At 72.3% G+C, this 56,180-nt stretch carries 57 protein-coding genes (1 of these 57 running past the window's edge); 25 read left to right on the plus strand and 32 right to left on the minus strand.

What is annotated here, in order from left to right; genetic code table 11:
* Positions 1–53: 53 nt before the first annotated feature.
* The 3 genes from BKD26_RS26475 to BKD26_RS26485 form a co-directional block, all read right to left on the minus strand.
* Positions 54–674 carry a TetR/AcrR family transcriptional regulator gene (locus tag BKD26_RS26475; protein WP_241518853.1) on the minus strand — a complete coding sequence of 207 codons (621 nt, stop codon included), beginning with the start codon at positions 672–674 and terminating at the stop codon, positions 54–56.
* Between the two features lie 18 nt (positions 675–692).
* Positions 693–2,528 (minus strand): AMP-dependent synthetase/ligase, encoded by a 1,836-nt coding sequence (locus BKD26_RS26480; RefSeq protein ID WP_084902981.1) that lies wholly within the window; start codon positions 2,526–2,528, stop codon positions 693–695.
* Positions 2,529–2,690: 162 nt separating this feature from the next.
* Positions 2,691–3,356, minus strand: coding sequence for a TetR/AcrR family transcriptional regulator (locus tag BKD26_RS26485; protein ID WP_241518854.1), 666 nt, complete (start codon positions 3,354–3,356; stop codon positions 2,691–2,693).
* Positions 3,357–3,475: 119 nt separating this feature from the next.
* Between BKD26_RS26485 and BKD26_RS26490 the strand changes: the two genes are divergently transcribed.
* The 5 genes from BKD26_RS26490 to BKD26_RS26510 all read left to right on the plus strand — a co-directional run bounded on the left by BKD26_RS26490 (position 3,476) and on the right by BKD26_RS26510 (position 9,618).
* Positions 3,476–4,705, plus strand: a complete 1,230-nt coding sequence (locus BKD26_RS26490; protein ID WP_084902984.1) for an oxygenase MpaB family protein — start codon at positions 3,476–3,478, stop codon at positions 4,703–4,705.
* 39 nt (positions 4,706–4,744) lie between these two features.
* Positions 4,745–5,971, plus strand: a complete 1,227-nt coding sequence (locus tag BKD26_RS26495; protein ID WP_084902986.1) for an oxygenase MpaB family protein — start codon at positions 4,745–4,747, stop codon at positions 5,969–5,971.
* A 111-nt stretch (positions 5,972–6,082) separates the two neighbouring features.
* A complete protein-coding gene (locus tag BKD26_RS26500; RefSeq protein WP_084902989.1) occupies positions 6,083–8,389 on the plus strand; it encodes a molybdopterin cofactor-binding domain-containing protein in 2,307 nt (768 codons plus the stop codon).
* 15 nt (positions 8,390–8,404) lie between these two features.
* Entirely contained in the window at positions 8,405–8,881 is a 477-nt protein-coding gene (locus BKD26_RS26505) for a (2Fe-2S)-binding protein (protein WP_084902991.1), read from the plus strand.
* Between the two features lie 53 nt (positions 8,882–8,934).
* A complete protein-coding gene (locus BKD26_RS26510) occupies positions 8,935–9,618 on the plus strand; it encodes a gamma-glutamyl-gamma-aminobutyrate hydrolase family protein (protein WP_241518855.1) in 684 nt (227 codons plus the stop codon).
* Here the strand turns inward: BKD26_RS26510 and BKD26_RS26515 are convergent.
* The 12 genes from BKD26_RS26515 to BKD26_RS26570 form a co-directional block, all read right to left on the minus strand.
* Positions 9,610–11,022 (minus strand): amino acid permease, encoded by a 1,413-nt coding sequence (locus BKD26_RS26515; RefSeq protein WP_206603719.1) that lies wholly within the window; start codon positions 11,020–11,022, stop codon positions 9,610–9,612. The genes BKD26_RS26510 and BKD26_RS26515 overlap by 9 nt on opposite strands.
* Positions 11,012–11,926, minus strand: coding sequence for a TIGR03619 family F420-dependent LLM class oxidoreductase (locus tag BKD26_RS26520; RefSeq protein WP_084902999.1), 915 nt, complete (start codon positions 11,924–11,926; stop codon positions 11,012–11,014). The genes BKD26_RS26515 and BKD26_RS26520 overlap by 11 nt, the downstream gene beginning before the upstream one ends.
* Positions 11,927–11,948: 22 nt before the next feature.
* The gene (locus BKD26_RS26525; protein WP_241518856.1) at positions 11,949–13,379 is read right to left on the minus strand and encodes a class I adenylate-forming enzyme family protein; all 1,431 of its coding nucleotides are present in this window, start codon (positions 13,377–13,379) and stop codon (positions 11,949–11,951) included.
* On the minus strand, positions 13,376–14,008 hold the full coding sequence (locus BKD26_RS26530; protein WP_084903002.1) for a beta-ketoacyl synthase N-terminal-like domain-containing protein: 633 nt from the start codon (positions 14,006–14,008) through the stop codon (positions 13,376–13,378). The genes BKD26_RS26525 and BKD26_RS26530 overlap by 4 nt, the downstream gene beginning before the upstream one ends.
* Complete coding sequence (locus tag BKD26_RS26535; RefSeq protein WP_241518857.1) at positions 14,005–15,168, minus strand: beta-ketoacyl synthase N-terminal-like domain-containing protein; 1,164 nt, start codon at positions 15,166–15,168, stop codon at positions 14,005–14,007. The genes BKD26_RS26530 and BKD26_RS26535 overlap by 4 nt, the downstream gene beginning before the upstream one ends.
* Entirely contained in the window at positions 15,162–15,671 is a 510-nt protein-coding gene (locus BKD26_RS26540) for a hypothetical protein (protein WP_084903004.1), read from the minus strand. Before BKD26_RS26540 ends, BKD26_RS26535 begins: the two co-directional genes overlap by 7 nt.
* Positions 15,661–16,104, minus strand: coding sequence for a thioesterase family protein (locus tag BKD26_RS26545; RefSeq protein WP_084903007.1), 444 nt, complete (start codon positions 16,102–16,104; stop codon positions 15,661–15,663). Before BKD26_RS26545 ends, BKD26_RS26540 begins: the two co-directional genes overlap by 11 nt.
* Positions 16,101–17,495, minus strand: coding sequence for an aminotransferase class III-fold pyridoxal phosphate-dependent enzyme (locus BKD26_RS26550; protein ID WP_084903009.1), 1,395 nt, complete (start codon positions 17,493–17,495; stop codon positions 16,101–16,103). Before BKD26_RS26550 ends, BKD26_RS26545 begins: the two co-directional genes overlap by 4 nt.
* Before the next feature lie 89 nt (positions 17,496–17,584).
* Positions 17,585–17,878 carry an acyl carrier protein gene (locus BKD26_RS26555; RefSeq protein ID WP_241518858.1) on the minus strand — a complete coding sequence of 98 codons (294 nt, stop codon included), beginning with the start codon at positions 17,876–17,878 and terminating at the stop codon, positions 17,585–17,587.
* Positions 17,879–17,899: 21 nt separating this feature from the next.
* Positions 17,900–18,730, minus strand: a complete 831-nt coding sequence (locus BKD26_RS26560) for a 2OG-Fe(II) oxygenase (protein WP_206603720.1) — start codon at positions 18,728–18,730, stop codon at positions 17,900–17,902.
* 130 nt (positions 18,731–18,860) lie between these two features.
* The gene (locus BKD26_RS26565; protein WP_084903014.1) at positions 18,861–19,727 is read right to left on the minus strand and encodes an EamA family transporter; all 867 of its coding nucleotides are present in this window, start codon (positions 19,725–19,727) and stop codon (positions 18,861–18,863) included.
* 193 nt (positions 19,728–19,920) lie between these two features.
* Entirely contained in the window at positions 19,921–20,721 is an 801-nt protein-coding gene (locus tag BKD26_RS26570; protein ID WP_241518859.1) for an N-formylglutamate amidohydrolase, read from the minus strand.
* A gap of 68 nt (positions 20,722–20,789) precedes the next feature.
* On the opposite strand from BKD26_RS26570, the gene BKD26_RS26575 reads away from it, so the two are divergent.
* From BKD26_RS26575 to BKD26_RS26605, 8 genes are all read left to right on the plus strand, one after another.
* Positions 20,790–21,665, plus strand: a complete 876-nt coding sequence (locus BKD26_RS26575; protein ID WP_084903019.1) for a DUF72 domain-containing protein — start codon at positions 20,790–20,792, stop codon at positions 21,663–21,665.
* A gap of 30 nt (positions 21,666–21,695) precedes the next feature.
* Positions 21,696–21,842 (plus strand): hypothetical protein, encoded by a 147-nt coding sequence (locus BKD26_RS40535; protein ID WP_179166714.1) that lies wholly within the window; start codon positions 21,696–21,698, stop codon positions 21,840–21,842.
* 48 nt (positions 21,843–21,890) lie between these two features.
* Complete coding sequence (locus tag BKD26_RS26580) at positions 21,891–22,292, plus strand: DUF3662 domain-containing protein (protein ID WP_084903315.1); 402 nt, start codon at positions 21,891–21,893, stop codon at positions 22,290–22,292.
* 103 nt (positions 22,293–22,395) lie between these two features.
* A complete protein-coding gene (locus BKD26_RS26585) occupies positions 22,396–24,924 on the plus strand; it encodes a SpoIIE family protein phosphatase (protein WP_084903317.1) in 2,529 nt (842 codons plus the stop codon).
* A gap of 5 nt (positions 24,925–24,929) precedes the next feature.
* Positions 24,930–26,057, plus strand: coding sequence for a substrate-binding domain-containing protein (locus tag BKD26_RS26590; RefSeq protein WP_084903320.1), 1,128 nt, complete (start codon positions 24,930–24,932; stop codon positions 26,055–26,057).
* Between the two features lie 14 nt (positions 26,058–26,071).
* Positions 26,072–26,857 carry an ATP-binding cassette domain-containing protein gene (locus tag BKD26_RS26595; RefSeq protein ID WP_084903022.1) on the plus strand — a complete coding sequence of 262 codons (786 nt, stop codon included), beginning with the start codon at positions 26,072–26,074 and terminating at the stop codon, positions 26,855–26,857.
* Positions 26,857–28,083 carry an ABC transporter permease gene (locus tag BKD26_RS26600; RefSeq protein ID WP_084903025.1) on the plus strand — a complete coding sequence of 409 codons (1,227 nt, stop codon included), beginning with the start codon at positions 26,857–26,859 and terminating at the stop codon, positions 28,081–28,083. Before BKD26_RS26595 ends, BKD26_RS26600 begins: the two co-directional genes overlap by 1 nt.
* A 70-nt stretch (positions 28,084–28,153) precedes the next feature.
* Positions 28,154–28,741: a hemerythrin domain-containing protein gene (locus tag BKD26_RS26605; RefSeq protein WP_073756011.1), complete on the plus strand. Its 588-nt coding sequence runs from the start codon at positions 28,154–28,156 to the stop codon at positions 28,739–28,741.
* 36 nt (positions 28,742–28,777) lie between these two features.
* On the opposite strand, the gene BKD26_RS26610 is transcribed toward BKD26_RS26605, so the two are convergent.
* Positions 28,778–29,224: a DUF4383 domain-containing protein gene (locus tag BKD26_RS26610; protein ID WP_084903026.1), complete on the minus strand. Its 447-nt coding sequence runs from the start codon at positions 29,222–29,224 to the stop codon at positions 28,778–28,780.
* A 119-nt stretch (positions 29,225–29,343) separates the two neighbouring features.
* Between BKD26_RS26610 and BKD26_RS26615 the strand changes: the two genes are divergently transcribed.
* Entirely contained in the window at positions 29,344–29,847 is a 504-nt protein-coding gene (locus tag BKD26_RS26615; protein ID WP_084903030.1) for a DUF1360 domain-containing protein, read from the plus strand.
* A 112-nt stretch (positions 29,848–29,959) separates the two neighbouring features.
* Here BKD26_RS26615 and BKD26_RS26620 read toward each other — a convergent pair whose 3' ends face one another.
* On the minus strand, positions 29,960–30,658 hold the full coding sequence (locus tag BKD26_RS26620; RefSeq protein ID WP_084903033.1) for a TetR family transcriptional regulator: 699 nt from the start codon (positions 30,656–30,658) through the stop codon (positions 29,960–29,962).
* A 79-nt stretch (positions 30,659–30,737) separates the two neighbouring features.
* Between BKD26_RS26620 and BKD26_RS26625 the strand changes: the two genes are divergently transcribed.
* Positions 30,738–32,387 (plus strand): amidohydrolase, encoded by a 1,650-nt coding sequence (locus tag BKD26_RS26625; RefSeq protein ID WP_084903035.1) that lies wholly within the window; start codon positions 30,738–30,740, stop codon positions 32,385–32,387.
* A gap of 33 nt (positions 32,388–32,420) precedes the next feature.
* Here the strand turns inward: BKD26_RS26625 and BKD26_RS26630 are convergent, their stop codons facing one another.
* Positions 32,421–32,777 carry a hypothetical protein gene (locus BKD26_RS26630; RefSeq protein ID WP_241518860.1) on the minus strand — a complete coding sequence of 119 codons (357 nt, stop codon included), beginning with the start codon at positions 32,775–32,777 and terminating at the stop codon, positions 32,421–32,423.
* Between the two features lie 169 nt (positions 32,778–32,946).
* Here BKD26_RS26630 and BKD26_RS26635 point away from each other — a divergent pair, with 169 nt between their 5' ends.
* A complete protein-coding gene (locus BKD26_RS26635; protein WP_179166715.1) occupies positions 32,947–33,225 on the plus strand; it encodes a DUF1876 domain-containing protein in 279 nt (92 codons plus the stop codon).
* Positions 33,226–33,374: 149 nt separating this feature from the next.
* Here BKD26_RS26635 and BKD26_RS26640 read toward each other — a convergent pair whose 3' ends face one another.
* Complete coding sequence (locus tag BKD26_RS26640; RefSeq protein WP_084903321.1) at positions 33,375–33,779, minus strand: ChaB family protein; 405 nt, start codon at positions 33,777–33,779, stop codon at positions 33,375–33,377.
* Between the two features lie 235 nt (positions 33,780–34,014).
* Here BKD26_RS26640 and BKD26_RS26645 point away from each other — a divergent pair, with 235 nt between their 5' ends.
* Positions 34,015–34,413 carry a DUF6153 family protein gene (locus tag BKD26_RS26645; protein WP_084903042.1) on the plus strand — a complete coding sequence of 133 codons (399 nt, stop codon included), beginning with the start codon at positions 34,015–34,017 and terminating at the stop codon, positions 34,411–34,413.
* A 93-nt stretch (positions 34,414–34,506) separates the two neighbouring features.
* Entirely contained in the window at positions 34,507–35,148 is a 642-nt protein-coding gene (locus BKD26_RS26650) for a DUF305 domain-containing protein (RefSeq protein WP_084903044.1), read from the plus strand.
* A gap of 13 nt (positions 35,149–35,161) precedes the next feature.
* Here BKD26_RS26650 and BKD26_RS26655 read toward each other — a convergent pair whose 3' ends face one another.
* Both BKD26_RS26655 and BKD26_RS26660 read right to left on the minus strand, forming a co-directional pair.
* Positions 35,162–36,010 (minus strand): hypothetical protein, encoded by an 849-nt coding sequence (locus BKD26_RS26655; protein ID WP_084903047.1) that lies wholly within the window; start codon positions 36,008–36,010, stop codon positions 35,162–35,164.
* Positions 36,011–36,051: 41 nt separating this feature from the next.
* The gene (locus tag BKD26_RS26660) at positions 36,052–37,164 is read right to left on the minus strand and encodes a hypothetical protein (protein ID WP_084903049.1); all 1,113 of its coding nucleotides are present in this window, start codon (positions 37,162–37,164) and stop codon (positions 36,052–36,054) included.
* 137 nt (positions 37,165–37,301) lie between these two features.
* On the opposite strand from BKD26_RS26660, the gene BKD26_RS26665 reads away from it, so the two are divergent.
* Together BKD26_RS26665 and BKD26_RS26670 are read left to right on the plus strand one after the other, a co-directional pair.
* Entirely contained in the window at positions 37,302–37,655 is a 354-nt protein-coding gene (locus BKD26_RS26665; RefSeq protein WP_084903051.1) for an STAS domain-containing protein, read from the plus strand.
* 5 nt (positions 37,656–37,660) lie between these two features.
* Positions 37,661–38,647, plus strand: coding sequence for a sensor histidine kinase (locus tag BKD26_RS26670; RefSeq protein ID WP_084903324.1), 987 nt, complete (start codon positions 37,661–37,663; stop codon positions 38,645–38,647).
* Here the strand turns inward: BKD26_RS26670 and BKD26_RS42125 are convergent.
* Positions 38,608–39,834 (minus strand): DUF6777 domain-containing protein, encoded by a 1,227-nt coding sequence (locus BKD26_RS42125; RefSeq protein ID WP_206603721.1) that lies wholly within the window; start codon positions 39,832–39,834, stop codon positions 38,608–38,610. The two genes, BKD26_RS26670 and BKD26_RS42125, sit on opposite strands and share 40 nt — an antisense overlap.
* Positions 39,835–40,014: 180 nt before the next feature.
* Between BKD26_RS42125 and BKD26_RS26685 the strand changes: the two genes are divergently transcribed.
* A complete protein-coding gene (locus BKD26_RS26685) occupies positions 40,015–41,256 on the plus strand; it encodes a streptophobe family protein (protein WP_084903056.1) in 1,242 nt (413 codons plus the stop codon).
* A 15-nt stretch (positions 41,257–41,271) separates the two neighbouring features.
* Here BKD26_RS26685 and BKD26_RS26690 read toward each other — a convergent pair whose 3' ends face one another.
* From BKD26_RS26690 to BKD26_RS26715, 6 genes are all read right to left on the minus strand, one after another.
* A complete protein-coding gene (locus BKD26_RS26690) occupies positions 41,272–42,225 on the minus strand; it encodes a serine/threonine-protein kinase (protein WP_084903058.1) in 954 nt (317 codons plus the stop codon).
* Positions 42,225–43,043 carry a hypothetical protein gene (locus BKD26_RS41620; protein ID WP_084903060.1) on the minus strand — a complete coding sequence of 273 codons (819 nt, stop codon included), beginning with the start codon at positions 43,041–43,043 and terminating at the stop codon, positions 42,225–42,227. Before BKD26_RS41620 ends, BKD26_RS26690 begins: the two co-directional genes overlap by 1 nt.
* A 9-nt stretch (positions 43,044–43,052) precedes the next feature.
* The gene (locus BKD26_RS26700; protein ID WP_084903063.1) at positions 43,053–45,560 is read right to left on the minus strand and encodes an FHA domain-containing protein; all 2,508 of its coding nucleotides are present in this window, start codon (positions 45,558–45,560) and stop codon (positions 43,053–43,055) included.
* A gap of 66 nt (positions 45,561–45,626) precedes the next feature.
* Complete coding sequence (locus BKD26_RS26705) at positions 45,627–46,397, minus strand: zinc-dependent metalloprotease family protein (RefSeq protein ID WP_241518869.1); 771 nt, start codon at positions 46,395–46,397, stop codon at positions 45,627–45,629.
* A 235-nt stretch (positions 46,398–46,632) separates the two neighbouring features.
* Positions 46,633–47,928 carry a tyrosine-protein phosphatase gene (locus BKD26_RS26710; protein WP_084903068.1) on the minus strand — a complete coding sequence of 432 codons (1,296 nt, stop codon included), beginning with the start codon at positions 47,926–47,928 and terminating at the stop codon, positions 46,633–46,635.
* An 11-nt stretch (positions 47,929–47,939) separates the two neighbouring features.
* Entirely contained in the window at positions 47,940–48,500 is a 561-nt protein-coding gene (locus BKD26_RS26715; protein WP_084903072.1) for a TetR/AcrR family transcriptional regulator, read from the minus strand.
* 51 nt (positions 48,501–48,551) lie between these two features.
* Between BKD26_RS26715 and BKD26_RS26720 the strand changes: the two genes are divergently transcribed.
* The 3 genes from BKD26_RS26720 (at position 48,552) to BKD26_RS26730 (ending at position 51,135) form a co-directional block, all read left to right on the plus strand.
* Positions 48,552–49,004 (plus strand): nuclear transport factor 2 family protein, encoded by a 453-nt coding sequence (locus BKD26_RS26720; RefSeq protein ID WP_179166717.1) that lies wholly within the window; start codon positions 48,552–48,554, stop codon positions 49,002–49,004.
* An 86-nt stretch (positions 49,005–49,090) separates the two neighbouring features.
* Entirely contained in the window at positions 49,091–49,978 is an 888-nt protein-coding gene (locus BKD26_RS26725; RefSeq protein WP_084903077.1) for an SDR family oxidoreductase, read from the plus strand.
* The gene (locus tag BKD26_RS26730) at positions 49,975–51,135 is read left to right on the plus strand and encodes an aromatic acid exporter family protein (protein ID WP_241518861.1); all 1,161 of its coding nucleotides are present in this window, start codon (positions 49,975–49,977) and stop codon (positions 51,133–51,135) included. The genes BKD26_RS26725 and BKD26_RS26730 overlap by 4 nt, the downstream gene beginning before the upstream one ends.
* Positions 51,136–51,517: 382 nt before the next feature.
* Here BKD26_RS26730 and BKD26_RS26735 read toward each other — a convergent pair whose 3' ends face one another.
* The gene (locus tag BKD26_RS26735) at positions 51,518–52,504 is read right to left on the minus strand and encodes a YihY/virulence factor BrkB family protein (RefSeq protein ID WP_084903080.1); all 987 of its coding nucleotides are present in this window, start codon (positions 52,502–52,504) and stop codon (positions 51,518–51,520) included.
* 50 nt (positions 52,505–52,554) lie between these two features.
* Here BKD26_RS26735 and BKD26_RS26740 point away from each other — a divergent pair, with 50 nt between their 5' ends.
* Entirely contained in the window at positions 52,555–53,949 is a 1,395-nt protein-coding gene (locus BKD26_RS26740) for an NADP-dependent succinic semialdehyde dehydrogenase (RefSeq protein WP_084903083.1), read from the plus strand.
* Positions 53,950–53,957: 8 nt separating this feature from the next.
* On the opposite strand, the gene BKD26_RS26745 is transcribed toward BKD26_RS26740, so the two are convergent.
* The 3 genes in view from BKD26_RS26745 to BKD26_RS26755 are tightly spaced (at most 58 nt apart) and all read right to left on the minus strand, a layout consistent with a single transcriptional unit that may run on beyond the window.
* Positions 53,958–54,941 carry a glutathione S-transferase C-terminal domain-containing protein gene (locus tag BKD26_RS26745; protein ID WP_241518862.1) on the minus strand — a complete coding sequence of 328 codons (984 nt, stop codon included), beginning with the start codon at positions 54,939–54,941 and terminating at the stop codon, positions 53,958–53,960.
* A 58-nt stretch (positions 54,942–54,999) separates the two neighbouring features.
* Complete coding sequence (locus tag BKD26_RS26750; RefSeq protein WP_084903088.1) at positions 55,000–55,455, minus strand: VOC family protein; 456 nt, start codon at positions 55,453–55,455, stop codon at positions 55,000–55,002.
* Positions 55,452–56,180, minus strand: the 3' portion of a protein-coding gene (locus tag BKD26_RS26755) for a helix-turn-helix domain-containing protein (RefSeq protein ID WP_084903090.1). The gene runs 141 nt beyond the window's last position; the window shows 729 of its 870 coding nt (coding positions 142–870); its start codon lies beyond the right edge, outside the window — the gene reads right to left on this strand; it ends in the stop codon at positions 55,452–55,454. Before BKD26_RS26755 ends, BKD26_RS26750 begins: the two co-directional genes overlap by 4 nt.

Here is a 56,180-nt window from a genome sequence, read left to right on the forward strand (position 1 = left end):
ATCCCTCAGCCGAGACCTGGCTCACCCGTCCACAACCTCCCGAGACAGAACAGCTAGTCGTCCCGTACGGCGGGGTAGACGGTGTTCAGCAGGTGGAGCACGGTGCGCGTCAGCATCACGTGCAGGTCGCCGCGGCTGAGCGTGCCGCGCACCAGCCACTCCCGGGAGGCCGCCTTGAGCATGCCGCCGTGAGCGCGGATCATCGCCCGGAGCTTGTGCCGTCCCTCGGTGACGTCGGCCATCATCGCGGCCTCGAGAACGCGGTCGGTCGCGATCTCGTCCGCCTCCAGCATGATCCGGTCGATGTCCGGGTCGTTGCCGAGGGCTTCCAGCCCGATCGCCGACAGCCACATCTCCCGGTTGCGCTCGACGACTTCGAGCCACCGGTCGACGCAGATCGACAGCCGCTCCTCGGGGGTGGTCGGGGGCAGCCGCTCCGAGACGGAGGCCGGCACGACCATCATCTGCCGCACCACCTCCAGATAGAGCTGCCGCTTGCCGCCGAAGTAGTGGTTGATCAGCGCGCGGGCCACGCCGGCCTCGGCCGCGATGTCCGAGACGGACACCGTGGCGTAGCCGTTCGCCCCGAAGAGCCTGCGGGCGACGCCGAGGATCTCGGCGCGCCGGGCGTCCGGCTCCATCCTGCGTCGCTGTGCCTGGCGCCGACCGCCCATGCCGTGATCCCTCTCTCGTCATGTGTACATGGATGCGATCACCGAGGCGTGCAGCGTGTGGATGGCCTTCCGCCGCAGGCTGAGCTTCGGCGTCAGCTCCCCGGACTCCGCGGTCCACGGGCCGGCCACCACCCGGTATTTCTTCACCTGTTCCGCACGGGAGAGCGCCGTGTTGGCCTCCGCGACCGCCTTGTCGAGAGCCGCGAGCACCTCCGGGTGGCGCGACAGCTCCTCCAGACCGGAGGTGGCGATCCCGTTCGCGCGCGCCCAGAGCGGGGCCGCCTCCTCGTCGAGCACCAGCAGCGCGGTGACGTACGGGCGCCGGTCGCCGATGGCGACGGCCTGGGCGACCAGGGGGTGCGCCCGCAGCAGGGACTCGATCCTCGTGGGGGCGATGTTCTTGCCCCCGTCGGTGATGATGATCTCCTTCTTGCGGTCCGTGATGGAGACGATGCCCCGCTCGTCGACCGCGCCGATGTCGCCGGTGGGCAGCCAGCCGTCCGGGTCGGTCGCCGCCTCGGTGCCGCCGTCGGCCCGGAGGTATCCGGAGAAGACCACGGGGCCGCGCACGAACAGCTCCCCGTCGGCGGCCACCCTGACCTCGACGCCCGGCCCCGGGCGTCCGACCGCGCCCAGGGCGAACACCTCGGGTGTGCTGACCGTCGCCGCCCCGGTCGTCTCGCTCAGGCCCCACACCTCATACACCGGGAGTCCCACGCTCGCCAGGAACTCCACGACGGGGGAGGGGATCGGCGCGGCTCCGCTGAAGGCCCGGTGGCACTCGTCCAGCCCGACGGCCGCCCGGACAGGCCGCAGCAGCCGGGTGTCGAGCTGCTCCAGTGCCGCGTCGAGCTCCGCCGGTATGTCCTTGCCGGCGGAGCGCAGGCGGAACACCTCCAGCGCGACGCCCCGCGCCTGCGCGACCGCCGCGGCCTGCTCCTCGGGGAGCGTGCCGAGCTTGGCCCGCAGGCCGGCGGCGAGCTTCTCCCACACCCGGGGAACGCCGAAGAAGCCGTGCGGGCGCACCGCGAGCAGCGTCGGCAGGAGCTGCGCGGGGTCCGGACAGATGGTGACGTGGCCGGCGTTGCAGATGGGCAGGTAGATCCCGAGGACTCGCTCGGCGATGTGCGCCAGCGGCAGGTACGCCACCGTCCGTGGATGCTCCGGGACCGTGACGAGGTGGTCCTGCATCAGTGACTCGTAGATCACGTTGCGGTGGGTGAGCACCACGCCCTTGGGCTCGCCGGTGGTGCCCGAGGTGTAGACCACGGTCAGCGGCTGGTCCGCGGTGGCCGCGTCCGTGAGCACCTCGAACGCGTCGTCGTCGAGCGGTACCCCGGGCGGTGCCTCCGGCGGTACGCGCAGGTCCGCGTAGATGACGAAGCGCCGGTCGCCCGCCGGTACGACGCCCGGGTCGAGGACGACGACGGCGCGCAGGTGGGGCAGATCCTCCAGGACCGGCTGCCAGCGCCGCATCTGCTCCTCGCCCTCCAGGACCAGGACGGTGGCCGCACTGTGCCGGGCCACGAAGCGGATCTGCTCGGTGCTCAGCGTGTCGTACGTACTGCAGGACAGGGCGCCCAGGTGGATCGCGGCCAGGTCGGCGACCCAGTGCTCCAGCCGCTTGGACATCGCGATGAGCATCCGGTCGCCCCGGCTCAGACCGAGCGCGGAGAAGCCGCGGGTGAGGGCGGCGACCTCGCCGCGCAGCCGCGACCAGGACAGCGTCACCGCGTCCGGCCCGACCCCGGTGGTGAGCGCCGGGCGGTCGGCGAACTGCCGGGCGTTGCGGCGCAGCAACCCGGTGATCGTCAGCCCCTCGACGGACTGGTGCAGCTGCTCTGCTGTGGCCACGGCGGGCTCCCTCCATCGCGAACCGTGAACGGACTCCTGGAGCGGGCTCAGGGTGGACCCGTTGTTGTACGAGCGTCAATAGCGCGCGTACCAATCCATGGGCCCTGTGGTCCTGACCGGTTGGCGGTGCGTCAGCACTGTTGACGCGACGCCAGTACGCGCCTACGAGCGGGCGGGCCGCGGGGGCACGAGCATCGGGACGAGGAACTGCCGGGCCACCGCGCGCAGCTGCTCCTCGTCGTCGAGGTCGATGACGTGACTGGGGATCACCAGGAAGGACGCGGAGATCCGGACCATCATCTCGGCCACGACGTCCACGTCCACGTCACGGGAGACATGGCCCGCGTGCTGCTCCCGGCGGAGCCTGCCCGCGACGAACTGCCGCACGGCGGCCAGCGTACGGCCCCCGTCGCTGGTCATGGACGGCACGACGGCGTCCGGCTCGTCGGCCATCAGGCCGCCGATGAGGGGGTTGCGGCGGATGGCCCGCAACGAGCTCACGAACCCCAGGACGACCCGGTCGGCGACGGTCCGGGCGTCCTGGATGTCGACGATGAACTGGTCGAAGTACCGCCGGAACTCGCGCCGTACGACCTGCTCGACCAGTGCTTCCTTGGCGGCGAACCGGCGGTAGACGGTGATCCGCGAGACGCCGGCCAGCCGCGCCACATCCGCCATGGTGGACCGCTTGATGCCCATGCGGCAGAACTGCTCGTACGCGGCGTCGAGCAGGCGCGTGGTGATCTCGTCATCCTGGTCGGCGCCGTCGACGGCCTCGGTGAACGCGAGTTCCAGCAGCGACGGCGCGGTCGCTCTCCCTGATTCCACGGTTGCCTTCCCTGATTCTGTGCAGCCTCTGGCGTTCATGTCCCGGCTGTGCTCCTCTGGGCTCAACGCGGATACACGGATACGCAATGTGTTTCACCGTACCAAAGGAGTTCGGGGCAATGGACCCATTGAGCAGGCGCAAGATGCTGATCGCCGGCGGGGCGATGGGAGCGCTCGGGGCACTGGGCATGGCGGCGCCGGCTCAGGCGCGGTCCCTGTGGACGTGGTCGCCGAGCGGTTCGGTGGCGGGTTCGGGGCCGGGGGCGGACCCGAACTGGGTGTGGGACGAGGAGGCCGACCGGTTGCTCGCCTCCGTGATCGACCGGGGCGACGTGCCGAGGGTCAACCAGCTGCTGCGGTCGTGGACCCGTAACGACCAGCCGTTGCCGGACGGACTGCCCCGGGACCTGCGGGAGTTCATGGACAGGGCACGTCGGCTGCCGTCGTGGGCGGACCAGGACAAGCTGAACCTCGCGGCCCGGTTCAACAAGACCAGGGGCTTCTACCTCAATCTCCTCAACGGAGTGGGCGGCGGCATGCTGAGCACCGCGATCCCCAGGGAGGCGCGCGCCGTCTACTACTCCAAGGGCGGCGCCGACATGGAGGACCGGGTCGCCAAGACGAGCAAGCTCGGATTCGCCGTCGGGGACCTGAACGCGTATCAGCCCGACGGTCACATCGTGGTGGAAGCGGTCAAGACCCGGCTGGTGCACGCGGCCGTACGACACCTGCTGCCGAAGTCCCCCGGCTGGGCCCGGACCAGCGGCGGCCAGAAGATCCCGATCAGCCAGGCGGACATCCTGGTCACCTGGCACAGCCTGCCCACCTTCGCCATGCGCAAGCTGATCGAGTGGAAGGTCCCGATCACCCGCGCCGAGTCCGAGGCCTATCTGCACCTGTGGCAGGTGACCGCCCACCTGCTCGGCATCCGGGACGAGTACATCCCCGCCACCTGGGACGCGGCCGAGGCCCAGTCCAGGCAGCTCCTCGACCCGGTCCTGGGCCCCACGCCCGAAGGTGTCGAGCTGACCGACATCCTGCTGGGCCAGCTCGCCGAGCAGACCAGTCCCGGCAGCGTCGACCGGCCCCTGGTCAACGCGCTCGCCCGGTACCTGGTCGGTGACCAGGTCGCCGACTGGGACGGCATCCCCCGCGAGCCGTTCTGGGAGGCGGCCATCGAGGCCGCCTGGCCCAAGCTGGTGGCCTTCCGCGAGAGCCTGATCCCACTGCCACTGGTGCCGCAGCTCGCCTGGACGATCGACGAGGCGGTCCGCCAGTACATCATGTTCTACCTCACCAAGGGACGGGCCGTTCACATCGAGATCCCCGACGCCAACCGGTCGTTCTGAACCCCCGCGGTACGCGGCCGACTCGAGGAGGAATTCAGCATGGACGAACTCAGCAGGCGCAGGATGCTGATCGCCGGCGGGGCGATGGGGGCGCTCGGAGCGCTGGGCATGGCGGCGCCGGCTCAGGCGCGGTCCCTGTGGACGTGGTCGCCGAGCGGTTCGGTGGCGGGTTCGGGGCCGGGGGCGGATCCGAACTGGGTGTGGGACGAGGAGGCCGACCGGTTGCTCGCCTCCGTGATCGACCGGGGCGACGTGCCGAGGGTCAACCAGCTGCTGCGGTCGTGGACCCGTAACGACCAGCCGTTGCCGGACGGACTGCCCCGGGACCTGCGGGAGTTCATGGACAGGGCACGTCGGCTGCCGTCATGGGCGGACCGGGACAAGCTCACCACCGCGGCCCGGTTCAACAAGACCAAAGGGATCTACGTCGGTGCCCTGTACGGGCTGGGCAGTGGACTGATGAGCACCGCCATCCCCAGGGAGGCGCGCGCCGTCTACTACTCCAAGGGCGGCGCCGACATGAAGGACCGGGTCGCCAAGACCGCGAAGCTCGGGTACGACGTCGGGGACCTGGACGCGTACCAGCCCCAGGGCGCGATGATCGTGACCGCCGTGAAGACCCGGCTGGTGCACGCGGCCGTACGGCACCTGCTGCCGCAGTCCCCGGGCTGGTCCCGGACCAGCGGCGGCCAGAAGATCCCGATCAGCCAGGCGGACATCCTGGTCACCTGGCACAGCCTGCCCACCTTCGTCATGCGCAAGATGCTCGAATGGAAGGTACGGATCTCCCCCGCCGAGTCCGAGGCCTACCTGCACGTGTGGCAGGTGACCGCGCACATGCTCGGCGTCCGGGACGAGTACATTCCCGCCGACTGGGACGCGGCCAACGCCCAGTCCAAGCAGATCCTCGACCCCGCCCTGGGCCGCACCCCCGAAGGCGTCAAGCTGACCGAAGTGCTGCTCGACATCGTCGCCGAGCTCGACGGCGGCCTGACACGGCCCCTGGTCAGCGCGTTCTCCAGGTACACGCTCGGTGACCGGGTCGGCGACCTGATCGGACTGTCCGAGGAACCGTTCTGGGAGCCGCTGATCAGCGCCGCCTGGCCGCTGCTGGTGGCCTTCCGCGAGGGCCTGATTCCCCTGCCGCTGGTCCCGGAAGCCGCCTGGACCATGGAGGAGCTCATCCGCAAGTTCGTCCTGCTCTTCCTGTCCGAGGGGAAACCCATCAACATCGAGATCCCCGACGCGAACCGCCCCCAGGGATGAGCCCCCTTGACCTGACGAGTCACCAGACGGTCACATGGGGTCCGTCGCGCATCGCGACCATGCCGCCGGCCCGGCCGGGCCGGCGGAACAACTGGCGGAGGGCGCCCGTCGATGACCAGAGCCGATCGTCCGACTCAGCCGCAGTCCGGTACGCATGACATCGGGCGGCGCCGGTTCCTCGGCTACGTACTGGCGGCCCCGACCCTGGTGGCCGCAGCCGAACTCGGTCCGGCGCCGGAGGCCCAGGCGCAGATCCCTTCGCCGGACCTCACGGAGTTGCTCGACCTCAACGACGTGATGACCGCGGCGGCCCTGCCGACCTCGAACCTGATCACGGTCGAGGTCAACCGGGACGGCACCGTGTCGTTCGCCCTGCCGAGGGCCGAGGTCGGCCAGGGCATCACCACGTCGACGGCCATGCTGATCGCCGAGGAAATGGACGTACCGCTGGAGCACGTGCGCGTCACCCTGGCCGACGCACGACCGGAACTGGTGTTCAACCAGCTTACCGGTGGCTCGAACACCACGATCTCGACCTACGTCCCGATCCGGGTCGCCGCCGCCGTCGCCCGGGGCCGGCTGCTGGAGGCCGCGGCGATCGAACTGGGCGCGGCGGTCACCGACCTCACCCTGCAGGCCGGGGTCGTCACCGACCTCGTGGGCCGGAGCATCGGCATCGGCGCGCTCTCCGAGAAGGCCGCGGGCGTACGGACACGGCAGGTGTCCGTGGAGCTCAAGCCGAGCGAGGAGTTCACCGTCATCGGCCGGCCGCACAACCGTGTCGACGCGCTCGCCGCGGTCACCGGGCGCAAGAAGTTCACGATGGACCTCGACGTCCCGGACGCCAAGCCCACCATGGTGTGCCGCCCGCCCACCATCAACGGCACGGTGCGATCGGTGGCCAACCTCGACGAGGTCCGCACCATGCCGGGCGTCACCGACGTCGCCGTGATCTCCACCGGGGTGGCGGTGCGCGCGGAGACCTTCGGCCAGTGCATCGACGCCGTACGCGCCCTTCGGGTGTCGTGGAAACCCGGTACCGCGGAAGGCAAGTCCGACGAGTCCGTGCTGGGGGAGTTGCGGGCCGCCGAGCTGCCGCTCGGGTTACCGCCGCTCACCCCGACCGTGGAGTCCACGTTCACCTTTCACTTCCGCAGCAACAGCGCGCTGGAACCCAACTGCGCGATCGCCGACGTGCGCCCCGACCGCGCCGAGATCTGGTCGTCGCTGAAGTCACCGATCGTCGCCCAGCAGACCATCGCCGCCAGGCTCGGGCTCCCGCTCCGCGCGGTCACCGTGCACGTCACGGAAGGCGGCGGCTCCTTCGGGCGCAAACTCTTCTTCGACGCGGCGCTGGAAGCCGTCGAGATCTCCCGCCGGATCGGCAAACCCGTCAAACTCATGTGGCACCGCGCCGACGACTCCCGGCAAGGGCGCACCCACCCCATGGCCACCTCCCGCGTACGGGCCTCGTACGCCGGCAACACCGTGCTCGGCTACCACCAGCGGCACACCAGCGTCTCCACCGACCTCGGCCATGGACTCGGCGAGATCTTCACCGCCATGGCGGCGAAGCTGCCGGTGGGCGACATCGGTTTCTCGCAGACGTTCTTCCACCTGTCGCAGTCGATGCCCTACGACTTCGGCGTCAGCAGCCGGCTGCTCAGCGAGACCGACAAGGGCTTCAACACCGGGAGCATGCGCAACGTGTACTCCCCGGACGTCACCTGCGCGCGGGAGCTCATCGTCGACCGGCTCGCCGCGAAGATGGGCAAGGACCCGTTCCGGTTCCGCCGCGAGTTCCTCCGCGACGACCGTTCCCGGGCGGTGCTGGAGAAGGCCGCCGAAGCCGGGAACTGGGGCCGGCCGATGCCGGCCGGCATGGCGCAGGGCATCGCCTTCCACTCCGAGTACCACGCCGTCAGCGCGGTGCTGGTGGAGATCGACTGCCGGCCCGAGACGGTCGACCGGCCGATCCGCGACGGCGTGGCCGGACCGCGCGTGACCAAAGCCGTCGTCGCCGTGGACGTCGGCCTCGCCGTCAACCCGCGCGGTCTGGAAGCGCAGATGATGGGCTGCGTCATGGACGGCATCGCCCTGACCCTGACCGCCGGCCTGCACCTGCGGGACGGGTACTTCCTCGAGGCCAGCTGGGACAACTACTTCTACACCCGGCAGTGGAACACGCCGCCGGAGCTGCAGATCATCATCATGCCGACCACCACCGGCGAACCCGGCGGTGCCGGCGAGCTCGGCGTCGCCGCGTCGACGGCCGCTGTCGCCTGTGCCTACGGCCGCGCCACGGGGACCATGCCCACCACCTTCCCGATCAACCACGGCACACTCTCCTTCGTACCCAAACCGACCGTGCCGCCCATCCCCCCGTCGCCCACCGACGGCCTGGACCACGTCCGCTGACAGCTTGGAGATCCCGTGCCCGAGCACACTTTCCGCCTCAACGGCGAACAGGTCACCGTCGACGTCGCCGACGACGTGCGACTGCTGTGGGTGCTGCGCGACGTCCTGGGCGTCACCGGACCGAAGTACGGGTGCGGCATCAACGTCTGCAAGGCGTGCACCAGCCACCTCAACGGCAAGGCCGTCAACCCCTGCGCGATCCCCGTGAAGGACCTGCGGCCGACCGACGAGGTCACCACGATCGAAGGCCTCCCGGCCACGGTGGACGCCGACCTGCACCCGATGCAGCAGGCCTGGCTCGACCAGGACGTGGCCCAGTGCGGCTACTGCCAGCCCGGCCAGATCATGGCCGCCGTCGCCCTGGTCCGCCGGGCCGCCGAAGAAGGCCGCACGATCACCGAGACCGATCTCGACGGCATCCGCAACATCTGCCGCTGCGGCACGTACGTCCGCATCCGCGAAGCGATCAAGGCCGGCGCCGAGAACATGTGACGCGACGATCGACCGGGAGAGGCACCACCCCCTTGGATCCACAGGCAAGGCCCTTGATCGCCATCCCCGCCCGGTGCGCTGCCACGGCCTCCGGCCTGCGCTTCGCCGCCGAGGTCAACGCCCGCGCCCTGGTACGGGCGGTGTGGCGGGCCGGCGGTGAGCCGGTCAGCATCCATCCGGCCGAGCCCGCCGATGTGCCGGTCCGGCTCGGCCGGTTCGACGGGGTACTGCTGCCCGGTGGGGGAGACCTCGCCCCACACCACTATGGCGGCGTCTGCGCCTGCCGGGACGACGACTCGGGCATCAACACCGAGCAGGACGGCTTCGATCTGGCGGTGGCCCGGTACTGCCTGGACGCCGGACTGCCCCTGCTGGCCGTCTGCCGCGGCCTCCAGGTGGTCAACACCGCCCTCGGTGGGTCGCTGGAGAACATGGACGGCCCCGGACACGAGCACCGGCACTTCAGGCACCAGGTGGTGACACAGCCGGATTCCGTGCTGGAACAGGCGATGGGCGCGGGAGCCGTCACGGTTTCCTGTGACCACCACCAGCGGGTGGCGCGTACCGGAAGCGGCGTGACGGTGACCAGTCGCGCCGGCGACGGCACCGTCGAGTCCCTCGAAGTGCCGGGTGCGTCCGGCTGGTTCGTCGCGGTCCAGTGGCACCCCGAGGACACTGCCCATGAGGACCCGGCCCAACAGGGTCTGTTCGACGCCCTGGTGAGCCACTCATCCTGATTTCGGTGCTCTCCTGGCCGTGTGGACGACGCCGCAGAGCACGGCGATGGCGGTGACGAAGAGTGTGAGTATCAGTGACCGGCTGGTCGCGGTGTTCAGTGCCATGGCTCCGATGATGGTGAGCAGGGCGGCGAGGACGACGAGATCGAGGTACGGGTACCACCACATGCGCACCGTGAGCCGGTCGGGGCACTCGCGCTGCATCCGGGCCCGGGCACGCAGGTGGGTCACGGTGATGGCGAGGTAGATGATGACGGCGATGGAGCCGGAGGAGCTCAGCAGGAAGTCGAATATGACACCGGTGGGCAGGAAGTAGTTGGCCACGACGGTGATGAGTCCCACGGCGGAGGCCAGCACGATGGCGGGGACGGGCGCTCCGTTGGGTGCCGTGCGGCAGAGGAGCCGTGGCGCTTCACCTCGGTGGGCGAGGCTGTAGAACATCCGCGAGGAGGAGTACAGACCGGAGTTGAGGCAGGACAGGATGGCGGTCAGCAGCACCGCGTTCATGATCGATGACGCGCCGGGCACGCCGAGATGGTCCAGGACGGCGGTGAAGGGACTTTCGGTGACTGCCGTGGTGTTCCAGGGCATGAGCGTGACGACGACCGTGATGGCCCCGATGTAGAAGAGCAGGATGCGCCAGATCACGCTGCGTATGCCCGCGCGGACCGCCTCCGCGGGCTGGGTGGCCTCTCCGGCAGCGATGGTGATCGCCTCGGTCCCGAAGTAGGAGAAGAAGACGATCAGGGAGGCCTGGAGCACGGGGAGCCAGCCGTTGGGGGCGAATCCCCCCTGCCCCGTCAGATTGGCGAGCCCGGGGGCGGAGTGGCCGGGCAGCGCGCCGAGGATGGCGGCGAGACCGATCAGCAGGAAGACCGTGATGGCGGCCACCTTGATCATGGCGAACCAGAACTCGAAACTGCCGTAGGACTCCACCCGGCAGAAGTTGACGGCCATCAGGGACGCCATGACGATCAGGGCCGCGAGCCACGGGGGTAGTCCGGGAAGGAACTGGCGGGCTATCACACCGGCGGCGACGGCCTCGAACCCGATGACCACGCACCAGTGGTAGGCGTACAGCCAGCCGACCGCCAGCCCCGCCCACGGGCCGAGTTCCCGGCCGGCGTAGCTGGAGAACGATCCCGTCTCAGGCTGCGCCACGGACATCTCGCCGAGCATGCGCATCACCAGGACCACCAGCGTGCCGACGGCCGCGTACGCCACCAGCACGGCGGGGCCCGCCTGGGATATGGCCTTGCCGCTGCCGACGAAGAGGCCGGCGCCGATGACACCACCGATGGCGATCATGACCATCTGACGGGTGCGCAGCGCCCCCCGCAGGTGTGTGGTCTTGTCGTCGGCGGTACCGGCCGGTCCTGAGGGGTCCTTGTGGTCAGTGTTCACGCGGCTGTTCATTCGACCTCCTGCCTCGGTGCAGCGGGCGCAGGACATCGAATGCGGTCGCGATCAGCTCGATGTGGTCATCGATGTCGCCGACTGCGTGGTTGCTCACGGCCAGATGGGTCGCCCCCGCACGCTTCCAACGGTAACCGTAGTGCGCCCATTCGTCGCGTTGAGTGAGGTGGGTGAGAAGCCGGGCCTCGATGCCGAAGGCCGACCGGTCCCGCCCCGCCGCGTCGACTCCGGCCAGCAGCTGTGCGATCAGCCGCTCACCGTGTCCCAGGCGCTTGCCGAGTACGGCGGACATCGTGAACCCATCGGCGAGTGCGGCGATCCGGCGCATCGCCCGCTGCGGCGGGACACCCATCGAACGCGCCGTTCCGCCCCCCATCCACAGCGGGATGCTCCGGCGGGGCCGCGGGACCAGGCCGGCTCCGGACAGCCGGACATGTCTGCCGTGGAAATCGACCGCGTCCTTCGCCCACAGCAGCCGCATCGCCTGGACCTGCTCCTCGAACAGCTCGCCGCGAACCCCCGGCTCCACGCCGTGGGCGAGGAGTTCGCCGGCGTCCCAGCCGACGGCCACGCCCAGCCGCAGGCGCTGCCCGCTGAGCCTGTCGAGCTCGGCGGCCTGCTTGGCCGCCAGGGGCGCGGGCCGCAGCGGCAGCAGCAGCATGGCGGACACCAGCTCGATGCGCGAGGTCACCCCACTCAGAAACCCGAGCACCGTGGACGACTCGTACGCCGGACGGGGGGCAGCACGGAGCGAAAGGGCCGATCCGTGGCCGACCGCGAGGACGTGTTCGGCGACGGCCAGGTGGTCGTACCCGATGTCCTCGGCCGCCTGGGCGAAGGCACGGATCCCCCCGGGGTCCGCGCAGGGGGGCAGGTCGCATCCGAGACGCACGTCTCCTCCGCTCTCACCGGGCTCACTTGCGGAAGGCGGTCGGGTCGGCCGCGTGGACGTGGATCGCTCTGGGCCGCTCCGCGAGCAGGAGCATGGAGTTCAGCGCGCGGCGGATGTGCCGCTCGGTCTCCCGGCCCGTGTCGGTCGCGGTGATGTGCACGTCCAGAACCGTGCTCCCGTCGTCGTCGACCGCCAGTCGCGGGTCGCAGTGCACGACGCCGGGGATGGTGTGCGCCACCTGGCGCAGCGTGCGCAAGGAGACCTTCTCCCCCCGTACGACGACGAAGTCCGACAGGCGGCCCTGGAAGTACAGGTAACCGTCCTCGTCGATGCGGAAGACGTCCCCGGTGGCGATGACCCCGGGGCGGACGAGGCCCCGCCGCCGCCCGTCGTCGGTGTCACCCACGTGGTCGATCAGCGCGGTGTCGGACGCGATGAGCAGCTCGCCGGATCCGTCCGCGTCGACGGGGGTACGGAGGCGTGGGCGCACCCCGGGCAGGGGCAGGCCGACGGAGGCGTGCCGCCGCGGGGGTTCGGCGTGCGCCGCCAGGGTGGAGACCCGGGGGCCGGCCTCCGTCAGACCGTAGGTGAGGTACAGCTCGCCCCCGGCCCGCAGCCGCAGCAGGGCCTCGACGTCCCGCGTGCCGAGCTGGTCCCCGCCGACTGTCAGGGTGCGCAGGTGAGGGGGGAGGGAGTCGAGCGAGGCCAGCACCTGACGGACGAGCGTCGGCGTGATCGAGGAGTGGGTGACCGCATGCCCGCTCACCGCCGCCGCATAACTCACGGGGGAGAACGGAGGCCCCGAAACGACCAGCCGGGCGCCGCGGACGTACGCGGCGAGCACCTGCGCGACCATCGCGTACGAGTAGTGGAGCGGCAGGCTCACGAGGACGACGTCGGAAGCGGTCATGTCGACCGAGGCGGCGTGACGGCGCGCGTTGAGCAGCAGGGAGTCCAGCCGGTGCAGGCACGCGCTGAACATGCCGGACGTACCGGAGGTCGGCATCAGGACGTCGCCGGCGCTGTAGGGGGAGGGCCCGTCACCGTCCAGCAGGACCGCCTGCGTGCCGCGGCCCACGGGGCGGGCGCGACGGGAACCGTAGCGTTCCGGCTCGGTCCGGGTGGTCACGACCGCGCGGGCTCTCAGGCGCTGGGCGATGCCGCGTACCCGGGCGGAGGGGGTGGCCGGAGGCAGGGCGAGTGGGACCAGCCCCAGCAGCAGGGAGGCCAGGTACACCTGCACCATGTGGACGCTGTTGGACAGGCACAGGATCACCGCGCTCCCGGGTGGAAGCCCCAGCTCGGCCAGACCACTGCGCGTGGCGTCCATCGAGAGTGGAGACGGGGGAGACATGGCTGCCCGCACATCGGTGCTGCGGGCCAGCCAGTCGGCCACCCGGGCCTCGTCCAACTGGGGGACGGGGCCCGGGCGGGACAGGAATGCCTTCGTCACTTCTGCTCCGATGCCATGACGGTAGCGGTGGCGGCAGCGGCGCCGGGTTCGGCGAGCAGCGCACGGATGCGCGCCGGAGAGGACGCGTGCGCGGCGGGGCCGGCGTCCGAGGCGTGGGGGCCGCCCAGGATGACGCACCGCGTGTGGTGTGCGCCGTCTCGGACGGCGTGCGCCACGCACACGGCGTAGCGGGCCTGGCCGGAGGACAACCAGTGCTCCGCGACGGACAGTGCCGTGTCCGCCGCGGTGTCCGGAGCCATGGCGAACACCAACGAGGGGCCCCGGAACGTCCACTGGATGCACGGCAGACCGGCGAGAAGACCCGGATTGGCACCGGCGAACTTCAGCGGTGACACACGGGAGCGTCCCGCCGCGCCGGCGATGGTCTCCATGGTGGGCCGGGTGCACGTCTCGCTCATGGCGATGACGCCGACCTCGTCCGGCGTGTGCAGGATGCCGGCACCCTCCGCACGGAGTGCCCGAGCGACGGTGGAGGTGGTCAGCCATGCCACAGGATCGGCGTAGAAGGAGGGGCGGTTGGCCGAGCCGGCACGCGGGTCCTCCACGCACAGCGCCGCGGTGGCGATCAGTGTCAGGCCCCGGACGGGGGGTGCGCCGCTGGGGGTCATCGGGTTCCGCCTCCCTCCGTGAAGAGCAGACACGTGTTGAACCCGCCGAAGCCGAGGGTGAGGCTCGCGCCCACCGTGCCGGTCGTCCGTCGCGGGCCGTCGGCGGGCAGCCACGCGGACACCTCGGGAAGCGGGGCGCGCAAGCCCGGTATCGGCGGCACCTCCTTGTGCCGTAGCGCCAGCACCGTCGCGACCGCCTCGATCGCGCCGGTGGCGCCAAGGCTGTGCCCCAGCGCCCCTTTGGTACCGAACAGGGTGGGGCCGGGAGCGTCCTCGCCGCCGAACATCCGGCCGAGGCTTTCGCTCTCGACCCGGTCGTTGAGGGGCGTGCCGGTGCCGTGGACGCTGACCACCCCGACCTGCCGGCGGTCGACGCCGGCGCCGTCGAGACAGCGCCGCACGGCCGCCACGATGCTACGGCCGGACGGATCCGGGGCGGTCAGGCCGGCGGCGTCGTTGGCTGCCCCCGTACCGCACAGCCGGGCGTGCGCCCGGGCGCCGCGTGCGTGGGCCGAATCCGGGGCCTCCAGGACGAGGAGGGCGGCGCCCTCGCCGAGGACCGTGCCGTCGTGGCTCTCGTCGAAGGTGCGCAGGCCGCTGGGGCTCATGGTGCCGAGGGCGGAGTGCCCCAGGCGTTTGGCCTCGGACACCACGTCCACCCCGCCCGCCACGCAGACGCGGCTGCGGCCCGAGCGGATCAGGACGTCCGCGACGGCCAGGCTGTCGGACCCGGCCGAGCAGGCGGTCGTCACGCACACCGGCGGGTGGGGATGACCGATCCGTTCCGCGGCCCAGGACGCCCAGCCGGACAGCGAGCCGCCCCCGGCCGTGTCGAGGAACCCGCCGAAGCTGGTGCCGAGCACGAGCGTCACCCCCGGATCGTCCGGCGCCAGTCCGGCGTCCGCGAACGCCGCCCGCAGCGTGCGTACCGCGAGCGCACGCTGCCGCTCCTCCGGGTCACCGCCGTACGGTACGCACGGGACCACCGCCGCCAGCGTGCTGCGCAGCCGGTGCGGGGAAGGGACGGGAGCCACGCCCGTGTCGCCCGCGCACAGCCGCTCCCACACACCCTCCAGGTCCTCGCCCAGGGGCGTGGTCCAGGCCATGCCGGTGATGACCGGGGCGGCCGGGTGGACTCCGGCGCCGGCCGTGTTCACCACAGCGGCCGTCCCATCGTGCCGATCTTCGCCCGGCTCATCGTGCCGCGGAAGGCGGCGACGGGGCGGCCCTCGACGGTCACCGAGGAGGAGAACAGGAACGCGTTGCCGCGAAAGCTGTCCGCGCGCACGTCGAGGATCACCTGGTCGCCGGGGACGACGACGCTCTTGAAGCGGGCCTTGACCGTGCCGACCAGCGTGACCTCGTCGTCGGCGAGCGGCTCGGTGCTGAGCTGGTAGAGCAGTACCCCCGACTGGGCGAACGCCTGCATCAGGTGACTGCCGGGCAGGATCACGCCGGGCATCAGCTCCCGCTCCGGAAGGTGCCCCGCCATGACGTCCAGCTGGCTGGACACGGCCAGCAGGCTCTTGAGGAAGACGCCGGGTTCGTGATCGACGACCCGGTCGATGAACAGCCGGGGGTGCCGCCCGCGCACCAGTTCCTTGATGGCGGAGATGCCCAGCGCACGCTCGGTGCGAGGCTTCTCCTGTGCCTCATCCTGCATCGGTCGCGATTCCTTTCAGTGCGAGCCGACCTGCTGACGGCAGCGGTATGGCGCGCCGGGAGCCGGTGTCCACAGCGGCGAAGGTGAGCGTTCCCGACGCCAGGGGGGTACGGGATCCATCGGCTTCCTCGCGCGACAACGTCACGCCGATGCGGAACGAGGCTCCGCCGACGTGCTCCACGCACGCGTGCCCCACGATCAGGTCCCGGTACGCGGCACTGTGGGCGTAGGACACCCGCAGTCGGGTGACCACGAGCTGGGCCCCGTCTTCGAGGAAGGCGGAGAGTCCCGCTCCCCGGCTCTCCAGGAACTCCAGCCCCGCCGTCTCCATCAGCGAGGTGTAGCGGGAGAAATGGACGATGCCGGCGGCGTCCGTGTCGACGTGCTCCACGCGCGCCCGGTAATCGACGACCGGCGGGTGACGGTGCGTCATACCACGGCCCGGAAGGCCACGGTGCCCGCGTGCAGCCGTCCGACGATCTCGTCGGCCTGGTCCTGCGTGGTGATCAGCGCCGGCGCGACGCGCATCGTGGGGTGCACATACCTCAGGCCCCGCGACCGCTTTCCGGCGCCCGCCATGAACTCGACGTACACACCCGCACGGATCAGGTGCTCCCGCAGGGTGGTGAGCCGGTCGGAGGCCGCACCGGTCAGCTCCACGCCGTGCATCACGCCGGTTCCCCTGACCTGGTGGTAGACGTCCGGGAACCGCTCGACCAGCTCCGTGGTCAGCCGCTTCGTCAGGTGGGCGCCGAGGTGTGCGGACCGCTCCAGAAGCCGCTCGCGGACGATGAACTCCAGGCCGTCCCGTATGACCGCGCATGTCATCGGGCGCAGATCGGATGTGGCCACGGTGCCCGACCCGCGGACCCCCAGCCGGCGCCTGGCGATCACCATGGACGTGGACAGCGCACCCATGCCCAGGTACTTGCCGATGACCGTGATGTCCGTCGGCACCGGCCCCTCGTCGTCGTGCATGGCGAAGAACCGTCCCGACTTGGCGAACGTGAGCACCTCGTCGGCGACGAGCAGGACGTCCTGGGCCGCGCACAGCTCCGACAGCCGCCTGAGATAGCCGGGCGGTGGCCGCAGTACGCCGGCGTCACCCTGGATGGGCTCGACGAAGACGGCGAGCAGACGGTCGCCATGGTCCGTGACGTACTCCTCCAGCGCCTCCGAGTCGCCGAAGGGTATGTGCTCCACCCGGACGCCGTACGGGTCCAGGGGGGAGGGCCCGGGCAGGCCCACGCGGTAGTGCCGCCGGTTCAGCAGGGGCAACAGGCCGTCGCTCCAGCCGTGCCACGCCCCTTCGAAGGCGAGAATCGTGTCGCGCCGCTCGCGCCCGGCGCGGTAGCGCAGCGTCCGCGTGTCGAACCGGGACTCGAGCACCAGCCGCAGGGCCATCTCCATGCCCTCCGATCCCGAGTTGCGGCCGCTGACGTGGTACTCGTCGGCCGGGAAGTGGGAAGACCACAGGCCGTCGGGGCCGAAGAGCCGGGTCAGGAGCGCGGCACGCTCGTGTGAGACGACTTCGTCGGTGGCGTAGCCGGTCTCCATGACGGCGCGGCGCAGCGCCTGCCGCACGACCTCGTGACCCGCGCCGAGGCCCGCGCTGGCGTACCCGCCGCTGGCGTCGATCAGCCGCAGGGTGGTGCCCCGGCGGTCGGGGGAGAGGTCCACGGCCTCGATCTCGATGCCGTGACCACCGAGGAAGGCGAACGGCAGCCGTGGCCGGCCGTAGTGGTTGAAGTGGAGCTCCTGGCCGGTGAGAAGGCGGTGGAGATCGTCACCGGCGATGTGTGAAGCTCGGACAGGTGCGGACAAGGGACCTCCCCGTTCGGATGCCGCGAGGGCATTCAGGTGCCGCGTGGAATCGTTCCGGCGGCCGGCCTGCCGGCAGTGGCGTATTCGGCCTAGACAGGGTCGGCGGCAATCCGCTCCTTTTCTCCGAGCAGGCGCTCGACGAGGGAGACGACGCCCCCCAGGGTCGCGAAGCTCTCGTGGGTGAAATCCTCATCAGAAATGTGGATTCCGAAGATCTCCTCGCACTGGACGCGCAGTTCCACGAACCCGAGCGAGTCCAGTCCGTAACCGTCCCGCAGGCTGTCGCCCGGATTCATTCGGTCGGGTGGCACCTCGACCTGTACCTCGGATACGAGAATGCCTTTCACGGTCCGCATGACATCCATCTGGAACTCCTCCTTCAAGGGGCTCGCTCCGTGTGACGCTCAGCCGAAGGAGACCGCCCGGCGGCCGTCCCCGCTCACCGCCACGAACATCGTGATGAATTTCCTGGGAGTGGGGGTCGTGTGGACCCGGTGGGCGAATTCGGAGGACAGCACCACGGTCCGTCCGGTGACCGGACGGACCCGGACCCGGTCCGCGGAGGCGAACAGGCCCTCGTCGATGGGGTAGGACCTCGTCGGGTGGGCGCCGATCACCGCCGGCCGCCAGGCGGCCACCTCCAGCTCGCCGCCCTCCGGTGTGTTGAGATAGGTGATGACGGAGTACTGCCGGGCATCCTGGCCCAGGTCGAGCTCTGTTCCCTCGTACTCCAGGCAGGCCGAGTCGAAGTGCCACTCCACCCCGCTCGTCGCCGATCTCACCACCGCCTGGGTGAAGCGCCGGCCCGTGCCCGTGGTCGCCGGTTCGACGGTGCCGGCGCCGGCCACGGACGCCACCAGCCGGCGCGCGAAGGCCTCCCACTCGCCGATCACCGGATGCTCGGCGGCGGCCACGCGATCGAAATAGGAATCCGGCCAGCCTTTACCGGTCCATCCCTCGAAAACGCTGAGTACATGATTGGTGATGGAGGTCTTGTCGGACACCGAGCCGGTGCCCGAGATCAGGCGCAGATCTTCGATCAGACGGGAAGGGAGAGCTCCGTCGAAGACGGTACCAGGAACGATTCCCAAATCGATTCGGCTTTCACCGGCAGAGGGACCGTTCTTTTCGATCGACGTCATGGCAGGAATGCTCCATTGTCGGTCTCGGTGAAGGATCTTCCCTCTCCCCGGATGCACTCGGACGGAAGTGGTGGAGGAGGCACGGAGGATCAACGACAGGCTAGCCGCCGAAGACGTTCGGTGGCGTGCGTAATTCAGGACATTGCGTGGGCCTGTGGGAATGTGTTCATCGAGAGGCCTCTGTTGCGTGGGAGGCCTCAAGATTAGGCGATACGCGCGGGCGTCACCCCGCTGCCACGAGCACCGTGCCGAGGAGAGCCAGGCCCGCGCCCGCCGCCTGTCCGGTACGGAGCCTCTCGCGCAGCACGCCGCGCGCCGCCAGGGCCGTGACCACCGGGTAGAGGGAGGCGAGGACGGCCGCCACGGTCACCGGTCCGCTGTGCGCGGCCAGGCTGTACGTGCCGTTGGCGGCCACGTCCACCAGGCCGACGAAGGCCAGCGTGGGGAGCGATGCCCGGATCGCGCTCCACCCGCCGGGCGGCAGCACCGGGGCACCGCGGCGCGCGGACCCCCACAGGGCGACCGCGCCGGCCCCCACGTTGCACAGGCGCTGGACGAACAGGGCGAGGAACACCCCGGTCAGGCCGTGGGACGCCTCGGCGATCAGTACCATTACCGAGCCGATGCCGAACGCCGCCACGAGCGTGAGGGCCAGTGTCCGTTTCTCGACCGTTCCCCCGTCGAGCCGGGCACCGCTGACGAGCACGACCCCCGCGAGGGCGACCGCCATGCCCGCGAGCTGCGGCGGGCCGGGACGCTCACCGAGAACGAGCCCCGCCCCGACGGGTACGGCCACGGCGCCGAGCGCGGTGAGGGGCGAGACGACCCCTATGGGGCCCAGCGCCAGCGCCCGGTAGAAGGCGAGTTGTGCGACGGAGCCCACGAGTCCCGCCGCGACCGCGTACCCCAGCCGCGCATCGGCCGTGGACCAGCCGCCGGTCGCCAGTACGGTCACGCCCAGCGCCGCCACGGCCAGCAGCTGGGACACCACCAGGACGGTCCGGGCCGGCATGCGGCGGGTCAGCAGCCCGCCGCCGAAGTCGGCCAGGCCCCACATGAGGCAGGTGGCCAGAGCCAGCACCGATGTCATGAAAAGACCTTCGCGATACGGAACACTGTGGGTCCTGAGCGGACGCGCTGAGGCTCTGGTGAGGGAGCGCCGCGAGCATCGGGATCGTAGCGCTCGCGAACTTCGCGAAGCACGTCGACGCGCAGGGCGCCGGCGTCGGCCGGACGCCGACCAGAGGCCGGACGGCCCGTCAGAAACCCGACGCCGAAAGCCGTCAGTGGGAGATCCGCTCGACCAGTTCCGCCAGTGCCACCGCCAGCGTCTCGAGCCCCTGGCCGAGGGGCTCGCCCCGCTCGCTCATGTACAGGTCACGCCGGATCTCCACCATCAGCGCGCCGACCCTCGGCTCCTTCCCGTAGTACCGCAGCGGCACGTACGTGCCCGCGAACGGGGTGTCCAGCCCCGTGCCGCCGAAGCCCGCGAACGCCCGCCGCGCCGCGTCCAGCAGCGGGGCGGGGGTGTGGAACGCGTCGGTGCCCAGGCAGATCGGCGGGCGCGGCCCGTCGCCGTGCAGTTCGTACGGCAGCGCCTTCGCCGGGTACGAGTGGACGTCGAGGACCACGGCACGCCCGACCGCGTCGAGCCGCTCCGCCACGGCCGCCGTCATCGCCTCCGCGTACGGGTGGAAGTAGCGCTCGATCAGGGGCTGTACGTCGGTGCCGGCCGGGCGGAGCTCCTCGCGGTGCGTGGTCCGGGTGTAGACCGCGCCCATGCCGACCGCCAGCATCTCCTCCCGCTCGTCGGGGAACCGCTCGGGGTCGACGACCAGGCGGGACAGCCGGTTGACGAACCGCCAGGGCGTGACCGGCGCCGTCTCGGCCGCCCGGGTGGCGATCTCCGCCGTGTACGCGTCGGTGATGTGGTCCAGCTCCACCGCCAGCGCCGGGTCGTCCAGCACGATGCCGGCGCGGACGTCCGCGGGTATGGCGCGGGAGGAGTGCGGGACGTGCAGGATCACCGGGGAGCCGGGGGCACCCGGGTGGAGCCGGAAGGCGGCGGAGGTGTCGGTCGTCACGTGGTTCCTCGCTGACGGTTCGTGAGGTGTCCCGGACATCATGTCCGTCGTGCGGGTAGGCGGCCGGCATGGGTCACATCCTGATCGGTACATGTTCCTGGACGGACAAGGCACTTGTCGGCAGCGGGTGGTATCCGCCGGGACGACGCGACCCCGAGGGACGGCTGCGGCACTACGCCGGACAGTTCCCCGTGGTCGAGGCCGACTCGACGTACTACGCGCTCCCCAGCGTGCGCAACAGCCATCTGTGGGCCGAGCGCACCCCGCCGGGCTTCCGCTTCGACGTCAAGGCGTTCTCCCTCCTCACCGGCCACCCCACCCGGCCGGCCGCCCTCCCCGCCGACCTGCGGGGCCGCGCCACCGGCGACCCCGGGCTCCTCGACGAGGTGTGGCACCGCTTCAGCGAAGCCCTGCGTCCACTGCGGCACGCGGACCGCCTCGGCACCCTGCTGTTCCAGTTCCCGCCCTGGTTCGCCCCCGGCGCCCGGGCGGAGACCGTCCTCCACCGCACCAGGAAACGGGCCGCCGACTGGCCCATGGCCGTGGAGTTCCGGCACCCCGACTGGTGGCGGGACGACCACCGGGACCGCACCACTGCCCTGCTGAGGGACCTGGACGCCGCCGCCGTGGCCGTGGACATGGCACAGGGCCTGCCCACCTCCATACCCCCCGTCACCCCGGTCACCTCCCGCGACCTCGCGGTGGTCCGCTTCCACGGGCGCAGCACCGCCTGGGGGAGCGGCACCAAGGAGGACCGTTTCCGGCACGCGTACGCGGAGGAGGAACTGCGGGAGTGGCGGCCGCGCCTGTGCGCCCTGGCCGATCGGGTCGCACACCTGCACGTGCTGTTCAACAACTGCTGCGCCGACGCCGCCGTACGCGCCGCCGAGTCCATGAAGCGCCTGTTGGCCCCCGCCACACATCCTCGGGACGCCACCGGGTAGACGCGCCGTACAGACTCCTGAGGAGGTTCCATGTCCGGACTGATCACACGCATCAAGCAGTTCACCCGCAGCCCGCAGGGGCAGCGGACGATCGCCTCGGCGCGGCGCGCCGCCTCCGACCCGCGCAAGCGCGCCCAGGCCCGCCGGCTGCTCGGCCGGCTGCGCGGGCGCCGATGACGACACGCCGATGACGACGTACCGAGGAGGGTGAGCGGGCCCATGGGCATGGGAGCCCTGACGCGGTGGGAGCGGGCCCTGGAGCGCTGGCAGAGCGCCCTGGTCTCCAAGGCCCGCCACCACGAGCCGGTCGAGCTGCTCGACGCGCTGCGCCGGGAGTGCGACGACCACGCCGTGGTGTGCAGCGAGAGCAGAGTGGTGGTGCCCAACGCGTACGAGGTCGAACTGGACACCGCCGTGCACGAGGAGCTGCTGCGCCACGGCGCCGGCGACGTGGGGCAGGAGCTGACGGACGTCCTGGCGCGCCACGGGGAGCAGCAGGGGTACGAGTGGGCCGGGCCGCTGACCGTACGCATCACCCCGGCCACCCGCCCGCCCGACGACCCCTACCGGGTGAGCAGCAGCCCCATGCCCCACGTCCGGGCCGACGCGTTCCCGGCGGCGGACTGACGCCCTGACTGGCTGCCCGTGCCCGGGAAGGAGCAGCATGGGGTAGAGGCGATGGGCAGCGGCGCACGCCGGCGGCTTCCCGGGTACGGAGGCGGTGCACGCGTTGAGCGGGCAGATCTTTGCGACCTTCGGGGTGGCGCTGGCCGCTGTCTATGTGCCGGCCGAGAGCGGCGAGGAGCTGCGCCTCGCCGAGCTGGCGGGTGACTCCCACTGGCCGTACGAGATGCCGCAGACGTACGCCCTCTCCGGCCGTTCGGCGGTGGCCGACGCCTGCCGTGCCCGGCGGCCCCTGTGGCTGACGTCGAAGGAGCCGGCTCCCGGCGGGACGGGCAGCCCGGTGTCGCTGGGCGCGCTGCCGCTCGGCGGGGACGCGAGACTGCTGGGCTGCCTGGTCGTGGTGCGCGGGGACGGTGACGGCTTCGACGCCGACCAGCGCGCTTTCCTGGAGCTCTACGCCGACCAGACGGCCGCGGGGCTGGAGGCGGCCGCGGCCCGGGTCGCCGTCCCCGTGGAGGTCGGTTCGCCCACGGGACCCACGCTGCTGCCGCTGCGGGGCGGTACCTTCGTCCTGACGCTCAGGACCGGGCGCATGGACGTGGACGCGCAGGTGCTGCACCTGCTCGGCGTCTCCCCGGCGGACTTCCACGGACAGGTGTCCACCCTGCTGGAGTGCGCGGTCCCCGACGACGTCCCGGCGCTGATGTCGGTCGTCGAACCGGACCGGGCGGCCGCCCACCAGCAGCTGGCGTTCCGCGTCCGCCGGCCGGGCGGCGAACTGCGCTGGCTGGGGCTGCGCTGCCGCGTGCTGGCCGGCGAGGACGGCAGACCGGAACGCATCCTGGGCGTGGTGGGCGACGCCTCGTACTTGCGCCCCACCCCCGACGAGGTGTCGCTGGTGCAGCGGCTGTCCGCCGCGCTGGCCGGCGCCACGACGATCCGGGACGTCAGCAGGGTGGTCGTCGACTCCTTGCGTACGCCGCTGAACGCCACCCGCGTCGCGGTCGCCGAGCTGGAGGGCGACCGGCTGGTGGTCACCCTCCTCGACCCGCCGCAGCCCGACGCCTGGCCCGGGGTGTGGCGCTCGGAGTGGCGCTCGGAGTGGCCGGACGCGTCCTGCCACAGCCTTCCGACCCTGGAGAGCGCCCTGCGGGAGGGCCATGTCGCCCTGTGGCCGCCGGGCGCCCCGCTCGAACCGGGCCTCGCCGGCATCGGCCCGGGCGGTCTCGCCGTCCTGCCGCTGCCGGCGGACGGCCGCATGGTCGGGGTGTGCCTCGTCGGGTGGGACGGCGAGCACCGCTTCGGACCGGAGGAGCGCTCCCTGCTGACCGCGACGGCCGGCCTGGTGGGCCAGGCCCTGACACGTGCCCACGCCCTGAACGCCGGGCACGAACTCGCCACGATGCTCCAGCGCAGCCTCCTGCCCCGCAAGCTCCCCGAGCTGCCGGGAGGCGTGGCCGTCGCCCGCTACCTGCCCGCGACGGTCGGCCTGGAGGTGGGCGGCGACTGGTACGACGTCATCCCGCTCTCCGACGGGCACGTGGCGCTGGTCATCGGCGACGTGCAGGGCCACAGCGCCGGGGCCGCCACGATCATGGGGCAGATGCGTACGGCGATCCGGGCGTACGCGGTGGAGGGCCACCCGCCCGACGTGGTGGTGGCCCACGCCAACCGGCTCCTCGTCGGCATGGAGACCGACCTGTTCGCCACCTGCTGCTATGTCGACCTCGACATGGAGGAGGGCCTGGCCTGGATCGTCCGGGCCGGCCACCTGCCACCGCTGCTGCGCCTGCCCGACGGCACCACGGAGGCGACCGACATCGAGGGCGGACCCCCGCTCGGGGTCATGGCGGACGCCGAGTTCCCGCTCACCGAGCTCGGCCTCGCGCCCGGAACCCTCATCGCCCTGCTGACGGACGGCCTGGTGGAATCGTCGAGCCTCCCCCTGGAGGACGGGATGCGCGCCGTGTGCGAGGTGCTGCGGGGCGCCGACCCGGCCGACCCCGGGCGGGTCGCCGACGGGCTCGTCGCGGGCACGCGCCGGCGCGACGACGACGTGGCGGTGCTGCTGCTGCGCTACGACGGGATGCGGATCCGGCCGATACGCGCCCGGTGGGCGGTGTGGCGGCTGCCCGACGCCGTCATGCACGCGCGTCGCTTCACCGCCCGGACCCTGCGCGGCTGGGGCGTGGCGGCGGAGGTCGACATGGCGCTGCTGGTCGTGTCCGAGCTGGTCACGAACGCCATCGCGCACACCCGGGGAGAGGTACGGCTGGATCTGACGCTGGCGGCGGACCGGCTTCGTATCGCCGTGAACGACGCCTCGCCCCGTACCCCCGTCAAGTCCACCAGCGTGGACTGGGAGGCGACCGGCGGGCGCGGGCTGCTGCTCGTCGAGGCGATGTCCACGGCCTGGGGGTCGGTGCCGCTCAGCGGCGGCAAGCAGGTGTGGTCCGAGGTCGCCCTGGCGCCACGCGAGCGGCTCGACGACGGCGAGGGAAGAGGCGGGGGAAGCGGCGGTCGGGCGGTGCCGGAAGGGACGCGGCCGCGCTGGGACAGCCGGGACAGCCGGGACAGCCGGGACACGGGCGGGCGGCCCGTCCGCCTGATGCCCGGAGCACACGACGGGAGGTGACCGAGATGAACACGCGCCGCCGCCGGACCGCACCCGCCGTCCTGCCGTCGGCCGGCCTGGCCCTGGCCCTGGCCCTGGCCCTGCCCTCCGGCCTCGCCGCCTGCGGGAAGGCCGCCGAAGTGCGGGAGCCGGGCGCACGGGTCGCCCCCGACGGCCGGGCGATCGGCCTGTTGCTCCCGGACGACACCAATCGCTTCGGCGCGTTCGACCGGCCCTTGATCGAGCGGCGGATCGCCGAGCTGTGCGCCGAGTGCGACGTGGAGTTCAACAGCGCGCAAGCCGATGTGGCGACCCAGCAGCAGCAGGTCGACGCGATGATCACCAAGGGGGTCCGGGTGATGATCCTGGACGCCGTCGACTCCAAGTCGCTGCGTTCCTCGGTCGACCGGGCCCGCGAGGCGGGCATCGAGGTCGTCGCCTACGACCGGCTCGTGGACGGCCCGATCTCGGCGTACGTCTCCTTCGACGGCGAACGGGTCGGGCGGCTCCAGGGCGAGGCGCTGCTGAAGGCCATGGGGAAGAAGGCGCGCGGCGGCCAGATCGTGATGATGAACGGCGCCGCCACCGACCCCAACTCGGCCTGGTTCAAGGAGGGCGCGCTCGCCGCCCTCGAGGGCAAGATCAGGATCGGCAAGGCGTACGACACCGCCGAGTGGCGGCCGCTGAACGCCCACATCAACATGTCCGGAGCCATCGCCGCCCTGGGCGCCGACAACATCGACGGCGTGTACTCCGCCAACGACGGCCTCGCCGCCGGCATCATCTCGGCCCTGAAGTCCGCCAAGATCCGGCCGCTGCCCCCCGTGACCGGGCAGGACGCGGAGCTCGCCGGTATCCAGCGGATCGTCGCGGGGGACCAGTACATGACCGTCTACAAGCCGTTCAGGCTGGAGGCGTACGCCGCCGCGGAGATGGCCGTCGCACTCGTACGCGGAGAGAGCCCGGACGAGATCGCGACCGGCAGGGTGGACAGCCCCACCACCCGCGGCATCCCCTCCGTCCTGCTCACGCCGATCGCCGTGACCGCCGACAACATCAAGGAGACGGTCGTCAAGGACGGCATGTACACGGTCGACCAGATCTGCACCCCCAAGTTCGCGGCCGACTGCGAGAGAGCGGGACTCACGCCATGAGCCCTGGGACGGAAGTGGTTCACATGGCAGCACCACCCCTGCTGGCGCTGAAGGCGGTCTTCAAGCGGTTCGGCGCGGTCCAGGCGCTCGCGGACGTCGACCTGGAGATCCGCGCGGGCGAGGTCGTCGCGCTGGTGGGCGACAACGGTGCCGGAAAATCCACCCTGATCAAGATCATCTCGGGTGTGGACCCCGCCGACCACGGTGTCCTCGAGTGGGACGGCCGGCCGGTCCACATCGCCCGGCCGCACGACGCGCAGGCCCTCGGTATCGCGACCGTCTACCAGGACCTGGCGCTGTGCGACAACCTCGACGTCGTCGGCAACCTCTTCCTCGGCCGGGAGATCCACCGGGTCGGCATCCTGGACGAGGTGGAGATGGAGCGCCGCACCCTCGGCCTGCTCGACACCTTCTCCATCCGGATGCCCAGCGTCCGCGTCCCCGTCGCCTCCCTGTCCGGCGGACAGCGGCAGACCGTCGCCATCTCCCGCTCGCTGCTGGGCGACCCGCGACTCGTCCTGCTCGACGAGCCCACCGCCGCGCTCGGCATCGAACAGACCGCCCAAGTCCTCAACCTCGTCGACCGATTGCGGGAACGAGGCCTCGGCGTGCTCCTCATCAGCCACAACATGGGGGACGTCAAAGCCGTCGCCGACTGGATCGCCGTCCTCCGCCTCGGCCGGAACAACGGCTTCTTCGACGTCACGACGACCTCCCACGAGCAGATCATCTCCTCCATCACCGGGGCCACGGACAACGCCGTCACCCGGCGCGCGTCCCGCGAGTGGGAGCTGGGCTGATGAGCGGCACGAGCGGCACGAGCGGCGCCGGCGGTACGGACGGAGGGAAGGCGCGCCGCGTCGAGGCGTTCAAGGACAGCCTCCGCAGCGGTGAACTCGGCTCCCTGCCCGTCCTGCTCAGCCTGGCGTCGATCTGGCTCATCTTCGTGATCCTCGACGAGAAGTTCCTCTCGCCCCGCAACCTGTCCAACCTGAGCGTGGACATCGTCGGCACCGGACTGATCGCCGTCGGTGTCGTCTTCGTCCTGCTCCTGGGGGAGATCGACCTGTCGGTCGGCTCCGTGAGCGGCCTCGCGGCGGCCGCGTTCGCCGTTCTGAACGTCCAACACGGCATGGCGGAGGGCGTCGCCGTGCTGATCGCCGTGGTCATGGGAGCGGCGATCGGGGCGGTGCACGGATTCTTCTTCGCGAAGGTCGGCGTCCCCTCGTTCGTCGTCACCCTGGCCGGGCTGCTGGGCTGGAACGGCCTGATGCTGTACATCCTCGGATCGAGCGGCACCATCAACCTCGACGACGAGGGCCTGGTCGCCATGCTCACCGGCCACTACTTCCACGACGTGGCCGTCGCGTACGGCGTGGCGGCGCTCGGCACCGCCGGCTACTTCCTCGTCTCCGTGCGGGACGCGCGGCGGCGCGTCGCGGCCGGAGTGCCGTCCCGGACCCTCACCGAGATCGCCGTACGCACCGGGGCCCTGGCCGTGGTCGTCTTCGCCGCCGCGTTCGTGCTCAACCGGTTCCAGGGGCTGCCGCTCGCCCTGCTGATCTTCATCGTCGTCCTGGTGGGTCTGGACTACGTGCTGCGCCGCACGACCTACGGGCGGATGATCTTCGCGCTCGGCGGCGGTGTCGAGGCCGCCCGGCGCGCCGGCCTGGAGGTGGCGTGGGTGCGGATCTCGGTGTTCATGGTGTCGGGCACGATGGCCGCGGCCGGCGGCCTGTTCCTGGCCTCCCGGGTCACGTCCGCCAGCCAGGCGTCGGGCGGCGGCAACCTGCTGATGAACGCCATCGCCGCCGCCGTCATCGGCGGGACCAGCCTCTTCGGCGGCCGCGGCAGGGTCTGGTCCGCACTGCTCGGCGTCCTGGTCATCCAGTCGATCGCCTCGGGCGTCGCCCTGCTGGGCATCCAGGCCGCCGTCCAGTTCATGATCACGGGCGGGGTGCTGCTCGTCGCCGTGGTCATCGACTCCCTGTCGCGGCGCGCCCAGAAGGCCCACGGCCGGGTCTAGCCGGGCATGGGCGGTCGTGTTCGTGGGACTCGTACGTATCGTCGTTCCGGAACGAGACGGAGGAAAAGCCGTGAGCAGCGCGAAGCAAGAACGAGCGGAGGCCGCGAAGCTTCCCGACGACGACGTGATCGGAGTGCTGCTGCGCCAGCACGCGCTCATCCGGGACCTGTTCTCGGAGGTGAAGGGCGCCGAGGGCGGCCGGCCCAAGCAGGAGGCCTTCGACGCGCTGAGGGCACTGCTGGCGGTGCACGAGACCGCGGAGGAGATGATCCTGCGTCCCGTCGCGACCGACACCGCCGGCGCGGCGGAGGCCGATGCCCGCAACCGGGAGGAGAAGGCGGCCAACCAGGTCCTGGCCGAACTGGAGAGGATGGACGTCTCCAGTCCGGAGTTCGACGAGCTGCTGCGCAGGTTCGAGAAGGACGTCATCGAGCACGCGGAACACGAGGAGAAGGAGGAGTTCCCCTCCGTCCTCCAGGAGTGCCCCGAGGCCAAGCGGAAGAGGCTGGGCGGTCAGCTCCAGCTGGTCGAGAAGCTCGCCCCCACCCACCCCCACCCGCGCGCCGCCGGCTCACCGACGGCACAGTGGGTCGTCGGACCGTTCGCGTCCATGCTCGACCGCACCAGGGACGCGCTGAAGCACGTCACCAGCCGCTGACAGCCCCTGCCGTGGCCGCCGGCGTCCCGCGATCGGTCACGGGACCAGCCGCCGGCGGCCGAGGAGGACGCCGAGGGCGACCATGCCGGCGCCGAGAGCGAGGTGCAGCCAGTTGTCGGCCGTGTTCACCGGTACGAAGTTGGCCGCGCTGTCGTGGTCGATGAACAGCCCGTACAGCCACAGCGCCAGGTAGATCACGCCACCGACGACGAGGAAGGTCCGGGCGGTCGACACGGCGCGCGCCATCGACAGGCCGGCGAGGCCGAAGGCCAGATGGACGAGGTTGTGCAGGATGGACACCTGGAACACGCCGAACAGCTTCGCCTCGGAATCGTGCTCGGCGAACTTCATCGCGTCGTAGTCGGTGGTGATCCCGGGGATGAACCCCAGGACGCCCACCAGCAGGAAGACGGCACCCACGAGCAGCGCTGCCTGCTGCACGGGGGTCCGGGGAGCCACAGTCGTACCACGAAGACTGTTCATGATCGGACTTCCTTCATGTGGGGGCGGCCTTGCGGTCCGCCCGTACCACCCCCTGAATCGTGCGTACCCGGGCTGGGCGTGTTTATCCCGCTTTTACATCCGGGTGGCAGTCGCCACGCATGGTCGAACTTCTGCGACACACCCGCCGCGCCTACGCCGGAGCCCGCAACCGCCCGCTCGGCGGATACCTGGCGGCCATGGCCGGCTACGGCGCCTACGTGACGGGGTGGGCGGCCGTCATCCGGCGGAGCGGCGCCGCGCTGCCGGACCGGGCGGAGCCGTGGGACGTCGCGCTCACGTCGGTGGCGACGTTCCGGCTGAGCCGGCTGCTCACGAAGGGCGTGGTCACCAGCCCGCTGCGGGCGCCGTTCACGACGTACGAACGCCACCAGGGGCCGGCCGAACTGAGCGAGACGCCTCGGGGCGGACGCAGGAAGACGGCGGGGGAACTGGTGACCTGCCCCTTCTGCATGAGCGTCTGGGTGGGGACGACGTTCACCGCGTGCCGGGTGCTGTGGCCGCGCGCGACCCGCACCGCGGTGGCCGCCGTGGCGACGGTGGCCGGGGCCGACGCGCTGCAACTGGCGTACACGCTCCTGATGGACAAGGCCACGAAGGACTGACCCGGGGGCGGTACGCCCGCTCATACGGGGCGGGTGACCCGAGCCGTACGGACCCGACGCCCGGCGAGACCGGTTGCCGGTCCGGGTACGGGAACATCCCGGTCCCCGCCTCTCACCGGCCCAGCCGGCCGGCCGCGGCCGACAGCAGCAGGTCGAGGGCCAACGGATAGGCGCTGCGCGGCATCTGCGTCACCAAGTGGCGGGACGTGGCGGCGATATGGGGGTGCGTCGCGGCGGGCAGCCGCGCGTACGTCGTACGCCACACCTCCGCCTCCGCCTCCCGCGCGGACCGGGGGAGCGCCGCGTTCGCCGCGTCCAGGGCGGCGAAGGCCAGCGTCTGGTCGACGAAGGCGTGGTAGAGCCGCACCGCCTCCGGGTCGGGGAACCCGGCTCCGCACAGGATGCCGAGGATGGTCTCCACCGCCCGGATCTCATGGACGCGCCCCGTCACCCGGCACGCACCGAGCACCGCCGCCTGCGGATGGGTGAGGGCACCGGCATGTATGCGCAGACCTAGGCTCCGCAGGTCCTCGCGCCAGTCGCCGGTGGGGCGCCAGGTGGCCAGCGAACGGCCGATGAGCTCGTCGGCGACGGCGAGCAGCAGGTCGTCCGTACCGCGGAAGTAGCGGTACAGGGCGCTGGGGTCGGCGCCCAGGGCCAGGCCGAGCCGGCGCACGGTGAGCGCGTCGGCGCCGTGCTCGCCGATGAGGCGCAGGGCGGTCTCGACGATCAGCCGCTCGGACAGGACGACACCCCGCTTGGTCGGGCGGCGGCGCCGTCGGGCCGGGCCTGGTACGACTCGGTCGGTCACCGGACCGAGGGTCGCGGACCGGGCGTGCTTATGTCAACGCCATTGACCTGTTGGCCGTCGCCCCGCTTCGATGCGTCTCATGCGGACCCCTCACCACGCCGACCTCGTGTTCACCGGCGGCCCCGTCCTCGTTCCTGCCACCCCCGCGACCGGTGTCGCCGTCGCCGTCACCGGCGACCGGATCAGCGCCGTCGGCGAGGCGCACGACGTACACGGCCTCATCGGCCCGAAGACCGAGGTCGTCGACCTCGCCGGCCGTCTCCTGCTGCCCGGCTTCCAGGACGCGCACGTCCACCCCGTTCCCGCCGGCCTGGAGCTCACCCAGTGCGACCTGACCGGGGCGAAGACCGCCGCGGACACCCTCGCCGCCGTACGCGCGTACGCCGCCGCCCACCCCGACCGGGAGTGGATCACCGGCGGTGGCTGGTCCATGGAGGCGTTCGACGGAGGTACGCCCACCAAGGACCTCCTCGACGCGATCGTCCCCGACCGCCCCGCCTACCTCCCCAACCGGGACCACCACGGTGCCTGGGTCAACAGCCGCGCCCTGGCCCTCGCCGGCATCACCCGCGACACCCCCGACCCCTCCGACGGCCGCATCGAACGCGACGCGTCGGGCGAACCGACCGGCATGCTCCAGGAAGGGGCCATGCAACTCGTCGGGCGCCTCACCCCGCCCTCGACCCACGCCGACCGGCTGGCCGCCCTGCTGCACGCCCAGCGCACCCTGCACGCGCTGGGCATCACCGCCTGGCAGGACGCCCTCGTCGGCACGTTCCTCGGCATGGACGACCCCTCGGACGCCTACCTGGCCGCCGCCCGCGACGGCTCCCTCACCGCCCGCGTCGTCGGCGCCCTGTGGTGGGACCGCGCACGCGGCGCCGAGCAGATCCCGGACCTCCTCGAACGGCGGGACGCCCTCAGCCACGGCCGGTTCCGCGCCGGAACCGTCAAGATGATGCTGGACGGCGTGGCCGAGAACGGGACCGCCGCCCTGCTCGACCCCTACCTGGACCGCTGCGGCTGCGCCACCGCCAACCGCGGCACCAGCTTCATCGACCGGGCCCGGCTGCCGCGGTACGTCACCGAGTTGGACGCCCTCGACTTCCAGGTCCACTTCCACGCGCTCGGCGACCGCGCCGTACGCGACGCCCTGGACGCCGTCGAGGCCGCCCGCGGCGCCAACGGCCCCACCGACACCCGACCGCACCTCGCCCACCTCCAGGTCGTCCACCCCGACGACATCCCCCGCTTCGCGGCGCTCGGCGCCACCGCCACGATCCAGCCCCTGTGGGCCGCGCACGAGCCACAGATGGACGACCTGACCATCCCGTTCCTCGGCCCGGAACGCACCGCCCGCCAGTACCCGTTCGGCGACCTGCTGCGCGCCGGGGCGACCCTCGCCGCGGGCAGCGACTGGCCGGTCAGCAGCCCCGACCCCATCGAGGGGATCCACGTCGCCGTCAACCGCGTCCTGCCGGGCGGCACCGGCCCGGTCTTCCTGCCCGGCCAGCGCATCGGCCTGAACACCGCGCTCACCGCGTACACCGCGGGCTCGGCCCACGTGAACCACCTCGACGACACCGGCAGCGTACGGACCGGGGCCCTGGCCGACCTGGTCGTCCTGGACCGCGACCCGTACGCCGGACCGCCGGAGGCCATCGCGGAGACGAGGGTCGCGCTCACGTACGTGGGCGGTGAGCGCGTGTACGCGGCCGACGACGCGTGACCGCCGCGCCCCGCCTCGGCCCGGCCCGTCCTCCTATGCCTGCCGTGCGGGGTGCGCCGTGATCGACGCCACCGGGGCCGTATCGCCGAGGTGCCCCACCTGGTGCCGGGCCCGGTCCGTGGCCCCGGGGCCACCGGAGATCGCCGCCGTCGCCGGGGCGGGCGGCGCCGCCTTGCTCCGCTCGTCGGGGGCGTTCGCCACCGAGGACCAGGTACGCAGCCGATGGCTGACCGCGTCGTCCAGGCTCACCGGGGCCCCGCGCTGCTCGGCCAGCCGGCTCGCCTCCCGGCCGAGCGCCGCGATGTCGTCCCAGCGCAGCCGCAGTACCACCGACACCTCCGCGCCGCCGTCCGGAAGTCCTCGCATCGCCGGCTCGTCGCGCTCGTTCATTGCCGCTCCTGTCGTTGCGTGTCGTTGCCGCAGGGACGTTTCACCGCACTAGTACGGAGCAGCCCCGGACCCCGTTCAGCACCCGGCCGAAACGGCGTGTCGCCCGAATGGGCGCATGGGTACCCGCAGGTGCACGCTGGAGGAGTGACGGAGTGACCAGGAGGTGTGAGTGATGAAGACGATCGTCGGCTGGCACGTGGACATCGAGTTCACCGAGGACGAGGTCGCGGGCAAGACGCGGGCGGCCTGCATGGTCAGGCTCCCGGACGGCACCGAGATGCGCGCCCACGGCCACGCCAAGCGGCACCCGGACGACATGGAGCAGCAGCGCGTCGGCGAGGAGATCGCCGCGGCCCGCTGCCTGAACGAACTCTCCCGAAATCTGATGAAGAAGGCCGGGGGTGAGATCGAGGAGGCGACGCACATCCCGGCGCACCTGGCGATGTGAGCGCCAGGTGAGCGCGCGCGAACGGACGGCGCGAACGGGCGGGTCGCGGTCGGCAGCCGACCGCGACCCGCCCCACGGCGTCCCGACGCGGCCCGCCCCACGACGCCCGCCTCCCGACGCGGCCCGCCCCTCGACGCCTCCCGACGCCGTCAGGACGACCGCGCCTGGCGCGTCCGCGACCTGTTCGCCTTGCGGATGGCCTCCAGCAGCTCCGGCTTCGACATCCGCGACCGGCCCGCGATGTCCAGCTTGCCCGCGAGCTCGTAGAGGTGCTGCTTGGAAGCGTTCTCGTCGACCCCCTCACCACTGCGCCCGCCCTGCTGCCTGGGCCGCGCCGCCAACGGATCCGACGGACCCTTGCGACCGCCCTCCTTGCGCTCCCAGTGGTCGCCCACCTTCTCGTGGGTGTGCTTCAGGGCGCTGTAGGCCACCCGGTGGGCGCGCTCGCCCTCCCCGTACTCCTCGACGGCCGAGTCGTGCGCCTTCACCCACGTACGCTGCGCGCTCCTGGGCGAGCGCCGCAGCGTCGAGGGCAGCTCCTGCTCTCCCGGCACGCTGATCACCTCCTGCCCGACGGGTGACCCGCGGGGCGCCCCGACAAACGCCGGACGGGTGACGCGACACCGCGTCCGCGCCGAGCCTGCCGACGTCCGGCGCACCCTGCTGGCAGAGTCGGACCCGTTAACTCCAAGCGCCCCGCCCATGGGGCTGCTGGGCCGGGCCCCCGGACGGGTCGTACTGTCCGGGGGCCCCGGCTTGCGCGGAAGGCGGGCCTTTACGATGAGGGCCATGAGCCCCGATCAGCACCGCAGCCACGTACGCCCCCCGGCGTACCGCAGGGCGCTGCTGATCCTGGCCGTACTCGCCGGGGTGCTCGCCATGCACGGGCTGGCGCCCGGCTTCCTCGGCCCGGCCGCCACCGGTCATGCGCACGCGCGACAGGGCGCCCATGTCGCCGGTGACGCGTGCGAGCACGTGGACGAGGGCCACAGCGGGGCGGGCCACGCCGAGCACGCGGACTCCACGTGCGCGGCCGGGGGCGTCTCCACCGCACCCGCCCAGCCGCCCCTGATCGCCGGTGCCGGCGCGCCGGGGGCCGATGTCACGCTCCTCACCCGCGCCGGCGGTGCGACGGCCACCGACCGGGCTCCGCCCGACCTGGCCCAGCTGCAACTCCTCCGCATATAGGGACGCCCGCGCGGCGCACCGGCTCCTCACCCCGAGGAGCGGCGCCGTGCCCGTTGAGTCGTCCCTGATACGCACGCAAGGAGTCGCACCACCATGACCGCACGACGTCTTCTCCGTACCCGCAAGGCCGCCGCCTCCGCCGCGGCCGTCACCGCCGCCGCTCTCGTACTCGCCGCCTGCGGCACCGACGGCGGCGACTCCTCCGGCCACGCGGGTCACGGCAGCGCGCCCGCCACCTCCTCCCCGTCCGCCGAGCGGGGCGGGCACAACGCCGCCGACGTGGCCTTCGCGCAGGGCATGATCCCGCACCACCGGCAGGCCGTCGACATGGCCGACATGGCGGCGGAGCGGGCCTCGGCCAAGGAGGTCAAGGAGCTCGCCGCCGCGATCAGGAAGGCCCAGGACCCGGAGATCCGCACGATGTCGGGATGGCTCACCTCCTGGGGCGAGCAGGTGCCCGGCGAGGACGCGTCGGCCGATCACTCCGGCCACGGCGACGGCACGACCGGGATGATGACCGAGCAGGAGATGGAGCAGCTGGAGAAGTCCTCCGGCAAGGCCTTCGACACCGCGTTCCTGCAGCTGATGATCAAGCACCACCAGGGCGCCGTCGCCATGGCGAAGACCGAGCAGGCCAAGGGCTCCTACCAGCCGGCCAAGGACATGGCCGGTGACATCATCGCCTCCCAGTCCGCCGAGATCACCGAGATGAACAAGCTGCTCGGCACGGACTGATCCCGCGCGGCACCTACCCGAGGCGCGCCAGCACCTCCCGGCAGGCGTCCCCGACCCGTGCGTCGCCCAGATACGCGGCGATGCCGTGATGGTCCGCGCTGTCGTTGGCCACCAGCACATCGGTGACGCGGTCGGCCGGGGCGTACTCGGGGCGCACGGTGTGGTCCAGGGCCACCGGGTCCCGCAGGTCCGAGGCGTTCAGCCAGGCACGTACGCCTGGCGGCACCGCGGGCCGCGCGGCCAGGTGGTCCTGGACCTCCGCGACGCCCAGCGGGGAGCCGGTGGTCACGAAGAGCTCCGCCTCCCGCCCGGTCTCCGCCAGCACCTCGTAGGCCACGACGGAGCCGAGGTCGTGGCCCACGACGACCAGCGGGGCGTCCTCCGCCTTGTCCAGCGCCGCGGTGACCACGTCACGGACGGCGTCCCCGGCTCCTCCGAAGAAGTACGCGTGGGTGTCCTTGAACGTGTGCTTCACGAGGGTCCGGAGGACGGCTCTGCGGGCCGCCACGGACGCGGCCATCGTGTCCGCCAGGTACGTCATGTCCCGCAGCCAGCCGCCGAGCGGGTCGCCCGGCTCCCCGGTCCAGGGCCCCTCCGGCGCGGTGCCGCCCGACTCGAACCACGCCTCGCCCAGCGTGCGCGCCACGAACTCCTCGGGCGGCTCGTCCCGCACGGACGGCGGGACCTCGTCCTGGACGCCGTCGTCGGGCAGCGGCGCCTCGTACCGTACGGGCGCCCAGTACGCCATCAGGGACGTCTCGCCCGTGTCCCCGCCGAAGAGCGCGTTGTCCCACCGCGACCTCAGCAGCTCCGGACGGACCTTGTTGCCGGTGCCGTGGACGTAGATCACCCTGGCGCCCATGGTGCCTCCCGCCCCCCACGAAGAAGACGGTCACTGCCAGTTTAGGCCGCCGCGTGTGCCGGGGCCCGGTCACGGCCGCCCGGGTGGCGGTGGCGCCAGAACCAGAAGACACCGCCGGACACCAGCGCCCACGCGCCCAGCACCGCGAACGGGAACACGTGCTGGTGGCCGCCGAAGTACACGGCCGTGTGCTGGGCGTTCACCGAGGCGCCGGGGGGCAGCCAGCGCCCGATGTGGCCGAGTACGGACGGCAGCAGCGGCCAGGACACCGCGCCGCCCGACGACGGGTTGCCCAGCAGCACCATCAGGCCCCAGGTCGGCAGCATCGCCCACCGCCCCATGAGGGTGTTGAACATGGTGAAGACCATGCCGGAGGTGAACATCGTCAGGGCCAGGATCAGCCAGGACTCCACGAAGGGCAGGTCGAGCGCGCCCAGCAGCCAGTCGACGGTCGCGGCGATCGCGAAACTCCCGAGCAGCGCGTACGCCACGGTGAAGGCGATCCGCTCGGCCGGGTCGAGCGCGCGGGCGTGCACGCTCAGCTGGATCGCCCCCACGAAGCCGATGATCACCGCGGCGAGCGAGATGTAGAACAGCGCCAGCCCCCGTGGATCGCCCTTCTGCAGCGGCTCGACGTCCCGCACCGCGACCCGCACGCCCGTCGCCCGGCCCACCGCCGGCCCCGCCTCGGCCAGCACCTGCGCCACGGACGCCCCCGCGGCCCCGACCACGTCCAGCCGCACGCCGGTGCCGGCCGGTCCGGCGGTGAGGACGGCGAAGACCTCCTGCTCCTCCACCGCGCGGCGCGCCTCGGCCCCGGTCCGGTACCGGCGCAGCTCCAGCGAGGCGTTGAGCGCCCGCTCCATGCCGGCGACGAACCTCCTGCCCTCGGCCGTGTCCGTGGCGCCGACGACGGCGGTGGGGATGTGACGCGGCGTCGGGTTCGCCATGGTGTACGTGTACGAGCCGGCGAACAGGGCGGCCGCCACGGCCAGGATCAGCACCAGCACGGAGGCCGGCAGGAAGGGCGACTCCTTGAACGTCGCCCACCTGTCGGCCCGCGTCGGAGGGCGCCCGTGGGCGCCGTGCGAGCCCTGGGCTTCCTGGGAGCCCTGGACTTCCTCGGCGTCGGCAGCATCATGCGTATCGGACATGCCGTCAGGCTAAAGCGAACATATCGCCCGAAAAGGCCGGAACGCGCGCGTGGACCCGGCCGGGGAACGGAACCGGCTTCGCCTGGAGCGCAGTCGGAGGTACCGTCGGGGGGCCGGACGGAGATCGCGGAGGGGTTATGGCGGTGCTGCACACCGAGGACGGGTCCACGCCCGGACGACGTCCCCGCCGCCCCCTGGCGGCGGACGAGTCCGGGCGGGCGGGATGCGTACACGTGTCGGGTCAGGTCTACCTGGACACGCTCACGCAATGGGAGAGCATTCTGGGCCGGCTGATCCAGCGCGAGGGGGACATTCACATGGACCTGTCGGGTCTCAGCTTCGTCGACGTGGCGGGGGCGACCACCCTCGCACGCACGGCGCAGCGCCTGCCCGGGGGCCGGCGGATCGTGGTCCGCAACCCGCCGCCCTCCCTGAGTCGTGTGCTGGAGCTGTTCTGGCCGGAACTCGATGCGATCGAGGTGGTGGAGTGAACGACATGGCGCCGACGGCCGATCCGTTCACGCACCCAGCCCTGTTCTACGCGGACGAGGCCGGGTACCTGGCGGGAACCGTACCGTTCATCGAAGCGGGCCTCGCCGCCGGTGAACCGGTCGCGGTGGCCGTTCCCGGAGAGAGGCTCGCCCTGCTGCGCAAGACGCTCGGCGGCGACGCCGACCGCGTGCGGCTGCTGGACATGGAGCAGGCGGGCCGCAACCCCGGGCGGATCATCCCGCGCGTGCTGCGCGGGTTCGCCGACGCCCACCCCGGCCGCCGCGTACGGATCATCGGTGAACCGATCTGGCAGGGGCGCACCCCCGACGAGTACCCGGCCTGCGCGCAGCACGAGGCACTGATCAACCACGCGTTCACCGGCCGCGCGGCCACCATCCTGTGCCCGTACGACACCTCGGGGCTGGACGCGCTGGTGCTGGCCGACGCGCGCGTCACGCATCCGGTGCTCATCGAGGACGGTGTCGAGCGGGTCAGCGACGCGTACGCGCCCGACCGGGTCGTGGCCGGTTACAACCTGCCCCTGGCCCGTCCCCCCGGCGTCCGCGAACTGGTCTACGACGCCGACCTGCTGCCTGACGCGCGTAGCTTCGCCACCCACCACGCCGAGACGCTCGGCCTGCCCGCGGACCGGCGCGAGGACCTGGCCCTGGCGGTCTCGGAGCTGACCACCAACAGCGTCATCCACGGCGGCGGCACGGGAACGCTGCGGCTGTGGGCCGAGGACGGCCAGGTGGTGTGCGAGGTGCAGGACCGCGGCAGGCTGAGCGACCCGCTCGCCGGCCGCCGGCCCGCCGAACCCGGCCAGCTCGGCGGTCGCGGCTTGCTGCTGGTCAACTACCTCGCCGATCTCGTACGCCTCCACACGGCGCCCGACGGCACCACCATCCGGTGCTACTTCGGGCCGCCGGTCCGGGGTGCCGAGCCGCGCGGTCAGTACGCCGGTGAGGCGGGGGCCGGCGGCGAGCCGTAGTCGGGCGACTGCTCGGTGGTGGTCTCGCCGGGGGGCGGCTCCGTGGTCGTTTCCGTGTCCGCCGTCTCCGGGCTCACCGGGGACTCGGGGGTCTCCGGGCTGGGGGAGGACGGCGGCTTGGGCGTGGGCGACGACGGGGGAGGGGACGTCGCGGTGTCGGTGGGGCTGATCGTCGGCGCCTTCGTCTCCTTGTCCCGGTCGGCGTTGGAGTCGCCCCGGTGGCGGGCGATCCACTCGCCGGTGTCGATGTCGACGATGACGAAGACCTTCACGACCTGGGTGGCGGGCTTGACGACGACCGTGTTGGACATGCGGTAGCCGGGCCACGGGGTGCCGGTGGGCCGCGGTGCGGTCCTGGTGATGACCGGGTCGCCGAGCGGGTTGCCGCAGGCGCACCGCACGCGCGGCGCCCCGCGGTTGTCGACCAGGACGGCGGTGCCGGCCTGGAGGACCGCCTGGTACGCCCGTGGGGCCCCGTCCCGGTAACCGTGGTTGGTGACCCAGGTGTCCGCGCGCAGCCGCAACGGGGTCAGCGACCGCAGGTAGTCGGGCACGGTGGGCGGCTGGATGCGCAGGGCGGTGGCGAAGGCCCGGTTCTTGGCCGGTTCGGCCGCCAGGTACTCGATCTGACGCTCGACGTCGCAACTGGCCACGTTCTTGGTGCCGCCGTACAGGCCGCGCCGCGAACCGTCGTACTGCCGTACGGCGTTGTCGCCGGGCGGCGGCGCGGTCGTGGGCACCTGGACGGTGGGGGACGGCGAGTCGACCGGGTCGCGGGCCGTGGAATCGGTGAACGGGTCCGGGCCGGTGGCCGCGGCGTTCTGGAGGGAGAGCGTGCCGCCCCCGCCGCCGCCCCCGCCGTCCCCGTCACCGCCGCCCGGGCGGGTCAGGACGACGGCCACCACCACCGCCACGACGAGCGCGCCGGCCGCGATCGCGATGCGCGGGACGGACCGCCACCACGGGCGGTCTCCGCCACCCCCGTCACCCGGGCCGCCGCCACCGGGACCGCCGCCCGGACCGCCGCCCCCGCCGGGTCCTCCGCCACCCGGGCCACCGGGGCCGCCCGGCCCCTCGCCTCCTGGGGCGGAGGGCGGCGGCGGGCCACCCTGCGGGTGCGTGGAGGCGCCCGAGATGGGGCCCGGAGGAGGGCCGGTGGGGCGTTCGGAGGGCGGTTGGGAAGTCACGTTTGTTCCCTTTCTTCCGTACCGTGCCCATTGTGTGTCCCGTACGGGTGCGCCCCGCAAGCGGACAGCGTCCGCGCAGTGACACGCCGCCACCGTCGGCAGGCGGCTTCCCGGCGGCACCCTTAACGTGGCAGCGTGAGCCGTCAGGGACCCCGCCCACCGAGCCCCGCACCGAGCGGGGTGCGCGGCGCCGTGCGCGACTGGGGCGACGCCCTGGTCGCCGTGCTCGCCGCCCTGGTCGCCATGGCCGTCGTCGCCGCTCTCGGCCTGTGGGCGGCGGGCGCCGCCGACCTGCCGGACGGCGCGTTCCCGCACGTCGTCGCGGCCGTCGTCGTCATCGCCGCCGGCGGATCGGTGGACGTCGCCGGAGACGCCGGCGGCCTCGCCGGTACGGACGCGGAACTCACCCTCATGCCGCTGTCCGTGACCCTCACCGGAGCCCTCGTCGCGGGCGCCTGCTTCCTCCGGCCGCTGCGGCACCGCGCCGTCGCCGGCACCGGCGAACTCCTCGGCCGGGTCGCCCGAACGGCCGTCCTGTGGCTGGCCGCGCTCGCCGCGCTGACCGCACTGGCCCGGCACACGTTCCCCGTCGCGCCGCCCGACTCGCCCATCGACATCATCGGCGGCCTGCTGGACGCCACCCCCACCGTCGGCTTCCGCGCCGACACCGGGCTCACGCTCCTGTTCGGCCTGATCTGGCTGCTCGGCGTCCTCGCCATGGCCCTGCTCGTCTCCCGCAAGGCTCCGCTCCCCGCCCGGCTGCTGCGCTTCCAGGAACCGGTCCGCCCGGCCGCCTTCGCCATGCTGCTCCTGCTCCTCGCCTACGTGGCCGTCGGCCTGGTCGTCGGCCTGGTCGTGGCGGCGACCAGGGGCCATGCCGCCGAGACGTTCGCCGTGATCCTGCTGGGCCTGCCCAACGTCGTCTGGCTCGCCCTGGGCCTCGGCACCGGCGCCTCCTGGGAGGGCAGGGTCGAGGGCCCGTTCGGCCTGCCCATGCCCCACGTCCTGGACCAGGCGCTGCGCGGCTCGGAGGACACCACGCTGAACGTCGCCGCCCTCGCCCAGCACGACGGGCGGGCCTGGTGGCTCATCCCCGTCGCCGCCGTGCTGCTGCTGGCCGCCGCCTTCGCCATGGCGGTCCGCTCACCGGCCGGCACCCGGCTGTGGCAGTACGCCCTGCACCTGGGCGTCGCCTTCGCGCTCACGATGCTCGTCGTCACCCCCGTCACCCGGGTCGTCGCGCGGCTCGGCCTGTCCGTGCTGGGCATCATCGAGATCGAGGACCTCGGCGGACAGGTGGCGCTGCGCCCCCATGTGTGGACCGCTGTCGGGCTCGCCCTCGCGTGGGGCCTGGTGGCCGGTTCGCTGGGCGGGCTGCTCGCCTCGCGCGTACGCCGCCGGGGCGAAGTCCCCACGAAGTAACCCTGAGGTTCACCTTCACAGTTCCCGGAACACCGGCAGCGCCCAGGCGGGCGGCGCCGGGGGCGGTGTGCGCGCACCACCGTTGCCCACGAGCGCCGCCCGCAGCTCGGCCACGAACTGCAGGCAGGTGTCGTACCGCTCCTCCGGTGCCTTCGCGAGCGCCTTCGCCAGGACGGGGTCGACGGCGGCCGGCAGTCCCGGGCGCTCACCGGTCAGGGGCGGCGGCGGATCGTACTGGTGGGCCCAGAGCAGCGCCATGTCGTCGTCACGCCGGAACGGCGGCACCCCCGCCAGCGTCTCGAAGACGACACACCCCAGGCTGTACACGTCGCACCGGCCGTCCACCGGCCGCCCCGAGATCTGCTCCGGCGCCACGTAGTCGAGCGTCCCGACGAACTGCCCCACACTGGTGAACCCGGTCAGGGACAGCGACTTCTTCGTCAGACCGAAGTCCGTGAGGTAGACGTGCTCGGGATGCTCGCTGTCGGTGCCCGGCGCGACCAGGATGTTGCCCGGCTTGACGTCCCGGTGCACCAGGTCGTGCGCGTGCGCCGCGTCCAGCGCCGACGCCACCTGCGCGGCGATCCGCCCGGCCTTGTCGGGCGGCAGGGGGCCCTCCCGGTCCAGCAGGGCCCGCAGGTCCTGCCCGGCGACGTACCGCATGGCGATGTACAGCACGCCCTCGGTCTCGCCCGCCTCGAACACCGGCACGATGTGCGGGTGGTCGATCGCGGCGGCGACCCGTGACTCGTGCGCGAACCGCTTGCGGAAGGTGTCGTTACGGGCCAGCTCCGGGGCGAGCAGCTTCAGCGCCACCGCCCGGTCCAGCCGCAGGTCGCGCGCCCGGTACACCACGGCCATGCCGCCGCGTCCGATCTCGCTCTCCACCCGGTAGTCCGCGATCTGCTTGCCGACCAGCCCCGACGGCCGGCCGGCGGGCAGGTCGTCACGCGTGACGCGGTCCGCCATCAGCCGTCACCCGTCGTACGGTCCGGTACGTCGTTCTCGTCGTCGCGGCGCTCGACCAGCCGCGTCGGCTCGGCGCCCGCGTCGGGCACCGCCGCGTGCTCGACCACCCGCGTCGGCTCGTACCCCACGGGTGGGGCGGGGACGACCGGTGGCGGCGGCTCCTCGCCCAGCCCGGTACCGGCCCCCACGGCCGACGGACCGGCCTCCGGGCCGCCCGAGGGGCCGCCCGAGGGGTCGGCGGAGGGGTCGGCGGAGGGCTCGGCGGAGGGGCCGGCCGGGCGGTCGGCCTCCGGGACCGCCGACGGGGCGGCCGAGGCAGTGTACGTACTGAGCCGCGTGCCGTCGCAGTACAGCCAGCGCTCCCGCCGCGCGTCGTACATCCACAGCGACTCCCCGTCCACGACCAGGCCGATCCGCAGCCCCTGGGTCCGCCGCCGGAACGTCTCGCCGTCCACGCGCCCCGCCGCCAGTTCCTCCGCCGCCCGCCGGTAGCGGCCCACCGCCTCCTCGGCGCGGGCGAGCAGCGGCCGTGGATCGGAAGCCGTGCCCATCGGCTGCCCCGCCGCCGGTGGATCCGGCGGTACGGAGACCAGCAGGCGTCCGTCCACCCAGGCGGACCACCCGTTGGAGCACAGGACCTGGCCCCAGTCGCCGACCCGGTCCAGCAACTGCACGGGCAGGAACGGGTCCAACGGCACGGTGGGCCGCGCCGGATCCGGCGTCTCCCAGGCGGGCAACCCCTCGGCGGGCACCACATGGCTGGGCCGGAAGCCGTTGCCGGGGGAGTGGGAAGCGCTCGGGGAACCGGGGAAGACCATCAGCCGTGCCTACTTTCGCATGATCACCGGTTCGTGCCGGCGCAGCATCTTCGCGACCACGAACCCGAGGACGACGGACAGCACCACCAGCATCCCCATGTCCAGCAGCCACGTCCCCAGCGTGTGCTCGAACAGCGGATCGGCGGTCTTGTCGGTCGGCGAGAGCCTCCGGATGTCGACCGTCGAGCCCATCGCCCCGAACGCCCACCGGGACGGGATGAGCCACGAAAGCTGCTCCAGGACGAGCGACCCGTGGATCTTCAGCAGGCCGCCGCAGAACACCACCTGCACGATCGCGAGGAGCACCAGGAGCGGCATGGTGACCTCCTCCTTGCGCACCAGCGCGGACACGAACAGGCCGAGCATCATCGCCGTGAACGACAGCAGCGCCACGGCCAGCGTGATCTCCACGAGCGGTGGCATCAGCACGCCCTTGCCGCCCGGTGCGTTCAGCGGGACGCCGATCAGCGCGACCAGGGTCAGGACGACGGCCTGCACGACCGTGATCAGGCCGAGCACCACCACCTTGGACATCAGGTACGCCGATCTGGACAGGCCGACGGCTCTCTCCCGGCGGTAGATCGTCCGCTCCTTCACCAGCTCCCGCACCGCGTTGGCGGCGCCCGTCAGCACGCCGCCGACGCACAGGATGAGCAGCACGTTCATCGTCGACTCACGGCCGAAGCCGCCCTCCGACAGGGCCCGGGCCATCGCGCCCATCACGAACGGCAGGGCGATCATGATGGCGATGAACGTCCGGTCGGCGCTCAGCGCGGCCGCGTACCGCCGTACGAGCGTCCGCAGCTGCGCGCCCCAGCTCTGCGCCTTCGGCGGCGGCGCGGGCGGCGTGACGGCAGCCGCCCCGTCGGGCAGCGGGGGCCGCTGCATGGCGCCCGCGATGTACTGCTGGTGGAGCCGGGAGGTACGGTACCGGCCCGCCCAGTCGCGGTCCCGGTCGTTCTCGAACGCCTCGAACGCCTCGGGCCACTCGCTGAAGCCGAAGAACCCCAGGGCGTCCTCCGGCGGCCCGTAGTACGCGATCCGCCCGCCCGGCGCCAGCACCAGCAGCCGGTCGCAGACGTCCAGGCTGAGCACGCTGTGGGTGACGACGATGACCGTCCGGCCGTCGTCGGCGAGCCCGCGCAGCATGTGCATCACCGACCGGTCCATGCCCGGGTCCAGGCCGGAGGTCGGCTCGTCCAGGAAGAGCAGCGACGGCTTCGTCAGCAGCTCCAGCGCCACGCTGACCCGCTTGCGCTGCCCGCCGGAAAGGCTGTGGATCGGTTGTTCGGCACGCTGATCGAGGCCGAGCTCCTCGATGACCTCGTCCACCCGGGCCTGCCGCTCGGAGCGGGCGGTGTCCTCGGGGAAGCGCAGCTCGGCGGCGTAGGTGAGGGCGCGGCGCACGGTCAGCTGGAGGTGCAGGATGTCGTCCTGCGGTACGAGGCCGATGCGGCGGCGCAGTTCGGCGTAGTCCCGGTACAGGTCGCGGCCGTCGTACAGCACCGTGCCCCGGTCGGCGGGGCGCAGCCCGGTCAGCGCGTTGAGCAGCGTGGACTTGCCGGACCCGCTGGGCCCGACGACGCCGAGCAGGCACTTCTCCCCGACGGGGAAGGACACGTCGTCGATGAGGGTCTTGCGGCCCCGGTCCACCGTGACCGCCAGGTCCTGTACGTCCAGCGACACCTCACCGGTGTCGGTGAACTCCACCAGCTGGGCGCCGACCAGGCAGAACGCCGAGTGCCCGATGCCGACGATGTCGTCGGGCGTCACGCGCGCACGGGTGACCGGCTGGCCGTTGAGGAACGTGCCGTTGTGGCTGCCGAGGTCGTGGATCCAGTACGTGCCGTCCGGGTGGGCGAGCAGCTCGGCGTGCCGGCGCGAGACCGTCAGGTCGTCGACGACCAGGTCGTTGTCGGGGCCGCGCCCGATGCGTACGGTCCGCGTCGGCAGCGGCCGTATCGAGGTCGGCTGCCGGAACGTGCCGGTGGCGCCGGGCAGCGACACGGAGGACGGCCGGGGCGTGGGGGGCGGGGCGTGGGACGAGGCGGGCGGGGGCTGTGACGAGGCGGACGGGGCCTGGGACCAGGAGGGCGCGGGCTGCGCGGGCGCGGCTCGCTCAGGAGGCGGTGCGGGCGGCGCGGGCGGCGCGGAGCGCTCGGGCGGCGGCGCCGGGCGGTCCGCCGGCGCCGGCTGTTCGGGCGCCGACAGCAGGGCGCAGGGCCCGTCGGCCGGATGCCCGAAGTGGATGACGCTGCCGGGCCCCACGCCCCACGCCTGGACGCGTCTGCCCTCGGCGAAGGTGCCGTTCGTACTGCCCTCGTCCTGCACGGTCCACTGTCCGCCCTCGGGGCGCAGCACCGCGTGATGCCAGGAGATCCGGGCGTCGGTCAGCACGATGTCGCTCGCTGGGTCGCGCCCGATGTGGTACTCCCGACTAGGACTCATCACGGTGGAGTCCCCGTCGATGTCGAGGACCAGCTCGGGCGCGGTGGGCACATATGGCCGCTCTCCCATAGGGGAATTTTATCCTTCCGGTCCGACATACGCCTGGGAAGTGCGAAATTCCGGGCCTCCCGGGCCTCACCGGGCAGGGCGGCGCCGGTAGTCCGCCACGATGGGGACGACGGCGTTGAAGGCGCGGACGCTGTCGGCGGGCCTCGGCTGCCCCACGGGCGTACCGAGCCGTTCGCCGCGGTAGGTCTGGCGGGGGTTGGAGTAGCGGTTGACGCGACGGCAGGGGCCGCCGGTCGCCTTGCGGCAACCGGACTCGTACGCCTCCAGCGTCGACCACCTGCCCGACGGAGGGAAGTATCCGCGGGCGCTGTTGGCGCCGTGGGGCGTGGTGACGTAGTCGTGCATGGCGCCCAGGTTGTGGGCGATCTCGTGGGCGAGGGAGTGGTGGGCCAGGGCCTGCTGGGCGACGACGCTGTAGCTGTGGCCGCTGGTGCGGGACGTCACGCGCCGGGGCCGGTTGGCGAGCCCGGCGGCTCCGCCGCTGCCCGTCACCACCGTGACCAGGTCGGCTCCCATGTCGTCGCGGAGGCGGGGCAGGTGGTCGGCGACACCGTCGCCGCGCCGGGCGACCGCCTTCAACAGGGCGTCACCGGACCGGTCCAGCCGCGCGGGCACCGTGGCGCGGACGATGCCGCTGAGCCGGAGGCGGGCGCGGACGGCGCTCGCGGTGAACGCCTGGGAGGTGGAGGTGACGGCCCGTCGGATTCTGGCGCGCAGGATGTGCTCACCGCCCGCCTCGCCGACCGCGCGGGCGGTGAAGCCGGCGAGGATGTCGATGGTGACGATCCGCTGGGCGTGGCGGGTGCGGGGCACCCCCATGCAGTGACGTTTCTTCATCACCGGTGCATGGCACGTGCCGGTCCCCTCCCGTGCGGGCGCGGCGGCAGGCGGGCCGGAAAGGGCGGACGGTCGCTCATGTGCGGGTGCGCCGCAGCCGGTCGTGCTCAGCACGAGGGCCAGTGCGGCGGCACCCAGTGACGAAGGGGCAACGCGCATTTCCATCCTTTCGCAGAGGACAATCCAAGGTGTCCTTGCGAGAAGGCGGGTGCCGCATGCACGGGGTGACGCCGATTCACCGGTTCGGCGGCGGTACGGGGGCGGCTCGGCCCGGCAGCCGCTTCTCCAGGAGGGTGACGGCGTACGTACGGCCCAGGCCGCCGTCCTTCGCGGCCTGTTCGCCCACGACGCCGTACCCGGCCGCCTCGTAGTACGCGCGCAGCCGGGCGTTGCCGGCCAGGCAGTCCAGCCGGCACAGGCTCCGCCCGGCCGCGGCGACGCGCCGTTCCGCCTCGGCGAGCATCCGCCGCCCGGTGCCGGGCGGTGCGGTGCGGCGGTCGGTCATCAGCCGGTGGACGTACCCGGCCGTCGGGGGCTGCGGCCCCCAGGCGGCGGGGTCCTCCCACCACAGCTCCCAGGCCCCGGCGACCGGCCCGCCGGGGCCGAGGGTGGCGATCCAGACCTCCCCGTCGGCCAGCCGGGCCCGGAAGTGGCCCTCGCCGAGCTGTCCCGGCTTCCACTGGTCGATGCCGTGGGCGAGCTGCCACCGCGCCGCGTCGTCGCGCAGCCGGACCAGGTCGGGCAGGTCGTTCTCGCCCGCGCGCCGGAACGACAGTGGCGGTTCCCCGGCCGCTTCGAGCAGGTTCTCGCGCAGGGCGGCGACCAGGTCGTCGTCGACGCCCAGCAGGCCGGTGGCGTAACCGCATACGGAACCGTGCCGTTCGGCCAGGGCGGCGAGGAACAGGCGCATCACGTCCGCGGGCGCACGCCCGTAGCCCGGCCAGTCCGGGAGGCGGCCGGAATGGGCGGCCCGCCAGTCGGCCACCAGCCGTTCGGTCGCGAGCTCGGTGAGGGTGAAGTCCTCGACGATGTCGGTCTCGTCCACGCCCAGCAGGGCGAGGACGAGCGCGGCGAGGAGGCCGGTGCGGTCCTTGCCGGAGGCGCAGTGGAAGACCACCGGGGCGTCCTCCGCCGCGGCGATCACCTCCAGGGCCCGGCGCAGTTCCTTGACGCCGTCGTGGGCCACTTCCAGGTAGCGCTGGACGAGGTACGGGCCGGGCTCGACGTCCGGGCCGAGGCCGGCCTGGTTGTAGGGCCGGTGCTCGACGCTCAGGTTGTGGTACGCCAGCGAAGGGTGGCCGGGGACGCGCCCCGTGGCGTCGATCTCCCACGGGTAGCGCAGGTCGATGACGGTACGGACGCCCAGCGCGAGGAAGCGGTCCCAGTCCTCGCCGCCGTCGGACGCGCTCAGCTTTCCCAGCGAGTCGGAGCGGAACAGCTTTCCCCACCGCACACGCCGGCCGTCCCCGGTGACGTACCCGCCGAGGTCCCGGAAGTTGTGCAGCCGTTCGAAGTTCAGGTGTCTGGTCACAACCGGGCACTCTATGCGGCGACTTGACGCAGCAGCAGGTCCGCCGCCTCCCGCGCCTCCCGGGCGGGACGGGACGAGCCGGTGAGGGCGGCGGTGGTCATGGCGCCCTCCGCGAGCAGGGTCACATACGCACCGGCGGAGGCGGGCGCGCCCGCCTCGGCCACCAGGTCGGTGACGTACCGCCGGAACTCCTCCTTGTGCCGGCGCGCGGCCTCGGCCACCTCCGGCGACGTGGCGCCGAGCTCCCCGAAGGAGTTGATGAACGCGCAGCCCCGGAAGCCGGGTTCCTCGAACCAGCCGCGCAGCCAGTCGAAGACCGCCAGCACCCGCTCGCGCGGCGGGCCGTCCACGCGGTCCACATACGCGGCGAGGCCGGCGCGCCACCGGGCGTCGCGCCGCAGCAGGTACGCCTCGACCAGCGCGCCCTTGGAGGGGAACAGCTGGTACAGGCGCCGCAGGGTGACTCCGGAGGCGGACCGGACGGCATCCATGCCGACGGCCTGGATGCCCTGGCCGTAGAACAGCTCCTCGGCCGCGTCGAGGACCCGGGTCCTGGTCGCCTCGGTGTCCATGTCACCACTCCCTTGCGTGAGAACCATCGTTCTCGTACGGTACTCGACAGGGTGAGAACGGTCGTTCTCGCCCGGCTTCGAGAGGAGACCGCCGTGCGCTCGCCCCTGCCGCCGTTCACCGAGGAAACCGCCCGCCTGAAGGTGCGGCTCGCCGAGGACGCCTGGAACACCCGCGATCCCCAGAAGGTCGCCCTCGCCTACACCGAGGACTCCGAGTGGCGCAATCGCGATGTCTTCCTGCGCGGCCGGGACGAGATCGTCGCCTTCCTCACCGCCAAGTGGCAGCGCGAACTCGGCTACCGGCTCCGCAAGGAACTGTGGGCCTTCACCGGCGACCGCATCGCCGTGCGCTTCGCGTACGAGTACCACGACGCAGACGGCCGGTGGTTCCGCGCGTACGGCAACGAGAACTGGGAGTTCGACGAGCACGGCCTGATGCGCAAGCGCTACGCGAGCATCAACGACGTGCCCATCGCAGCCGCCTCGCCCCGGATCACTGTCTGATTCGCTGTCTGATTCGCGGCGAATGCATCGGTCCATGAGTCTTGGGAACGCGAGAAGTCGACCCATGATGATCAGAAAGGCGGACCATGACAGATCCCCGTGAGCCCCAGGACCCCGTCACCCGGCACCCGCAGCCGGACTTCCCCGAACAGGAGCAGCCGCACCCGGGCTGGACCGGCCCCATGGACCCGCCCCCGGACCACGGCGAGGAGTCCTACCGGGGCACCGGACTGCTGCGGGACCGCGTCGCCGTCATCACCGGCGGCGACTCCGGCATCGGGCGCGCGGTGAGCCTGGCGTACGCCCGCGAAGGCGCCGACGTGATCTTCACCCACCTCCCCGAGGAGGAGGACGAGGCACGCGAGACCGCCCGGCTCGTGGAGGAGGCCGGCCGCAAGGCCATCGCCATGGCCGCCGACAACCGCGACGAGGAGCAGTGCCGCGCCCTCATCCGGCGGGCCACCGACGAATTCGGGCGGATCGACATCCTGGTGAACAACGCGGCCTACCAGATGGCCCAGCCGGACGGCATCGAAGCCATCACGACCGAACAGTTCGACCGGGTGATGAAGACCAACCTGTACGGCATGTTCTGGCTGACCAGGATGGCGCTGCCGCACATCCCCAGGGGCGGCTGCGTCATCAACACCACCTCCGTCCAGGCGTACAAGCCCAGCCCGCCCCTGCTCGACTACGCCATGACCAAGGGCGCCATCGTCACCTTCACCCAAGGGCTGGCGCAGATGGTCGCCTCGCGCGGCATCCGCGTCAACGCCGTCGCCCCCGGGCCGGTCTGGACACCGCTCATCCCCGCGACGATGCCCGAGACGGCCGAGTTCGGGAAGCAGTCGCCGCTCGGCCGACCGGCCCAGCCGGCCGAGATGGCACCGGCGTACGTCTTCCTCGCCGCACCGAGCGCGAGTTACATCACCGGAGAGATCGTCAACGCCACCGGCGGCACCCCGCTGCCGTGACTCCGGGGGCTTACGCACGGCAGCTGTGGTACCGGGCCGGCTGGGAGGCCGCGGCGGTCGGCCGGTCCGTACGCCGGGCCCTGACCGGTTCCGGGCCGGAACGGGACCTGGCCGTCCAGTCCATCAAGGCCGCCGGGGCCGCCATCGCCGCCTGGGCTGTGGCCGGCTGGTGGTGGCAGGCCCCGCTGGCCCTGATGGCACCCTGGACGGCGGTCGCCCTCGTCCAGAGCACCGTCTACCGCTCCGTACGGACGGGTGTCCAGCAGGTCGTCCTCATCGCCGCCGGCACCGTGCTGGCGGCCGCGGCCGCCGGGCTGACCGGTGGGAACACCATGGCGGCGATGGCGATCGTGCTGCCCGTCACCGCGCTGCTCGGCAACTACTCCCGCTTCGAGGGCCAGGGCATCTACGCGTCCACGACGGCGCTGTTCGTCCTGGTGTACGGCTCGTTCAGCGGCTTCGACATCCTGCACCGGCTGCTGGAGACCTTTCTCGGCGCGGCCATCGGCATCGGCGTCAACGCGCTGATCCTGCCGCCCGTGCACCTGCGGCACGCCCACGAATCGCTGTGCCGGCTGCCCAGGGACGGCGCGGAGCTGCTGCGCGCCATGGCCGAGGAGATGGAGCGCGGGTACGACCGGCAGCAGGCCCAGGAGTGGCACACCCGGGCGCGGAGGCTGCCGCAGCTGCTCGCCGACCTCCGCAACGCGCGGATGTGGACCCGGGAGAGCCTGCGCCTCAACCTGGGCCGGCGGATCCGCCGACCCGGCCCGGAGCTGCCGACCACGCAGTGGGACGCGTCGTGGGAGAGCATCGCGGACCACCTGACGGCGCTCACCGGCATGCTCGCGCAGGCGGCGGGCGACCGCCCCCGGCTCACCCCGCCGCCGGACGACGTCCTCGCGGGCGTACCGCCGCTGCTGCACGCCCTCGCGGACGTCTGCGCGGCGGACTGCGAGGCGCTGAGCGAGCCGGGCGGCGGAGGGGCGGACCGGGACGAGGCCCTGGGGCGGGCCTGGGAGGCGCAGCGGCGCCTCAAGGCCCGGCTCACGGAGCAGGACGACGAGACCGCCACGTCGGTCGGCGGCCTGGCGGCGGAGCTCCAGCAGCTCCTGCACGACCTGGACGACGCGAGGGTCACGGCCCGGCGCGGGTGACGGCCGGGGGCCGGGCCGTTGCGGGCGGGCGCCCGCGCGTGCCGGCCCCCCGGAGCGCCCGCTTCTTCGGGCGCCGCCCCGCAAGCCCCGTACGGGCCCCTGGCAGCACGGTGTGCCGGGGCCCGTACCCATGAGGAGGGCAGGCGGACGCCTCCGGCACCCTTTGGGGGCAGACGTCCCGCATGGAGTCCCCCGGGACGAAGTCCCAGGGGGAGGGTACGGGTGGGCCCAACGGGGTCACCGGCACCGTGCCCACGCGGGCGGGGCCTTCGGCGGGCGTAACAAGGGCTTCGCGGCGGCCCGGCGCACCGGGCAGGGCGGGCCAGGCCGCCGCGTACGGCGGGGTGGGCGTGGCCCGGGGCCGTCCCGGCGGGCAGGGCCGTCAGGCGGGGTGGTCGTCGTCGGGGCGGAGCTCCGGGGGCCACTTGCGGGTGTCGCGGGGCTCGACGTACGGCTCCTTCGACTCCGGCATGCCGCCGCTGATCGCCCGCTGCCGCGCCAGCTCCGCGTCCAGTTCCAGACCCAGCAGGATGGCCAGGTTCGACAGCCACAGCCAGATCAGGAAGGTGATGACACCCGCCAGGGTGCCGTACGTCTTGTTGTACGAGCCGAAGTTCGCCACGTACAGCGCGAAACCGCCCGACGCGATCAGCCACAGCAGCACGGCCAGCACGCTGCCCGGGCTCAGCCAGCGGAAGCCCTGGCCGTGGACGTTCGGGGCGCGCCAGAACAGCAGACCGATCATCAGGATCACCAGGACGACCAGCACCGGCCACTTGGCGATGTTCCACACGGTGACCGCCTCGTCGCCGAGCCCGATGGCCTGGCCCGCGCGTTCCGCGAGCGGGCCGGTGAACACCACGATCACCGCGCTCACCGCGAGCAGCACCATCAGCACCAGGGTCAGCCCGACCCTCAGCGGGGTCAGTTTCCACACGGGACGGCCCTCGGGAAGGTCGTACACGGCGTTCGCGGTACGGATGAAGCCGCCCACGTACCCGGAGGCGGACCAGATCGCCGCCACCAGGCCGATGACCGCCACCACGCCGCTGGCGCCCGGGCTGTCCTGGAGCTGCTTCACCGCGTCACCGAGGATGTCCCGGACCGGGCCGGGCGCCAGCTGCTGGAGGTTGTCCAGCACGGCGCGCGTCGCCGACTCGCCGATCATGCCCAGTACCGAGACCAGCACCAGCAGGGCGGGGAAGATCGACAGGACGCTGTAGTACGTCAGGGCGGCGGCGCGGTCGGGGAGCTCGTCGTCCATGAACTCCTTGCCGGTGCGTTTGAGGACCGCCCGCCAGGAGCCGGCGGACAGGTCGGTCGGCTCGTCCGGCGCGCCTTTTTCCTTGTCCTCACCTGTGTGTGCCATACCGGCACGGGTTACCCGACAGGTCAGGCTCAACCCGAGGAGGACCCCCCATGCCCATCGCGACCGTCAACCCCGCCACCGGCGAGACGCTCAGGACCTTCGAGGAGCTCACGCCCGACGGGATCGAACGGTGTCTCGCCGCCGCCGACGCGGCGTTCCGGCGGTACCGCACGACCACGTTCGCCGACCGGGCCCGCCTGCTGGAACGCGCGGCCGACCTGCTGGAGGCCGACCAGGAGGACATCGCCCGCACGATGACCACCGAGATGGGCAAGCCCCTCACCGCCGCCCGCGCGGAGGCGGCCAAGTGCGTCAAGGCCATGCGCTGGTACGCCGCCAACGCCGAGCGGCTCCTCGCCGACGAGCGCCCGCCCGAGGCGGAGGTGCGGGACGCCGGGGCGGCCCACGCGCGCGTGCACTACCGTCCCCTCGGCCCGGTCCTGGCCGTCATGCCGTGGAACTTCCCGCTCTGGCAGGTGATCCGGTTCGCCGCGCCCGCGCTGATGGCGGGCAACGTCGGGCTGCTGAAGCACGCCTCGAACGTCCCGCAGACCGCGCTCTACCTGGAGGACCTCTTCCGCCGGGCGGGCTACCCCGACGGCTGCTTCCAGACCCTGCTGGTCGGCTCCCGCGCCGTCGAGGGCATCCTGCGCGACCGCCGGGTCGCCGCGGCCACCCTCACCGGCAGCGAACCGGCCGGGCGCTCGGTCGCCTCCATCGCGGGCGACGAGGTGAAGAAGACCGTCCTGGAGCTGGGTGGCAGCGACCCGTACGTCGTGATGCCCTCGGCGGACGTCGACAAGGCCGCCCAGGTCGCCGTCACCGCCCGCGCCCAGAACAACGGCCAGTCGTGCATCGCCGCCAAGCGGTTCATCGTCCACACGGACGTGTACGACGCGTTCGAGAAGCGGTTCACCGCAGGTATGGCCGCGCTGACCGTCGGCGACCCGATGGACGAGTCCACCGACGTCGGACCGCTCGCCAGTGAAGCCGGGCGCGACGGCCTCCAGGAGCTCGTCGACGACGCCGTACGCGGGGGCGCGAAGGTCCTGTGCGGCGGACGCCGCCCCGAAGGGCTCGACCGCGGCTGGTTCTACGAGCCGACCGTCCTGACCGGCATCACCCCCGACATGCGGATCCACCAGGAGGAGACCTTCGGGCCGGTCGCCACCCTCTACCGGGTGGCGGACATCGACGAGGCGGTGAAGGTCGCCAACGACACGTACTTCGGGCTCAGCTCCAACGTCTGGACCCGCGACGACGAGGACGTACAGAGGTTCGTACGCGACCTGGAGGCGGGCGGCGTGTACGTCAACGGCATGACCGCCTCCCATCCCGCGCTGCCGTTCGGCGGCGTGAAGCGCTCCGGGTACGGGCGCGAGCTGTCCGGGCACGGCATCAAGGAGTTCTGCAACGCCACCACCGTGTGGCAGGCCACCTCCTAGCCCCCCCGCTACAGCGGCTGGACCACCTCGTCGGACGGGGGAGGGGGCGGCGGCGTCCCGTCACCGAACGGGCGCCCGCCCAGCTCCTCACGGTGGTGCGGGACGCGCCAGCCGCGCAGATCGGGGCCGCGCGGCACGATCCGCGTCGGATTGATGTCTTCGTGAACCAGGTAGTAGTGCCGCTTGATGTGGTCGAAGTCCACCGTGTCGCCGAAGCCGGGCGTCTGGAACAGGTCCCGCGCGTACGCCCACAGGACCCGGTCCTCGGTGAGCTTGGTGCGGTTGCACTTGAAGTGACCGTGGTAGACCGCGTCGAACCGGACCAGGGTGGTGAACAGCCGGACGTCCGCCTCGGTGATCGTGTCGCCCACCAGGTAGCGGTGCCCGGCCAGGTGCTCCGACACCTGGTCCAGCCGGGCGAACAGCCGCGCGTACGCCGCGTCGTAGGCCTCCTGGCTCTTGGCGAACCCGGCCTGGTACACGGCGTTGTTGACGTCCTGGTAGATGCCCTCCATCCGCTCGTCGATCTCGTCCCGCAGCGCCGCCGGGTAGAGGTCCGGCGCGCCCTCGCGGTGCAGGGCCCGCCACTCGGTGGACAGGTCCAGGGTGATGCGCTGGTAGTCGTTGGTCACCAGCCGGCCGCTCGGTACGTCGACGACCGCCGGAACGCTCACGGGGCCGTCGTACCCCTTCTCCCTGGCCTGGTACGCCTCGCTCAGGAAGCGGAGGCCCAGGACCGGGTCCCGGTCGTCCGGATCGAGGGTGAAGCGCCAGCTCCGCTCGTCCTGCACCGGGTCGGCGACGGCGACGGACAGGGCCTCCTCCAGGCCCAGCAGCCGCCGCACCACCAGGGAACGGCTCGCCCACGGGCAGGCCCGGCTGACGACGAGCCGGTACCGCCCGGCCTCGACCGGCCAGCCGTCGCGGCCATCGGCGGTGATGCGGTCCGTGAAACGGCTCGCGGACCGGGTGAACTCGGCGGAATCGCGCACGGTGCCTGCCCTTTCGACGATGTTCAGCCGGGTCCGGGTACCCGCGCCGGGCGAGGCGTCACTCGCGTGCCGTCTCGTCGATCGCGGGCATCGCCTCGCCGTCGGGATGCCATCTGCCGAGGAACGCGGCCTGCCGGCCGGCATCGACGAGCTCGACGCGCGCACCGATGCTGTCCACGCGGTGATAGACGAACGGCCGGCCATGGGGACAGCCGGAGAAGTCGACGGGCAGGCCCGCCTCCTCCAGGCGCCGGGAGCCCTGGCGGACGTCGCTGGACCAGAAGCCGAGGTGATCGAACCTGGCTCCGGCCGACGCGTCCCACGGGCTGCCCGGCGGGCCTTCGATGAGTTCGATGAACGGCGGCCCGCCGGTGGTGAACACGATGCGGTAGTCCCACTCGCCCAGGCGGTCGGAGAGCGGATCACTCCACTCGACCCCGGCCGAGCGCGTGAAGTCCAGCATCGCCCGTTCGAGGTCCGGGACGGCGAAACACACGTGGTAGAAGGCAGTCATCCGTCCATGATCGGACATCCGCGCACGGCTGAGCCGGCCTCCTCCCCGGCGGCGCGCAGCACCGGGAAGCGGCCGCGGCGGCGGCGCGCGCCGGGGTGGAAGGCCAGCACGATCAGCCGGGACCCCGGGGCGGCCAGCGGCTGCGCGGCGCACATGGTCACCCACCCCCGGCCCAGGTCCGGGTGGCGCAGCGGCCGCTCGTCGCCGTCCAGGTGGGTGTAGGCGCTCGCCGACTCGTACAGGGGGGCGGCCACCGGGTCGGCCAGGACGTCCTGCTCGATCGCGCACAGGGTCTTGTCGGACGGATCGGCGGCGAGCGCGACCCGCAACTGGGGGAGCACCACGGGCGCCCACGCGGTCTCCCAGTCCGTCAGGACGGTACGGGCCTCCGGCTCGACGGCCATCCACCGCATGGTGTTGGCCGGAACCCGGCGGTCCGGGAAGAGCGCCTCGAAGGCGGCGTTGTGGGCGAGCAGGTTCCAGGAGCGGTCGTTGATGTACGCCGGGTGGTGGACGCCGTCGAGGATCTCCTGCCAGATGCCCGGAAGCTCCTCGCCGGAGCGGAAGTCGAGCGGGCGGGGAGGGTCCTGGCCCAGCGCGTACCGCCACAGCGCGATCCACTCCTGCTCGTTCATCCGGAACAGCCGCGCCACGTCCTGCAGGAGATCGACGGGCGGGTTCGGGTAGCGGCCGGACTCCAGGCGGCCGTAGGTGTCCGGGGCGCG

Origin of the sequence: Streptomyces sp. CB03238 (assembly GCF_002099185.1) — a bacterium.
Classification (GTDB): domain Bacteria; phylum Actinomycetota; class Actinomycetes; order Streptomycetales; family Streptomycetaceae; genus Streptomyces.

Coding starts and splice junctions, on each gene's coding strand:
- BKD26_RS26590 (WP_084903320.1), top strand. CDS start 24,930: ATGAACACGCGCCGCCGCCGGACCGCACCCGCCGTCCTGCCGTCGGCC.
- BKD26_RS26740 (WP_084903083.1), top strand. CDS start 52,555: ATGCCCATCGCGACCGTCAACCCCGCCACCGGCGAGACGCTCAGGACC.
- BKD26_RS26650 (WP_084903044.1), top strand. CDS start 34,507: ATGACCGCACGACGTCTTCTCCGTACCCGCAAGGCCGCCGCCTCCGCC.
- BKD26_RS26750 (WP_084903088.1), bottom strand. CDS start 55,455: ATGACTGCCTTCTACCACGTGTGTTTCGCCGTCCCGGACCTCGAACGG.
- BKD26_RS26625 (WP_084903035.1), top strand. CDS start 30,738: ATGCGGACCCCTCACCACGCCGACCTCGTGTTCACCGGCGGCCCCGTC.
- BKD26_RS26565 (WP_084903014.1), bottom strand. CDS start 19,727: ATGACATCGGTGCTGGCTCTGGCCACCTGCCTCATGTGGGGCCTGGCC.
- BKD26_RS26735 (WP_084903080.1), bottom strand. CDS start 52,504: ATGGCACACACAGGTGAGGACAAGGAAAAAGGCGCGCCGGACGAGCCG.
- BKD26_RS40535 (WP_179166714.1), top strand. CDS start 21,696: ATGTCCGGACTGATCACACGCATCAAGCAGTTCACCCGCAGCCCGCAG.
- BKD26_RS26615 (WP_084903030.1), top strand. CDS start 29,344: ATGGTCGAACTTCTGCGACACACCCGCCGCGCCTACGCCGGAGCCCGC.
- BKD26_RS26645 (WP_084903042.1), top strand. CDS start 34,015: ATGAGCCCCGATCAGCACCGCAGCCACGTACGCCCCCCGGCGTACCGC.
- BKD26_RS41620 (WP_084903060.1), bottom strand. CDS start 43,043: ATGGTCTTCCCCGGTTCCCCGAGCGCTTCCCACTCCCCCGGCAACGGC.
- BKD26_RS26630 (WP_241518860.1), bottom strand. CDS start 32,777: ATGAACGAGCGCGACGAGCCGGCGATGCGAGGACTTCCGGACGGCGGC.
- BKD26_RS26705 (WP_241518869.1), bottom strand. CDS start 46,397: ATGAAGAAACGTCACTGCATGGGGGTGCCCCGCACCCGCCACGCCCAG.
- BKD26_RS26665 (WP_084903051.1), top strand. CDS start 37,302: ATGGCGGTGCTGCACACCGAGGACGGGTCCACGCCCGGACGACGTCCC.
- BKD26_RS26500 (WP_084902989.1), top strand. CDS start 6,083: ATGACCAGAGCCGATCGTCCGACTCAGCCGCAGTCCGGTACGCATGAC.
- BKD26_RS26545 (WP_084903007.1), bottom strand. CDS start 16,104: ATGACGCACCGTCACCCGCCGGTCGTCGATTACCGGGCGCGCGTGGAG.
- BKD26_RS26610 (WP_084903026.1), bottom strand. CDS start 29,224: ATGAACAGTCTTCGTGGTACGACTGTGGCTCCCCGGACCCCCGTGCAG.
- BKD26_RS26670 (WP_084903324.1), top strand. CDS start 37,661: ATGGCGCCGACGGCCGATCCGTTCACGCACCCAGCCCTGTTCTACGCG.
- BKD26_RS26475 (WP_241518853.1), bottom strand. CDS start 674: ATGGGCGGTCGGCGCCAGGCACAGCGACGCAGGATGGAGCCGGACGCC.
- BKD26_RS26660 (WP_084903049.1), bottom strand. CDS start 37,164: ATGTCCGATACGCATGATGCTGCCGACGCCGAGGAAGTCCAGGGCTCC.
- BKD26_RS26530 (WP_084903002.1), bottom strand. CDS start 14,008: ATGACCCCCAGCGGCGCACCCCCCGTCCGGGGCCTGACACTGATCGCC.
- BKD26_RS26655 (WP_084903047.1), bottom strand. CDS start 36,010: ATGGGCGCCAGGGTGATCTACGTCCACGGCACCGGCAACAAGGTCCGT.
- BKD26_RS26495 (WP_084902986.1), top strand. CDS start 4,745: ATGGACGAACTCAGCAGGCGCAGGATGCTGATCGCCGGCGGGGCGATG.
- BKD26_RS26715 (WP_084903072.1), bottom strand. CDS start 48,500: ATGGACACCGAGGCGACCAGGACCCGGGTCCTCGACGCGGCCGAGGAG.
- BKD26_RS26725 (WP_084903077.1), top strand. CDS start 49,091: ATGACAGATCCCCGTGAGCCCCAGGACCCCGTCACCCGGCACCCGCAG.
- BKD26_RS26580 (WP_084903315.1), top strand. CDS start 21,891: ATGGGAGCCCTGACGCGGTGGGAGCGGGCCCTGGAGCGCTGGCAGAGC.
- BKD26_RS26490 (WP_084902984.1), top strand. CDS start 3,476: ATGGACCCATTGAGCAGGCGCAAGATGCTGATCGCCGGCGGGGCGATG.
- BKD26_RS26575 (WP_084903019.1), top strand. CDS start 20,790: ATGGGTCACATCCTGATCGGTACATGTTCCTGGACGGACAAGGCACTT.
- BKD26_RS26600 (WP_084903025.1), top strand. CDS start 26,857: ATGAGCGGCACGAGCGGCACGAGCGGCGCCGGCGGTACGGACGGAGGG.
- BKD26_RS26700 (WP_084903063.1), bottom strand. CDS start 45,560: ATGGGAGAGCGGCCATATGTGCCCACCGCGCCCGAGCTGGTCCTCGAC.
- BKD26_RS26690 (WP_084903058.1), bottom strand. CDS start 42,225: ATGGCGGACCGCGTCACGCGTGACGACCTGCCCGCCGGCCGGCCGTCG.
- BKD26_RS26540 (WP_084903004.1), bottom strand. CDS start 15,671: ATGCAGGATGAGGCACAGGAGAAGCCTCGCACCGAGCGTGCGCTGGGC.